Raw genomic sequence first — 57,461 nt, 5'->3', positions numbered from 1 at the left:
CGGGCAGGAAGGTCCGGGACTGAGCGACGAGGCGGTCGCGCACTGCGTCGACGTGCTGGCCATCGCGCAGTTCGGCTCGACCCGCTCGATCAACGTGGGGGCGGCGGCGGCCGTCGCGATGCACGCCTGGGTGCGCCGGCACGTCTTCGACCAGCGTCCCTGACGCTGGTCGGACCACCGTCCGCGATCGTGCCGGGGATCCCTGCACGATCGCGGACGGGAGGGGTCAGGGGAGGACGAGGACCTGGCCGACGGCGATGTGCGCGGGGTTGTCACCGATGAGGCCGCGGTTGGCGTTCCACACCGCGACGTACCCGCCGGCGACACCGTTGTTCACGGCGATCCGGTAGAGGGTGTCGCCGGGGGCGACGGTGTAGGTGCGGGCGGCGGGCGCCGGAGCGGCCTCGACGACGGCGACCGGCGCGGGGGCCGGAGCAGGCGCGGGGGCCGGAGCGGGAGCGGGGGCCGGAGCGGGAGCGGGGGCGGGCGCCGGGTGGAGCAGCGCGGCCTCCTGGCCGACGGGGTCGGCCGAGCCGTGCAGGCCGAGACGGCGCGAGCAGGACGGCCAGGCGTTCCAGCCCTGGGCCGCGAGCACGCGCTCGGCGACGACGATCTGCTGCTCACGGGAGGCCTGGTCGGCGCGGCCCGCGTACTGCCCACCGCCGAAGCTGGTCCAGGTGCGCGGGTTGAACTGCAGCCCGCCGTAGTAGCCGTTGCCGGTGTTGATGTGCCAGTTGCCGCTGGACTCGCAGTGGGCGAGCGCGTCCCACTCCTGCACGGGAGCGGCCGAGGCGCTGGAGACGGGGCCCAGCAGAGCGGCACCGGCAGCGCCGGCGGCGAAGGTGGCCAGCAGGCCACGGCGGACGAGACGGGACGGGGCGCGACGGATCGCAGACATGGTTGGCCTCCAACGCCTGCGAGGTCAGCTGTCGGGTTCGGGTCGAAGGTGTGACCCGGCCGCGCGGACGCGGCTTCACCCCGAGGACTCCGCAGCGGACTGCGGTGGTCCGAGGAACCTTGGGTCCCCCGCTCCTGCCCACGGGTTCTGCATCCGGCGCGGTGGGCAGGACTCGGCGTCTCCGCGACGTGTCCCCGAACGGGCTCAGGGACGGGCCGACCGTAACAAGCGCGAGGCCCGGCGTACACCGTGCCGTGTCCGCACCGTCACGTGAACGTGCACGAAACCCCTGATCAGGCTGGTGAGTGACGTCCGCGTGTGGCGCAGATCACGCCCTGGAGCGCTCGGATCAGCTGTTCGCGAGCAGTTTCGCGACGGCTTCCTCGATCCGGGGGGTGAAGTCCCCGGCCCGTTCACCCTCGCGTCCGTGCAGCGGCTCACCGAAGGTCACGTGGATCGGCGGACGCCCCTTCACCGGCCAGTTCCGCTTCGGCGGCATCGCGTCGTAGGTCCCGCGCAGGGCGATCGGCACGACCGGCACCCCGGCCTCCAGGGCCAGGTACGCCGCGCCCTTCTTGAACGGGCGCATCTCACCGGTGTAGCTGCGCCCACCCTCGGGGAACATCACCAGGCTCCAGCCGTCGGCGAGCAGCTGCGAGGACGCGCTCGCCCCCGCCGTCCCGCGGCGTTCCAGCGGGAAGGTGCCGATGACCAGGCCCGACGGGGCCGCGCGCCACCACACGTCGAAGAAGTAGTCCGCGGCCGCGGCGATCGCGATCCGGCGGCGACGGCGCGGTCCGAGGGCCTCCAGCAGCACCGGGGCGTCCAGGTGCGAGGAGTGGTTGGCGACCAGCACGGCCGCGCCGCCGAGGCGGTCCAGCACCTCGGCGTTGTGCACGTGGACCGTCACCTGCGAGCGGAGGACGGGGGTCATCAGGACCCGCTGCAGCCCGGAGCGCACCGCCGTGGCCGGGCCCGAGCGCACCCAGTCGTTGCGGTGGACCGCCCGACCGGCCTTGTCCTCGGGAGCAGACCCGGAGTGCTTGCGCAGCAACGGCAGCGCACGCACGATCCGCGTCGGTCGGGGGATCCCCATCAGCCTCGCCATCCTTCGGTCCTCGACACCGGCGGTCCGCATCGACTGCTCGACGGTGTGGAGTGCACGGTTCGCATCCTGCCACGTCGACCCCCCGGGGAGCCTTCCGGCACGGCTCAGTCGGTGCCCGCGAGCACCTGCTGCGGCACCCGCAGCCGCCGCGCGGGCGAACTCGCCGCCCAGTCCGCCACCGGCCAGCGCGAGGCGCGGGCCACCCGGAACAGCGGGACGTCGGGCGAGACGGCCGTCGGGTTGCCCACCGACTTCAGCAGCGGCACGTCGACGTGGGAGTCGGCGTAGGCGTAGCTGGCGGACAGGTCCGCCCCCTCGACCTCGGCGTAGCGGCGCAGCCAGGCGGCCCGCGCCTCCCCGACCAGGGGTGGGGACTTCAGGAAGCCGCTGGCCCGACGGCGCCCGCCGAGGTCGAGCTCCTCGTCCAGGTCGGTGCAGACGACCTCGTCGAAGAGGGCCGACAACGGCCGCGTCACCTGGCGCACGTCGCCGGTCATGAGGATGGTCCGGTGCCCGGCGTCGCGGTGACCCTGGATGCGCCGCAACGCGTCCGAGGAGACCTGCTCCAGGAAGCGCGGCGCGTGCACGTCGTCGACGTAGGCCTCCAGCAGGTCCAGGTCGACGCCCGCGTACCCGCGGAAGAGGGAACGCAGGAAGCTGCCGCGGTCGCGCCGTTCGGCGGCGATCCACCCCGGCAGGTGGCGCATGATCCGGCCGAACTCCGCGACCCGCGCCGGGGCGTCCAGCGCCGAGAGGCGCAGCGTCAGGTACGAGTCGACGACGGTCCCCGGGATCAGCGTCCCGGCGAGGTCGAAGACCGCGAGGACGGGCGCCGAACCCTCCGCGACGGGCTTCAGCGCCCGCGGGCCGGTGGACTCGGTCAGCGTGCGCCGACGGCGGATCTCCTCGTACTTGCGCATCTGCGTCGTGACGCTGGGGCAGTGGCTGTCGAGCCAGTAGTGGCGCCAGTCCACCGTCGAGGTGTCGAAGCCGAAGAGCTCCGCGTCCGCGGGGTCCAGCGACTCGTGCAGCGCCAGCGTCTTGTCGTCGACGAACCGGAGCTCGGCCTCGGTGTAGGCCTTGTACAGGTCCATGTAGCGACGACCGCTGTCGAGCTGCCGGCTGAGGGTGTCGAGCTTGCGGGAGGCCTCGCGGACCCGTTCCGAGCGCGGCGCGAACGCCAGCAGCCGGTTCCCCGCGCCGGTGAGCAGCTCCCCGGCCCGGACCTTGCGCTCCACGGCCCGACCCCCCGGGAAGTCCCACGTGGGCATGACCGCGGGGGAGGAGTCGAAGGGGTGCTCCGTGAAGTACTCGCGGATGAACTCGTAGATCTGGCGGAACGTCAACGGGTTCCGGTTGCCCGAGGACACGTGGTAGTACGCCGGCTGCGACAACGGCGGCGGGGTCGCCGACGCGACCAGGATGGCGTTCACGACGTGGTCGATGGGCACCACGTCGAGGACCGCGTCCGGTGCCGCCGGGAACTCCGTCAGCTCACCGCGGCCGTAGGCCAGGATCAGCGGCTCGGCCATCTTGAAGCCCTCGATCCAGCCCGGGTGCGGGTGCTGGACGGCGGACTCCACGACGCTCGGGCGCAGGATCGTCGTCGGGATGACGGGGGCGGCGATCTCCTCGACCAGCCGCTCACCCATCGACTTGGTGAAGGTGTAGCAGTCCGTCCAACCCAGCGTGCGGGCCCGTTCCTTGCCCGCGGCGCGCTGCTGGTCCGCGACCCAGCGCACCCGGCGTTCCTCGGCCCCGGCGGCCACGCTCAGCGGACCCGCGCGACCGTGGTCGCGTTCGGCGGCACGCAGGAACGTCCGCAGCTGCACCTCCAGGCGGGAGTCCTCCTCGATGCGGGCCGCCAGGCGCAGCCCCGCCTCGGTCTCGGTGCGCCAGTCGACCCGGTGCTCCACGGCGCGTTCCGGGACGGCGCCCCGACGTCGGCCGCCGACGAAGGCCGTCGAGACGTGCACGTAGTGGACGGCGCCGTGACCCCGTTCGTTGGCCTCCAGCGTCCGCTCGACCAGCGCGCGGGTGCCCACCACGTTCGTCGTGAACGCGTCCTGGATCAGCGGGTCGAACGAGACGTCACCCGCGCAGTGCACGACGACGTCGATGTCGGACGGCAGCTCCGGCACGTCGGCGAGGTCGCCCTCGAGGGCCTGCACCCGCGTCTTCAGCAGGTCGTCGACCTCACCCGCGGCGCGGAAGATCTCCTTGCGCAGCACCCCGCGCAGCCGGTCCTCGCCGGACTGACCCGGCTTCGGACGCACCAGGGCGACCGCCGTCGTCCCGGGCAGGTCGACGAGCAGACGCTGCAGCAGCGCCTCACCGATGAAGCCCGTCACCCCGGTCAGGAGGAAACGCTTGCCGTCGAGCTGCTCAGCCAATCGCACCGGCGAATCCTGTCACGTCCCCACCACTGCCCCGTTCCCTCGCGCTTCCCCCGCCGCGCACACCACCGGGCCGTAGGGTCGCGCCCGTGGAGATCGCCTGCCTGCAGACCGCCGGGACGACCGGCGATCCCGAGGCCAACCTCGCCGCCCTCGAGGTCGCCGCGGGTGACGCCGTGGCCCGCGGGGCCGAGCTGCTCGTCACGCCCGAGATGTTCCTCACCGGCTACGACCTCGGCCCCGACACCCCGGAGCGGGTGCGGGCCCTGGCCCCCGGCCTGCTGGACCGGGTCCGCGACACCGCCCGCCGCCACGGCCTCGCCCTGGTCGTCGGGATGCCCGAGGTCGAGGGTGGGCACTGCTACAACGTCGCCGTCTTCGTCGGCCCCGACGGTGAGGTGCTCGGCCGCCACCGCAAGGTCCACCTCTTCGGCGACGTCGACCGCGCGGCCTTCAGCGCCGGCGACCAGCTCGTCTCCACGGTGCGGTTCCGCGGCCTGACGATCGCGATGCTCATCTGCTACGACGTCGAGTTCCCCGAGGCCGTGCGGGCCGCGGCGCTCGCGGGCGCGCACCTCGTCGTGGTGCCGACCGCTCAGATGCACCCCTTCGAGTGGGTCGCGGAGCAGCTCGTCCGCGTCCGGGCCTGGGAGAACCAGGTCTACGTCGCCTACGTCGACCACGACGGTCACGAGGGCGCCTTCGACTACGTCGGGCGCAGCAGCGTCGTCGGTCCCGACGGTGTCGTGCTCGCCTCCGTCGAACACGGCGAGGCGCTGCTGGTCGCCCGGGTCGACGCCGACCGGGTCGCCCGTCAGCGGCGGGAGAACCCCTACCTCACCGACCGGCGCGGACCGCTCTACGGAGCCCTCGTCCAGGACTGACCCGCGGCTGTGCTGCGGCTGTGGGTGACCGCGCTACCGTGGTTCGCGGGGTGCACCGTCGCACCCGCAGCGACCCGCGAGGAGGCGGCCGTGAGCCGGTTGCAGACCGATTCGGTGGAACTCGTCCGACGCCGTCCGACACCACGCTCGATCGCGGTGTGGAGCGCCGTGGCCCTCGTCGGTGCCGTGGCGTGGACGGTCCTGGCCCTGGCCCGCGGCGAGTCCGTCAACGCGTTGTGGATCCTGTTCGCGGCGCTCTCCTCCTACGCCATCGGCTACCGGTTCTACTCGCGGTTCATCACCTACCGCGTGCTGGGGGCCGACGACCGCCGCGCCACCCCGGCCGAGAAGTACGAGAACGGCGTCGACTTCGAGGTGACCGACCGGCGGGTCCTCTTCGGGCACCACTTCGCCGCGATCGCCGGTGCGGGACCGCTCGTCGGGCCCGTCCTCGCGGCGCAGATGGGGTACCTGCCGGGGACGATCTGGATCGTCGTCGGGGTGCTGTTCGCCGGGGCGGTGCAGGACCTCACGGTGCTCTTCTTCTCCATGCGCCGCGGGGGGAAGAGCCTCGGGCAGATGGTGCGGGAGGAGATCGGGCTGGTCGGCGGGATCGCGGCGCTGATCGCCGTGTTCGCCATCATGATCATCATCCTGGCGGTCCTCGCGCTGATCGTGGTGAACGCCCTCGCCGCCTCGCCGTGGGGGGTGTTCTCCATCGCGCTGACCATCCCCATCGCGTTGTTCATGGGGGTCTACCTGCGGTTCCTGCGGCCCGGGAAGGTGCTGGAGGCCACCGCGATCGGCGTCGTGCTGCTGCTCGCGGCCATCGTCGGCGGCGGCTACGTCGAGACCTGGGGTCTGGCCGACACCCTCACCCTCACCCCGGAGACCCTCGTCATCGCCCTCGTGGCGTACGGGTTCATCGCCTCGGTGCTGCCGGTCTGGCTGTTGCTGACCCCCCGCGACTACCTCTCGACGTTCATGAAGATCGGCGTCATCCTGCTGCTCGCGGTGAGCCTGCTGGTGGCGCGGCCGGTGCTGGCCAACGACGCCGTGACGTCGTTCGCCCGCGAGGGCGACGGCCCCGTGTTCGCCGGCTCGCTGTTCCCGTTCGTGTTCATCACCATCGCCTGCGGGGCGTTGTCGGGTTTCCACGCCCTCATCGCGTCGGGGACCACGCCGAAGATGGTCGCCAAGGAACGACAGGTGCGTTTCATCGGCTACGGCGGGATGCTCGTGGAGAGCTTCGTCGCGATCAGCGCCCTCATCGCCGCCTCCGTCATCGACCAGGGTCTCTACTACGCCGTGAACTCCCCGGCCGGGGTCACCGGCGGCACCGTGGGGACGGCGGCGCAGTTCGTCAGCGGACTGGGGTTCACGGCGACCCCGGACGCGCTCGACGCCGCCGCGCGGGCCGTGGGCGAGGACAGCGTCGTCTCCCGCACGGGTGGCGCCCCGGCGCTGGCGCTCGGGATCTCCCAGGTGTTCCACCAGGCCTTCGGCGGTGGGTTGCAGGCGTTCTGGTACCACTTCGCCATCATGTTCGAGGCGTTGTTCATCCTGACCGCCGTCGACGCCGGGACCCGGGTCGGGCGGTTCATGCTGCAGGAGACCCTCGGCAACGTCTGGAAGAAGATGGGTGACCTGTCCTGGCGGCCGGGGAACCTCATCGCCAGCGCCGTCGTCGTCGCGGCCTGGGGCTACTTCCTCTACACCGGCGTGACCGACCCGCTGGGCGGCATCAACCAGTTGTTCCCGTTGTTCGGGATCGCGAACCAGTTGCTGGCGGCGATCGCGCTGACGCTGGTGACGACGCTGCTGGTCAAGCACGGCCGGGCCCGCTACGCCTGGGTGACGGCGGTCCCGCTGGTCTGGGACCTCGTCACGACGATGACGGCGAGCTGGCAGAAGGTGTTCTCCGACGACCCGACGATCGGGTTCTTCGCCCAGCGCGCGAAGTACTCCGACGCCCTCGCCGCCGGGGACGTCCTGGCCCCGGCGAAGGACGCGGCGCAGATGCAGCAGGTCGTGACGAACTCCACCGTCAACGGGGTCCTGCAGTCGTTGTTCGCCGTCCTGGTCGTCGTCATCGCGCTCAACGCGGCCGTCGTCGTGGTGCGGGCCCTGCGCGCCGGCGGACTGCCGACGACGGAGGAACCCGCGGTGCCCTCGAAGCTCGTCGAACCGGCCGGGCTCGTCGTGACCGCGCAGGAGCAGCGCGAACTGACGCTCGCGCGGGCGGAGCTGGAACGGTGAGGGCGCTGCTCGGGGCGCTGGGGTGGTGGCGTCGCCAGGTCGACGGGACCGACCGCTGGGAGGCCTACCTCCGGTCCTGCGCGGCCCACGGTCACCCGCCGGTGAGCCGCGGGGTGTTCGAACGCCGACGGGCGGACGCGAAGGCCGCGCGGCCCGGGGCGCGCTGCTGCTGAACCGACGGGTCACCCACCTCGTGGAGAGGTCGGGGGGATCGACGACGGACGACCTGAGACGGAGCTGAGACCTCGTGCTCGACAGCCGGCGCACCCGCAGACAGGATCGAGCCATGAAGCGCTTCCGGGTGACCGTCATCGCCCACCGCCGTTCGGCGGTGCGGACGGACGGCGACGCCGGGTCCGGCGTCGTGCACGTCGAGACGGTCCGCGCCGACGACGCCGGGTTCGCCCGCGACCTCGTCCTCGTCCGGGTCCACGCGGAGTCGGCGCTGGTCAGCAGCGCGGCCGTCGGGGTCGACGCCGTCCTCGTGGAGCGGCTGCGCTGGGGTCGTCCCCCCGTGCGCGAGTTCGACCGGCGTCGCGTCGTCGCCGCCCGCTGACCGGGCCGTGGTGGAACTGAGCCTCGAGGAGTTCGAGATCGCCGTCGGCGACGCGCTGGACTCGATCCCCGGGGAACTGGCGCGCGCGATGGACAACGTCGTCGTCCTCGTCGAGGACGAGCCCGGCCCGGAGTTCCCGCCCGACCTGCTCGGACTCTACGAGGGGACCCCGCTGACGGAACGGGACTCCTGGTGGGCCGCCGGCGCCCTGCCCGACCGGATCACGATCTTCCGCCGTCCGACCCTCGCGGTCTGCGCCGACCGGGCGGAGGTCGTCGCCGAGGTGCGGATCACCGTCGTCCACGAGATCGCCCACCACTTCGGTCTCGACGACGCCCGGCTGCACGAGCTGGGCTGGGCATGATCTCCGAGCCGTGGGGGGCGGCGCTCGATTTCCTGTCGGCATACAAGCAGAGTGATCCTCAGGCGCGCAAGGCTGACGTGGAGAAGGCTTTCGTCGACGCATTCTCTAACCATCGGATGCGTAGCGTCTACGTTGCAGACGGGTACGCTCTTCGGTTCACCGAAGCAAACGGCCCCACGTTTTCAAATACTGTACTGTCGCTCTCTGCTCTACAAAGGCACGACCGTGAACCCTTCATTGTGGTGATCGTGAGACCGGGAGGGGTCGAATTTCGCCTGAGTAACACCAGCCTACTGCGCAAAATCAGTCATAGCTCGCGGGACCTGACTTTAGACCGACTGAGGGGGAGCTTCAACGGGACGGACATCTTGAGCAGCCTCGATGGTCTCAGCAACGAACGGCGGAACTTTCCCGACTTGTTCGCACACCACGCGGCTTTCACATGGGAGGAGAATCTGGGGCGCCTCGTCGAGGCAACGAGCGCCATTCTTCCTGCGGGGAGCCCGTTCCGTGTCTCGATTGCGGACCGGGAGAGCATTCTGAACGCTCCCCAGCGCACCGCGAATATGTTGAGTGCAGGTCTATTCTCCGAACTACAGGATCGCCTGGACCGCATCGTCCAGACTGCCAGTGAAGACGTTCTTCGCATCGCCCGGGTCGAGAATGTCAATCTCCGCGGGAACGCTATAGAAGAGCTGATTACGCACCTGACGCCCCAGCACCGTCTGGAAGACATTGGCCTCCGACACCCCGGCGGGGTTCTGGGAGTTGATGTCAAGACAACAACAATTGGCAAGTCATCCGCGCCCAAAGGCTACAACGTAGACAAGATGTTGGCCTGGCTTGCGAGTGTGGAGCACGCCGCAGCGTTCTATTTCATCGGCGTTGACTCATCTGCGGGGCGCATCGCCACGCGACTCGTGCCCATCTTTGACCGGACCGTCCTCGACGCAACTCACGTCACACACCATTGGGCCGGCCGTGCGTCACGGGGGGTCACTCAACTTGACGGTCGCTTCAAGGTCGTCCTTGACGCCGGGTTCTCCTCAATTGTGGACGTCAGTAGTTCGCGCGACTTCCTGATCGGTCTGCTCGATAGCTAGGAGGGTGCTGGTCACCCTCGATAAGGGGTTCAGGCGCGTTGAGGGAATGCCCGCTCTCACGGCTTAGTTGAGACCCTCGTGAACATCGACCTCCTGAGCTTCGAACTCGCCCGCGAGGCGTTCGACGACCGCCGCTTCACCGAGGGCGTGCGGCTGCTCGAACCCCTGGTCGAGAAGAACCCCGACGACCGCTCCCTGCGCGAACTCCTGGCCCGCACCTACTTCGGTGCCGCCATGCTGTCCAAGGCGGAGGAGCAGGCGCGGGACCTGGTGCGCCGCACGCCGTCCGACGCGTTCGCGCACCTGCTGCTGTCGCGCACCCTCGAACGGCAGAGCCGGCACGACGAGGCCCGGGGCCACCGCGTGATGGCGCACGTCCTCGGCGCCGAGGTCTGACCCGCAGCCCCGACCTCAGATCAGGTCGATCAGGTCCCCGATGCCGTCCACGATCCGGTGGGGCTGGAACGGGAACCGCCGGACCTGTTCGCGCTTCGTCGACCCGGTGAGGACGAGGAACGTGCGCAGGCCGGCCTCGATTCCGGCGACGACGTCGGTGTCCATCCGGTCGCCGATCATCGCGGTCGTCTCGGAGTGCGCCTCGATCCGGTTCATCGCCGACCGGAACATCATGGGGTTGGGTTTCCCCACGAAGTAGGGCTCCGCCCCGGTCGCGCGGGTGATGAGCGCCGCCACGGACCCCGTCGCCGGCAACGATCCCTCCTTCGAGGGGCCGGTGGCGTCGGGGTTCGTGGCGATGAACCGCGCCCCGGCCTCGACGAGGCGGATCGCCTTCGTGATGGCCTCGAACGAGTACGTCCGCGTCTCGCCGAGGACGACGTAGTCGGGGTCGGTGTCGGTCATCGTGTACCCGGCCTCGTAGAGCGCCGTCGTCAGCCCGGACTCGCCGATGACGTAGGCCGAACCGCCGGGCATCTGCCGGGCCAGGAAGTCCGCCGTCGCGAGCGCCGAGGTCCAGATGTTCTCCTCGGGGACCTCGATCCCGCTGCGGGAGAGGCGGGCGGCGAGGTCGCGTGGAGTGAAGATCGAGTTGTTCGTGAGCACCAGGAACCGGCGGCTCGAGTCCGCCAGCCGCTGCAGGAACTCCGCCGCACCGGGCAGCGCGTGGTCCTCGTGGACCAGCACGCCGTCCATGTCGGTCAGCCAGCACTCGATGGCCCGGGTGTCGCCCATCTCGTTCCCCTCCACGGCTCTCACTCCGCCAACCCGGCCAGCACCGCGGCCGTCCCCGACAGGCCCAGGCGGGTCGCGCCGGCGTCGAGCAGCGCGAGCGCGGCCTCCGTCGAACGGATCCCGCCGCTGGCCTTGATGCCGAGCCGACCTCCGACGGTCGCGTGCATGATCTCGACGGCGTGCACGCTCGCACCGCCGCTGGGGTGGAAACCAGTCGACGTCTTCACGAAGTCGGCGCTGGCAGCCTCGGCCGCCCGGCACACCGCGACCAGCGCCTCGTCGGGCAGCGCGGCGGACTCGACGATGACCTTGAGGACGGTCGGGGACGGGATAGCCGCCCGCACGGTTGCGATGTCGTCGCGGACGGCGTCGTAGTCACCGGCCAGGGCCGCGCCGACGTCGATGACCATGTCGACCTCGTCCGCCCCGGCCCGCGCGGCGAGGGTGGCCTCCGCCGCCTTCACCGCGCTGGTGTGCTTGCCGGACGGGAAACCGCACACCGTGGCGACGACGAGACCCTCGCCCCGGACGGGGAGCATGTTCGGCGAGACGCAGACGGCGAGGACGCCCAGCGACCGAGCCTCCTCGCACAGCGCCGCGACGTCGGCGGCGGTCGCCTCGGGCTTCAGCAGGGTGTGGTCGACCAGTCGGGCGACCTCGGTGCGGGTGCGTTGGCTCACGGCGCCGAGTCTGCCACCGACCCGGCGCCGCGCCGCTCCGACGTCCGGGGGGATCGGCGACCAGCCGGTCCCGTCCCGCCCCCTTCGTGCGGTTCGGGGCAACCACGTCTCGCCACCACGAACGCCCTCAGGACAGTGCTCACGAACGACGGCAGCAGGTGGAGCGCGGGGTCGGTCGGGGATCGGCGGTTCGGGGCCCGACTGCAGCCGCCGTCCGTGGGATCCGCGGCCCGGCGGTTAGGCTCGCGTCCGTGGTGAGCTTCCCCGGTCGCAAGAGTGGTCCCGTCCCCGACGTCGACGGAGCTCTGCGCACGACGCAGCGCCTCACGGGATGGGGGCGCACCGCGCCGACGACGGCCACCGTCCTGCACACCCAGGACCTCGACGTCATCGCGGAAGCCGTGCGCACCGCCGGTCCCCGCGGCGTCATCGCCCGGGGCCTCGGCCGCTCCTACGGCGACCCGGCGCAGAACGCGGGGGGTCTCGTCGTCGACATGACCGCGTTGGACCGCATCCACGACATCGACGTGGACGCCGCGACCGCCGACGTCGACGCCGGCTGCTCCCTGGACCAGCTGCTGCGCGCCGTCGTGCCGCACGGCCTGTGGGTGCCGGTCCTGCCGGGGACCCGGCAGGTGACCGTCGGCGGCGCGATCGGCGCCGACATCCACGGCGGCAACCACCACACCCAGGGCACCTTCACCCGCCACGTGCTGTCGCTGGACCTGCTGACGGCGGACGGACAGGTGCGCACCCTCACCCCCGACGGCCCGGACCGCGACCTGTTCCTGGCCACCACGGGCGGCATGGGTCTGACCGGCATCGTGCTCCGCGCGAAGATCCGCCTGGACCGCGTGGAGACGTCGTACTTCATCGCCGACGTCGAGCAGACCCCCGACTTCGACGACATGCTCGAGCGGCTGCAGAAGAACGACGAGAACTACACGTACTCCAAGACGTGGTTCGACTCCGTCACGACGGGCCCGCACATGGGTCGCGGGTTCCTGCTGCGCGGCTCCTCGGCGAAGCTGTCCGACCTGCCTCCGGAACTGCGCAAGGACCCGCTGAAGTTCGACGCCCCGCAGCTCGCGAGCTTCCCCGACCTCTTCCCCTCGGGGATGCTCAACCGGCTGTCAGCGAAAGCCCTGAACGAGTTCTACTACCGGAAGTCGAAGACCAAGTCCGGTGTGGTGCAGAACATCACGCAGTTCTACCACCTGCTCGACCTGTTCGCGGACTGGAACCGGGCCTACGGTCCGAACGGCTTCCTGCAGTACCAGTTCGTCGTGCCCCTGGACCGGACCGACGTCCTGAAGGCCAGCATGGAGGCCATCGTCGAGTCCGGTCACATCTCGGCGCTGAACGTCCTCAAGCGCTTCGGGGACGCCAACGACGCCCCGCTGTCGTTCCCGACCCGCGGCTGGACCCTCGCCGTGGACCTGCCCGTCCGCAAGGGCCTGGACCAGCTGTGCGACCTGCTCGACGAGATGGTCCTCGACGCCGGTGGCCGCCTCTACCTGGCCAAGGACTCCCGCACCACGGCCGACCGCTTCGCACGCATGTACCCGGAGCTGCCGGCCTGGCGGACGGTCCGTGACCAGGTCGACCCGGAGCGGAAGTTCTCCTCGGACCAGGCGCGACGTCTGCAGCTCGTCCGCGACTGAGCTCAAGTCGCGGCCGCCCGGTACCGATCCCTCACGGAAGGGTCGCGACGGGACCCGGTGAGTCGAAGGACGGGTGGTGTGGGCGTGGCGGTGCGCGACGTCTCGCTCGACCCCGTGCAGCAGTTGCGCCACGAGCTCGACGAGCTCGACGACCTGGTCGGCATGGACCCCGCGGAGGGCGCCCGGGTGGCCCGCTCCCTCGCCGGGCGGGCCTGGGACCTGGGCGCGCGCGGGGCCCTGGCCTGTGCCCGCGTCTGGGAGGCCGAGGCCCTGCAGCGCGACGGTGACGGTGCGGCTGCGGCGGCCGCCATCGCCGCGGTGCGGCGTGAGCACCCCGACCTCACGAGCGAGCTCCGGGTGCGGGCCAGCTGGGTCCTCGCCCGCTCCTTCACCGACATCGGCGACCGGCCGACGGCGCTCGAGCACGCCCTGGACGCGGCGGCGGCCTTCGACGACGACGTCCCGCAACGCGTCCGGACACGGGTCCTCATCAAGGTCGCGGACCTCCTGGACGAACTCGGAGCGCACGAGGACTCCCGGTCCTGGTACCGACGCGCCGAGGAACTCGCCCTCGGTGACGCTCAGCTCCACCTGCTGGTCGTCAACAACCGCGCCTACTGCGAACTCGAACGCGGCGACGTCACGGCCGCCCGACGGGAACTCGCCCTGCTCCAGGAGCTCAGCCGGCGCTACGACCGCCCCCTGAACGCGAACACCCTCGACACCGTCGCGCGCATCCACCTGCTCTGCGGAGACGCGGCCGCGGCCCAGGAGGTCGCCCGGGTCGCGGTCCGGACGAGCTCCGCGATGGAGATCAAGAACGCCGACGACCTCCCCGTCTACCTGCTGACCCTCGCGGTCGCCCAGCGGGTCCTCGGGGACGCCGCCGCAGCCTCGGCGACCCTCCAGGAGGCCCGGGCCGCCTGCACCGGGGTGGGGTTCGCCGACGTCCGCACCCAGATCCTGGAGGAACAGGCCGAGGTGTTCGCCGCCCTCGGCGACCTGCGGGCGGCCTTCGAGACCCACAAGGCCTTCCACGCGGCCGACAAGGAGTTGCTGTCGGAGCAGCGCGAGGCGCAGGCCCGGGCCCGGCAGGCCATGTTCGAGACCGACGTCGCCCGGGAGGAGGCCGCCCGCTACCGCGAGGAGGCCCGTCGCGATCCGCTGACGGGGCTGGGCAACCGGCTCTTCGTCGACGAACGGCTCCCGGAACTCATCACGGGGTTCCAGGTGGGCGGACGGCTCGTGAGCGCGGTCCTGCTCGACCTCGACCACTTCAAGACGGTCAACGACACGTTCTCCCACGAGGTGGGGGACCAGGTCCTCTGCATCTTCGCCGGCATCCTGGCCGACGCCGTGGTGCGGTTCCCGGACTCCTTCGCGGCGCGCCTGGGGGGCGAGGAGTTCGTGCTCGTCCTGGCGAGCGACGACGAGGGGTACGCGGCCCGTGCGGCCGAGTGGGTCCGGCGGACGGTCGCGGGGCACGACTGGTCCGCGGTCACCCCCCGGCGGGGCATCACCGTCAGCGCCGGGGTCGCCACCCTGGACCCCGCGGGGGACAAGGCGTCGCTGCTGTCCGCGGCCGACGCGCGTCTCTACGCCGCGAAGGCGGCGGGGCGCAACTGCGTCGTGACCCGCTAGGCGCCGATCTCGTGCTCGAGGGCGATGGACCCGCGAGTGGAACGTTCTGCGGGTCTTCGGGTGCCGGGGAGCCGCTGAACGTTCCACTCCGTCCCCACCCTCCGGTCGGAACCGTGGCGCACCCGCGTCACGCGATGGGCACCGCGGACCCCGTGACGACGATGCCGCCGGTGGCGGGGACGTCGACGGTGAGCACGCCGGGACGTCCGACGTGCCGGCCCTGGTGGATCGTGACGCGTTCCGGCGGGTGCACCAGACCCAGTGCCCGCAGGTAGCCCCCGAACGCCGCCGCGGCCGACCCCGTCGCGGGATCCTCGGCGATGCCGCCGACGGGGAAGAGGTTCCGGGCCTCGAACACCCCGGGTTCGCGGCGGTGCAGGACGCTGACGGTGGCCGGCCAGCCGTGCGCGTCCAGCACCTGCCGGGCCCGCACGGGGTCGAACCGGAACCCGTCGAACGTCGGACCGTCCCGCAGCACCAGGACCGGGTGCGGGTTCCCGGCGGCCGCGAGGCGCGGCGGGTGGTCCGCGTCGAGGTCCGCCCGCCGCAGCCCCAGCAGGTCGAGGACCTCGCTGAGCGTCGCGTCCGGCAGCTCCTCGACCGCGGGTTCGACGCTGGTGAACGACGCGGTGGCCACGCCGTCGGTGAGGTGGGTCTCCAGGGCCACGAGCCCGACCGGGGTCTGGAAGGTGAAGGGTCCCGCCCCGTGGCGTTCGGCGAGGGCGACGGCCGTCGCCACGGTCGCGTGCCCGCAGAAGGGGACCTCCGCGTGCGGGGAGAAGTAGCGCAACCCGAACCGCCGTTCCACGCCGTGCGCGACGTCGACGACGAAGGCGGTCTCGGCGTAGCCCACGTCCGCGGCGACGGCGAGCATCTCCCCGGCGGTCGCGTCGACGGCGTCGAGGACGATGCCCGCGGGGTTCCCCCCCGCCGGGTCCGTGGTGAAGGCGGCGTAACGCAGGACGTCCACGTCGCGGACTCTACGACGTGGACGTCCTGCGGTGGGAGCGGCTCAGCCCTTGAGCGCTCCGGCCGCGATGTTGGCGATGAAGTGCCGCGAGCCGATGAGGAAGATCCCGATGAGGGGGACGACGCTGACCACGGCGCCGGCCATGATCATCCCGTAGTCGGTCGTGTAGACCGAGTTCAACTGGGCCAGCGCCGTCTGCAGGGTCTGTCGTTGCGGGTTCACCAGGACGACCAGTGGCCAGACGTAGTCGTTCCAGGCCGTCACGAAGGTGAAGATCCCGAGGAACGCGAGACCACCACGCAGCATCGGGATGGCGACCGACCACCAGGTGCGGAAGAACCCGGCGCCGTCGAGGGTCGCCGCCTCGACGAGCTCGTCCGGGATCGAGGCGGTGGCGAACTGGCGCAGCAGGAAGATCCCGAAGGCGTTGGCGATGCCGGGGACGATGAGGGCCTGGAGGTCACCGACCCAGCCGAGCTTCGACATCAGGATGAAGCTCGGGACGAGGGAGAGGTTGCCCGGGACGAGGAAGGTCGCCAGCAGGACCGTGAACAGCACGTTGCGACCGGGGAAGCGGAACTTCGCGAAGGCGAACGCGGCGAGGGAGTCGAAGAGCACGACGAGGACCGCGAGCGACCCGGAGACGACGAACGAGTTCAGCAGCGAGCTCGGCAGGTCCACGCTCGTGACGACGTTGCGCAGGTTCTCCAGCAGGTGCGTGCTGGGGATGAGCCGGGGCGGGTACCCGAAGATCTGCGCCGTGGTGCTGGTCGACATGACGAGCAGCCAGTAGAACGGGAACAGGGCGAAGACGACCCCGATGATGATGCAGCCGTGGGTGACGACGCGACCCAGGACCCACTGACGGCTTCGACGCGGTTTCTGGACGACGAGGGTGTCGCCGTGGCGGCCACGCCCGCGCGTGGAGCCGGACCGGACCAGTTCGGGTGCGCTCATCGTCCCGCCTTCCTCGTGCGCTTGGGGGCGGGGATGGTGTCCCGGTCCCGCAGCAGTCGCCAGTTGATGATCGCGAACACGGCCGCGAGGATGAACAGCGCCCACGCGATGGCCGACCCGTAGCCGAAGTCGAGCTGGGAGAACGCCTGGTTGTACTGGTAGAGGACGATGGTCATGCCGGCCTCGTTGACCCCGCCGACGGTGCCGTTGCCGTTGGCCGCGCCGAAGAGGATCTGTGGTTCGGTGAACAGTCCCAGCCCGCCGATGGTCGAGGTGATGACGGTGAAGAGGATCACCGGTCGCAGCATCGGGATCGTCACCGAGAAGAACGTGCGCCAGAACCCGGCGCCGTCGACCTTCGCGGCGTCGTAGAGGTCGCTGGGGACGGCCTGCAGCGCAGCCAGGTAGAGGATCGCGTTGTACCCGGTCCAGCGCCAGATGACGAGCATCGCCAGCGTCACCTTGATGCCCCACCCGGTGGACAACCAGGCCACCGTCGGCAGGCCCAGGGCCGTGAGGGCCGAGTTGACGATGCCGAAGCTGTCGGAGAAAACCGACCCGAAGACGATCGCCATGGCGACCATGCTCGTGACGTTGGGGACGAAGAACGCCACCCGGTAGAAGCCCTTGAGGCGGATGTTCTGGTGCAGCAGGAACGCCATCACCAGCGCGATGAACAGCATCGGGACGGTGGAGATGACCCAGATGATCAGGGTGTTGCCCACCGCGTTCCAGAACCGGGTGTCGTGGATCAGGTAGTTGTACTGCTGGAGGCCGACGAACTTGATCTGGCTGATCCCGTCCCAGTCGGTGAACGACAGGTAGATCGAGAACAGGATCGGCAGCAGGCCGAAGACCAGGAAGATCACGTAGAACGGGGTGATCGCGAGGTACTGCGGCCACCAGGAGCGCAGCCCGCGACGGGCGACGGTGACGCCGTCGGGACGGTTCCGGGAACCGGTCGACGTGCCGGTCGGCAGGGTGACGGCCATCAGAGGACACCTCGCTTCTTGAGCAGCTTGTCGATGGCGGCCACGGCGTCGCCCCAGGCGTCGTCGGGGTTCTTCCCGGCGGACTCGACCACGCGCAGCTGGTCGGTGAAGGACGTCGTGAGGTTCTCGTAGGTGCTGATGAACGTGGTCGGCACCTTCTGCGCGGCGGTGCTGAAGAACTCCAGCGGGTCCTGGTCGCCGTAGAAACCACCGGCGTCCGCCATGGTGCCCAGGTCGAACGCCGCGGGCGCGGAGGGGAACAGCTGGATCTCGTTGTAGGACTGCGCCTGGTTCTCCGGGGTCGTCAGCCAGCGGGCGAAGTCGAGGGCGGCCGCGGGGTCCTTGCAGGACTTGGGGACGGCCAGGAAGGATCCGCCGCTGTTGCCGGGGTCGCCGGGCTGCTGCGCGATGCGCCACTTCCCCGAGGTCTGGGGGGCGGTGTCGGTGAGGACCTTCATCCACCAGGCGCCCTCGATGTTCGCACCGAGCTTGCCGCTGTTCCAGGCGGCGTTCTGCTCGGTGTCCAGCTGCAGGTTGCGCGTCACCTTCGCGGCGATGGCGGCGACGGCGGTGTCCCACGCCTTCTTGATCGCGGAGTCGGAGGAGTGGAAGAGGGGTTTGTCGTCGGAGTCGAAGTACCGTTGCGGTGAGGCGTTGACGTACTGGTTGAAGACCATGACCGCGTTGGTGGCGAGGGCGACGTCGCTGGTCTCGCGCAGTTTCGCCCCCAGGGCGATCCACTCCTCCCAGGTCCGGACCGCCGCACTCACGTCGGCCGGTTCCGAGGGCAGCCCGGCGGCGGCGAAGAGGTCGGCCCGGTAGAAGAACCCGGTCGGACCGGTGTCCATCGGGAAGAAGAGGAAGCGGCCCGAGGGGGTGCGGCCGAGGTTCCACTTCCAGTCGTAGTAGTCGTCCTTGTAGTCCTGGGCCCCGTAGTCGTCGAGGTTGAAGAACTGGTCCTCGCTGGGGAAGTACAGCGCGGCGTTGGAGTTCACGGCCGTGAGGTCCGGGATGTAGGCCTGGGCGGCGAAGCTGGTCCGCAGCTTGGTGTCGAACGCCCCGCCCAGGACGTCGGCCCGCAGCTTCCGGTCCGTCCCCGGGATCCCCTTCGCCGCCGTCGCGAGGAGGGTGGGGGCGATCGAGCGGTTCCAGTACCAGAGCACCAGTTCGTTCGGGTTGCTGGAGATGGAGGTCCCCGATCCGCACCCCGCGAGGGATGCGGTCAGCGGGATCCCCGCGGCGGCGGCCAGGCCGCCCTGCAGCACGCGGCGTCGGGACAACCCCGGGCCGCTGTGCCGTCCGGGAACCGCGCCCGGAGCGGATGACGACAACGACAATCCAACCAGCCCACTCTCTTCGTCGAGACCTTCGGCCGTGAACTCCGCGGACGCTGTCGTGAGCGCTCACGGAGTGATAGGACGGTGCCACCGCGGGTGGTGACTGTCAAGGCACGCGATGATGCGTGCCGGACATCCGGGACCGGACTGGGGAGTTTCTGTGAGCGCTGGACAGGACGAACGCGTCGTGCGCCGTGCCCGGCGGGCCTCGGCCACGATCGAGGACGTCGCGCAGGCGGCGGGGGTGTCGCGTCAGACCGTCACCCGGGCCATGAACGCCATGGACGGGATCAGCCAGGCCACCAAGGCCCGCGTCCTGGCTGCGGCCAAGGAACTGCACTACCGGCCCTCGCGGTTCGGGCGCGGTCTGGCCCGGGCCACCCACGACACGCTCGGTCTCGTCGTCTCCGACCTGGCCAACCCCTACTACCCCGAGTTCGCCGCGGCAACCGTCCGCTACGCGGGGGAGCTGGGCTGGAACGTCGTGCTCGTCGACACCGTCCACGCCACGGACCGGGACCGCGTCCTGCGGGACCTGGCCAGCCAGGTCGACGCCGTCCTCGGCTACCTGGGGGACAGTGACGTGTGGGCCGACGCCCTCGCCGGGATGACCGTCGTGAGCATCGACCCGCCGGCCGCTGGTCTGCTGCCCACCACCAGCGGTGTCTCGCTCGACCCGCGACCGGCGCTGCGGGAGGCCGCGGCCCACCTCGCCTCGGTCGGCGTCCGCGACGTCGCCATCGTCGACGGTGACCGCGAGCGCGAGGTCAGCACCCGCGCCGCGATCATCGCCTCCGCGTTGGGGGCCGAGGGGATGGACGTGCGGTTCGTCTTCGCCGGGGCCCAGGACGTGGAGGCCGGCCGGTGGGCGGCGCGTGAGCTCATCGCCGGTGGGTTGCCCGACGCGGTGTTCGCGTGGAACGACATCCTCGCCGTCGGTGCGCTGGCGACGTTCACCGAGCAGGGCATCTCGGTGCCGGACGAGGTCCGGGTCGTGGGGATCGACGGGCTGTCCCTGGGCACGTTCATGACCCCGCAGCTCACGACGCTCGCCGTCGACATGGCCGAGGTCGCGCGGCTCGCCGTCGACCTCGCCGTCGCCGCCCTCGACCCCGTGCACCCCGCGGAACCCGAGGTCCGCTGGGTGGAGCACGTCTTCACCCCGCGCGGGTCCGCCTGATCAGCGGCGGGACTGCCCGCCGCGGTACTTCTCCCACGGGTCGTAGTCGACCTCGAGCTCGGCCTGTTCCGGACGGTCCGCCTCGGGGACGTGCTGCAGGTTCACCCGGATCCGGTACCAGAGCGAACTGCTGCCGCGCATCCCGTCGAGCAGGACGTCGGACTCGGTGAGCATCGGCACGACGTCGGGGTGCCTGGCCTTCCACGCCTCCAGCCCGGCGAGGACCTCGGGTCTCGTCCGCGCGCGGGCGATCTCGATGAGCGGCATCGTCTTCGTCCGGGACCCCGTGCCCTTGGGGGCCTTCTCCGCCGGACCCAGCCGGTCGGCGAGGTCGAGCAGCCCCTCCAGGGAACCCCCGACCCCGTCCGTGCCGGCCCACGGATCACCGCCGAGGTCCGCGACGCGCCGCGGCACCGTGAGGACGGTGTGGTCCTCGGGGCGCACGTCGCGCACCTCGTCCCAGGTCAGCGGGGTCGACACCCGGCCGTCGGGGAGGGCGCGGACGGAGTACGCCGAGGCGACCGTGCGGTCCTTGGCGTTCTGGTTGAAGTCGACGAAGACGCCCTCACCGCGTTCCTCCTTCCACCACCGGCTCGTCGCCAACCCGCCGGCCCGGTTCTCGACCTCGCGGGCCACGGTCTCGGCCGCGAGCCGCACCTGCGGGTAGGACCACACGGGATCGATCGGGGCGTAGACGTGGAAACCCCGGGACCCCGACGTCTTGGGCCACGCGCTCAACCCGTGGTCGGCCAGCACCTCGCGTGCCACGAACGCGACGTCGACGATCTGGTGCCAGTCCACGCCGGGCATCGGGTCGAGGTCGATGCGCAGTTCCACCGGGTGGTCGAGGTCCTCGGCGAGCACGGGGTGCGGGTTGAGGTCCAGACAACCGAGGTTGACGACCCAGGCCAGGGAGGCCTCGTCGCGCACGACCGTCTCGGCCGCGGAGGTCCCCCGCGCGTAGTGCAGTTCCGCGACTTCGATCCAGTCGGGGCGTTTCTCCGGCGCCCGCTTCTGGAACACCGCCTCGGCCTCGATGCCCTTCACGAACCGCTTGAGGACCATCGGCCGTCCGCGCACGCCCCGCAGCGCGCCGTCGGCGACGGAGAGGTAGTAGCGGATCAGGTCGAGCTTCGTCGTCCCGGTCTGCGGGAAGACCACCTTGTCCGGGTTCGTGACCGTGACCTCGCGGCCGGCGAGTTCGAGGACGATCTGCGGGGACGCCACGTTCCGACCCTAGTGTCCGTGGCATCCTGAGGACAGGCAGCAGGGGGCGGAGGAGGCAGACCGTGAGCACCACCACGTACGTCGTCCACGGCGACGCGCTGGACCTGTGGATCGCCGAACGCCGCCGTCTCGGCCTGGACGCACGCGACGAGGTCTGGAACGGGGTCCACCACGTGGTACCGCGCGCTCGCGCCTCCCGCGGCGCGCTGTCTCACCGCCTCGGTGCGCGTCTTCATGACCGCGCTGAGGCCCGGGGACTGGTCACGCTAGGCGAGTTCAACCTGGGGACCGAAGGCGACTACCGCATTCCGGACATGGGGTGGATCGCGACTGGGTTCTCCGCTGATCAGCTGGGCTTGTACGTCCCCACCGTCGACGTCGTCGTCGAGATGGTCTCTCCAGGCGACAGTGACAGCGGTGCGACGGAAGAGAAGATTCCCTGGTACCTGGGGCGGGCCGTTCGCGAGGTCTGGAAGATCACCCCGGCCGCCGAGACGGTCGAGGTCGTCGGTAGCGGTGGTCCCCGCCCGAGGAGCGACGCCTTCGACCTGAGCGCCGCCGACATCAGGGGCCTGCTGGGCTGGGCCTGATCCTCAGATCGGGTTGATCAGGCGTTGCAGGAACCGGCGGGTGCGGTCCTCGCGAGGGTTCTCCAGGACCGCCGACGGGGGACCCTGTTCGACGATGACGCCACCGTCGAGGAACAGCACCTGGTCGGCCACCTGGGACGCGAACCGCATCTCGTGGGTGACGACGACCATCGTCCAGCCCTCACCGGCGAGGTCCTTCATGACGGCCAGCACCTCCCCGACGAGTTCCGGGTCGAGCGCGGACGTGGGTTCGTCGAAGAGCACGACCTGTGGCCGGATCGCCAGGGCCCGGGCGATCCCGACGCGCTGCTGCTGACCACCCGACAGCTGGTAGGGGTGCTGGTCGGCCTTCTCGGACAGGCCGACGCGTTCCAGCAGGGCGAGACCCTCGGCCCGGGCCTCCTCCGGCGGGCGACGCTGGACCAGGACCGGGCCCTCGATGACGTTCTGCAGCACGGACAGGTGCGGGAACAGGTTGTGGCTCTGGAAGACCATGCCGCTCTGGGCGCGCAACCGCGTGGTGGCCCGCTGCAACGCCCGCCCGCGCAGCGCGGGGGAGAACTCCACGCTGACGTCGCCGATGCGCACGGTCCCCGCGTCGGGCACCTCGAGCGCGTTGAGGGAACGCAGCACGGTGGTCTTGCCCGAACCCGAGGGGCCGATGAGAACGGTCACGGAACCCGGGGCGACGTGGGCGTCGATCCCGCGCAGCACGTGGTGGTCGCCGAAGGACTTGTGCAGTCCGCGGACCTCCAACAGGGGACTCACGTCGCTCACCTCGCCACGAACCTGTTCAGCCGCGTCTCGACGCGGGACTGACCGAAGGACAACACCAGGCAGACCACCCAGTAGTAGGCGGCCGCCAGGGCGTACAGCGTGAAGAACTGGTACGTGGGCCCCGCGATCTCGGCCGCCTTGCGCATGATGTCGGCCACCTGGATGGTCGAGGCCAGGGAGGTGTCCTTGACGAGCGAGATGAGGGTGTTCGACAACGGAGGCACCGCGACCCGCGCTGCCTGCGGCAGGACGATCCGCCGCATCGTCGTCGGATAGCTCATCCCGATGGTCAGCGCCGCCTCGGTCTGGCCCTTGGGCACCGACAGGATCGCCGAGCGGATGACCTCCGAGGCGTAGCCGCCGACGTTGAGGCTGAAGGCGACGACGGCGCTGGGGAAGGGGTCCCACGTGATCCCGAACTCCGGCAGGGCGTAGTAGATGATGAGCAGCTGCACCAGGAGTGGGGTTCCGCGGATGATCGAGACGTAGAGCCGTGAGATTCCCTGCAGGACACGCACGCTGGAGAGCCGCATCAGGGCCAGCAGCAGGGCGAGGACGAGTCCGATCGGGAAGCTGGCGAGGGTGAGGGGGATGGTCCCCCTGACCAGACCGCTCGCGAAGGGGACGAGGGAGTCCTTCAACAGGTCCAGGGTGCTCTGGTCCACGTGGTGCCCTCCCTCGTCCCGTCCGGTCTCAGCCGGCGGCCGGGCCGGAGACGTCCTGGCCGAACCACTTCTGCGAGATGGTGGCCAGGGTGCCGTCCGCCTTCAGCTTGGCCAGTGCGTCGCTGACCTGCTGGGCGGTGTCGGCCTCGTCCTTGCGGAAGACGAAGGCCTGCTCGGTCTGGTCGTCGGTCTTCGCGGCGATCTTCACCCCGGTGTCCCCGGAGGTCTTGAGGTAGTCGAGGACGGCGAGCTGGTCGTTGACGGTGACGTCGACGCGGCCCTGCTTGAGCAGGGTCATGGCCTGGGTCAGGCCCTCGACGGCCTCGACCTTCGCGCCGGCGTCGGTCGCGGTCTGGGCCCAGTTGCTCGTCGTCGACTGCGCGGACGTCTTGCCCTTGATGTCGGCCAGCGAGGTCACCGAGGTGTCGTCCGCGCGGGTCACCACGACGCCCGTGGACACCGTGTAGGGGGTGGAGAAGACGTACTTCGCCTTGCGCGCGTCGGTGATGGACACCTGGTTGGCCACGCCGTCGTAGCGCTTGGCCTCCATGCCGGCGAAGAGGGAGTCGAAGGTGTTCTCCGAGAACTCGACCTTGCGGCCCAGTTGCTTCCCGACGGCCTCGGCGACGTCGACGTCGTAGCCGGTGAGCTTGTTGGTCTTCGGGTCGTGGTAGCTGAACGGGGCGTAGGTGCCTTCCGTGCCGAAGCTCAGCGAGTCGTCGGTGGAGCCCGCGGTGTCGCCGCCTCCGCACGCGGCCAGGAGGCCCGCGAGGGCGAGTGCGCTGATGGTGCCGAGGGTCCTGCGTCGCATGGCTGAGCTGTCCTCCTGAGAACGGGCACCCACCGTGAGCACCCGACGGTGCAGCGACAACGTAGGGGCTGCGCATTCCCGGCGCGCCCCGGACGGCCCTCAGGCGGGGACGGTGGACTGGCGGACGACGAGGCGGGTGGGCATCGTCGTCGAGCCCGGGGAGGTGGTGCCGGCGACGGCGTCGAGCAGCAGTTCGCCCGCACGGCGGCCCAGCGCCTCCAGCCCCAGGTTGACCGTCGTCAGCGGGGGACGGGCGGCCAGGGCGATGACGTCCCAGTCGTCGAAGCCCACGACGGCGACGTCCCCGGGCACCGTCCGGCCCGCGTCGCGCAGGCCGTCGCAAATCCCGCGGGCGATCTGGTCGCTGCCGCAGGTGATGGCGTCGAGCTCGGGGTGCTTGCGCAGCAGCAGGTCCGCGGCGAGGCGACCCCAGCGTTCGCTCCAGTCGCCGTGCAGGGTCGGGCCGACGAGGGCGTCCCCGGCGGTCTCCTCCGCGGCCGCGCGCCGGACCCGGGCCGCGTGGTGGTCCTCGGGACCGGTGACGTGGGCGATGCGGCGCCGGCCGAGGTCGAGGACGTGGCGGACGGCGGCGGCGGCCCCGCCGCTCTGGTCGATGGTCAGCGAGGTGTCCCGGGGGTCCTGGGAGGGGGTGAAGGCGTAGACGACCGGGACGTGACCGGGGATCGCGATGGGGGCCCGGGACTCGGTGCGGCGGCCGGTGACGATGATCCCGTCGACGCGACGGGCCAGCAGCGTCCGCAGGTAGTGCTGCTCGCGCACCGGGTCGTCCCGGCTGTCGCAGAGCAGCACGCTCATCTCGCCCGCCCCGAGGGCGTTCTCCGCACCCAGCAGGATGGGGATGGAGAAGCGGCCGAAGCTGTCCGTGGTGATCAGCCCCACCGTGTAGCTGCGCCCGGAGGACAGGCCGCGCCCGAGGGAGTCGGGAGTGAAGCCGAGCTGCTCGGCGGCCCGGCGGACCCGTTCGCGCGTCTCGGCCCGCAGTTGCCCTGTGCCGTTGAGGGCCTTGGACGCCGTCCCCGCGGAGACACCGGCGAGCGCGGCGACGTCGACGATCCGAGCCGGAACAGTGCTTTCCGTCATCGCGCGCTCTCCGATCCCTGTGAGTCGCAGCAGACTACAGGTCCCTTGACGACGCCAGAGCGGCGTTCTACGGTGACCGCAGAAAACGTGTTCCGGCGTTTCCGAGACTCGATGGAGAGCTGATGACCAGCACGACCGCTGGGCCCGACCTGACCGTGAACAGCACCGCCGGCGCCCCCGCGGCGCCGACGGCCGACGCCGCCGTCGTCCTGCACCCCGTCCCGCTCGGCGCCTCGCGCATCACCAGCGGCTTCTGGTTCGAACGCCAGGAGGCCAACCGCCGCCAGGCCATCCGAACGGGCTACGAGAAGCTCGAGACGGCCGGCAACCTGCGCAACCTGCGGATCGCCGCGGGAACGGAGCAGGGCGAGGTCAAGGGTCCGATCTTCATGGACTCCGACGTCTACAAGTGGCTCGAGGCCGCCGGCTGGGAGTACGGGCGCGGCGCGGACGAGCAGATCCTCGCCTGGATCCGCGAGGTCAGCGACGTCGCCGCCGCCGCGCAGGCCGAGGACGGCTACCTCGACTCCGTCCAGCAGGTCCGTGGGAAGGGCGAGCGCTACGTCGACCTGCCCTGGAGCCACGAGCACTACTGCGCCGGGCACCTCTTCCAGGCCGCCGTCGCCGTCCACCGCGGCACCGGCGAGACCCGCCTGCTCGACGTCGCCGTGAAGCTGGCCGACCACCTCGTCGCCACCTTCGGCGCCGGCAAGACGGAGGAGGTCGACGGCCACCCCGTCGTCGAGATGGGCCTGGTCGAACTCTTCCGCGAGACGGGGAAGCGGGAGTACCTCGACCTCGCCACCTGGTTCGTCGACGCCCGCGGCACGGGGATCATCGAGCGGCTGCACGGCAAGGAACCCACGTACTTCTCCGACCGCGTCCCCGTGCGCGAGCAGACCTCGCCCGAGGGCCACTCGGTCCGCGCCGTGTACTTCACCGCCGGTGCCGCCGACGTCGCGGCCGAGACCTCCGACGCCGGGTTGCTCGCCGCCCTCACCACGCAGTGGGAGGGGATGGTCGCCTCGAAGACCTACGTGACCGGCGGCATCGGGTCCCGTTGGGACTTCGAACAGTTCGGCGACCACTACGAACTCGGCCCGGACCGGGCCTACGCCGAGACCTGCGCCGCGATCGGCAGCGTCCAGTGGACCTGGCGGATGCTGCTGGCGACGGGGGACTCCCGCTACGCCGACCTCGTCGAACGCACCCTCTACAACGCGTTCCTGCCCGGGGTCTCGCTCACCGGGACGGAGTACTTCTACGTCAACGCGCTGCAGTTGCGCCACGGTGCGCACGCCGAGGAGGAACGCAGCGCGACCCACGGTCGACGCGCGTGGTTCGACTGCGCCTGCTGCCCGCCCAACATCATGCGGACGCTGTCCAGCCTCGACGCCTACGTGGCCACCAGCTCGGCCCAGGGCGTGCAGGTCCACCAGTTCACGACCGGCACGATCGAGGCGGCCGGAGCCACGCTCGCCGTCACCACCGACTACCCCTGGGACGGCACCGTACGCGTCGAGGTCACCGCGACCCCGGGCGAGTTCGAACTCGCCCTGCGCGTGCCGGCCTGGGCCGAGGGTGCCACCGCGACCGTCAACGGTGCCGACGTCGCCGTGACGGTGGGGGAGTACCTGCGCGTCCAGCGCGAGTTCGCCGTCGGTGACGTCGTGGAACTCGTGCTGCCGATGACGGTCCGCGTCGTCGAGGCCGACACCCGGGTCGACTCCGTCCGTGGTTCCGTCGTCGTCGAACGCGGCCCCCTCGTCTACGCGGTCGAGCAGGCCGACCTCCCGGCCGACCTGCCCGCCGACGACCTGCGGGTCCGCGTCTCCGAGCTGCGCGGAGCGGTGTCGGAACACCGCGCCGACCTGCTGGAGGGCGTCACCGTCCTTCAGCTGCCCGTGCACGTGGCCCTCGCCGCGGCCAGCGGCCCGCTCTACCGTCCGGCCGGGGACGACCCGGCCCCCGAAGCCGCCGAGGAGACCCTCCTCGTGCCGGCCATCCCGTACTACGCGTGGGCCAACCGTGAACTCGGTGCCATGCGGGTCTGGTTCCCACGGGCCTGATCCCCGTGAACCCTGGAGGAGGTGCGATGGAGCTCCACCGCAGGAACGTGCTCGGACTGGGCGGACTCGCAGCGCTGGCAACCTTGCTACCGGCCTGTGCGTCCGCTCTGCCCGAAACCGACGTCACCGCCGCGGGTTTCGGTGAGAACGCCACCGGGACCGTGCGGTTGTGGTGCCGGGCGGCGACGGTCGTCGGTGTCCGGCAGACCGTCGATGCCTTCAACGCCTCCCAGGACCGGGTGACCGTCGAGGTCACCCCGGTCCTGGACGGGCAGTACGTCACCAAGCTCGCCACGGCCATCCGGGGCGGGAACGTGCCGGACATCGTCGACATCGACGACATCAACTCGATGTTGTTCATCTACCGCGACTCGTTCACCGACCTGACCCCGCTGGTGCAGCAGCTCGGCTTCGCGGACCAGCTCAACCCCGGTCAGCTCCGGTTGGCCGTTCGGAACGACAAGAACTACGGGATCCCCTACATCGCGGACAACTCCGCGGTGTTCTACAACACCGAACTGTTCGAGAAGGTCGGCCTCGACCCGCTGGAGCACACCCAGGACATCGACGGGATGCTCGAGGCCGCCCGTGCGATCGGCGATCTCGGTGACGGCACCTACGGCTGGTCCGTCGAGGGGAACTCCGCGGGGATCCTCGGTTTCGTCGTCCAGCCGCACATCTGGGCCGCGGACGAACCGAACATCGTCGGCGACGTGGGGGCGCAGAAGGGGGCGATCGAGGGCAACGACGCGATCCGGCGGACCTTCGACTTCTACCGGACGATGTGGAAGGAGAAGCTCATGCCGCAGGCGAACTTCTCCGGCGACGGTTCCCGCTGGGGGGCCGACTTCCGGGACGGGAAGGTCGGCATGTTCCCGTCGAACTTCTCCTTGGCGGTCCTGAACGCCACACCCGAGATGCAGGCCAAGACCGGGGTCGTGCTGCTGCCCGGCCCGGACGGGGGCCGGGCGACGTTCGCCGGCGGGGACAACCTCTGCATCCCCCGCGGTGCGCCCAACGCGTCGGGGGCGTGGGAGTTCGCCAAGTTCGCCCTCGACGTGCCGCAGCAGCAGAACCTGCCGGCCGGGGGCTACATCCCGGTGCGTTCCGACGCCGCGACGCCGGAGTACCGGGAGAAGTTCCCGTTGGCCGTCGCCCCGCTCGACGGGATCGCCGGCGCCTACGCGCCGACGACGCTCGCCTACAACCTGCTCTTCAACCAGCAGGACTCGCCCTGGATCGCCGCCTTCCGCCGGGCCGTCTTCGACGACGACCTCGACGGAGCGCTGGCGCAGGGGCAGAAGGACTTCGACCGCATCCTGGAACAGGCCCAATTGTGAGCACGCTGACCAGACCCCCGATCGACCGTCGTCCGAAGTCCCTCACCCACCCGCCCCTGACCGGGGTGCTGCTGACCCTCCCGGCGCTGGCCTTCGTCGTCGTCTTCGTGCTGGTGCCGCTCGTCTTCGCGGTCTACATGTCGTTGACGAACTGGCCGCTGATCGGGTCCTACCACTTCATCGGTCTCGGCAACTACGCGGCCGTGGCCTCGGACCCGGTGTTCTGGAAGTCCGTCGGGTACACCGTCCTGTACACCGCGATCGTCACGATCCCGATCCTCGTGCTGGGCTACGTCCTGGCCGTCGTGGTGCGCAGCAACCGCCGGTTCTCGACGGTGTTCCGCACCGTCTTCTTCATCCCCTACGTCATCGGCCTGACGACCCTGAGCTTCCTCATGGTGCTCGAGGCGCAGCCGAGCTCGGGGGCGGTGAACATCGTCCTCAAGGCCCTCGGGGTCACCGACGGGACGACGGCGTGGCTGGCCGACGGCCCGCTCGCGACGGGCCTGATCTGCGTGATGATCGTGTGGGCCGTCTCCGGTCTCACCATGGTCCTGCTCATGGGCGGCATGCAGGGGATCCCGCGCGACGTCTACGAGTCGGCCGAGATGGACGGGGCGAGCTGGTGGCAACGGGAACGGGACATCACCATCCCGATGCTCCGCCGCACCATCGCGATGAGCCTGGTCATCTCCGTCATCGGCTCCCTGCTGGCGTTCACCCAGTTCTACATCCTCACCCGTGGTGGTCCGGGGACGGACACCCAGAGCGTCGTCATGTACGTCTACCAGCGCGGTTTCGTCCAGCTGCAGCTCGGCGCGGCGTCGGCGTTGTCGATCGTCCTCGTCGTGGTCATCGGCCTGGTCACCGCGGCCCAGTTCCGCCTGTTGCGAGAGAAGGCCTGACGATGGCGACCCTGACCACGACGAAACCCGGTGGGGAGCTGAAGGTCCGCTCGACCGGTCGGGCCCCGGTGAACGGGCGGGCCGAGACCCGTACGAAGCTCACCCTGTACTGGCTCGGCGGAACCCTTGCGGCCCTGGTGTTCCTGGTGCCGTTGCTGTGGTCGATCCTGCGGTCGTTCCAGAGCAACGACGCGATCGTCTCGGCCACCCCGACGCTGTCCGCCCTGACGCAGTTCACGACCGAGAACTTCAAGGCGCTGTTCACCGGCGACGCCGACATCGTCCGCGCCGTCGCCAACAGCCTGGTCGTCTCGGTCTGCACGGCGGTGCTGACCGCGGTCCTGGCCACGCTGGCCGGCTACGGGTTCGGCCGGTTCCACTTCCGTGGTCGCAACGTCCTGTTCGGGTTGATCGTGGTGACGATGATGGTGCCCTTCCAGGCCATCATCACCCCGCTCTACCTGCAGATGAACGCCATGGGTCTCACGGACTCCCGCCTGGGGCTGGTGCTGTTCTACTCGACGGTCAACCTGCCGTTCGGGGTGTTCGTGATGCGGAACGCGTTCGAGAACATCCCGGCCGAGATCGAGGACTCCGCCCGCGTCGACGGCGCCGGGACCATGCGCGCGCTGGTGTCGGTGCTGCGCCCCATGCTCGTCCCCGGGATGGCGACGAGTGCGCTCTTCGCGTTCCTGGCCAGTTGGACGGAGTTCCTCGGGGCCCTGACGTTCCTCACCGACGACAAGCTCTACACGCTGCCGCTGTCGCTGGTGAACCTGCAGGCCGGGGCCTACGGCGCGGTGAACTTCGGGTACCTCGTCGCGGGTGCGGTGGTCGCGATGGTTCCGTGCGTGATCCTCTACGTCGCCCTGCAACGGTTCTACGTCGCCGGCCTCGCCTCGGGGGCGGTCAAGGGCTGAGTCAAGGGCTGAGAGGCGTCAGACGAGGACGGCGAAGGGCGACGGCGAGGGGGCCGTCGCCCGGACGTCGTTCCAGGCGTGCGCGAGCCTGGCCACCGCCTCGCGCAGGGTCTCCGGGTCGGCCCCGAACGGCAGCCGCAGGTAGCGCTCGAACGCGCCGTCCACCCCGAAGCGCGGGCCCGCGGTGACGTGCACGCCGTAGCGGCGCGCGGCGACCGCCAACGGCGAGCTGAGCGCGCGGCCGAGGTGCACCCACAACGCCAGGCCACCCGGCACGACGGGGAGTTCCCACTCGGGCAACCGGTCGCCGACCTCCGAGAGGAGGGCGTCGCGGCGGGCCCGGAGTTCGACGCCCCGTGCGGCCAGGACCGCGTCGAGGTCCGGCAGGGCCCGGGCGACGACGAGCTGGTCGAGGACCGGGGTCCCGAGTTCCCACGGGGAGCGACGTTCGGCGAGGCGGCGGACGGTGGCGGCGTCGGCCCGGATCCAGCCGATCCGCAGGCCACCCCAGAGGGTCTTGGCCGCCGAGCCGACGTGGATCACGTCGGAGGGGAACGGGGGCGGGACCTCCCCGTCGATCGCGAGGTCGTTGGTGGTCTCGTCGACGACGAGCCGGGTCCCGTAGCGGCGGGCGAGTTCGCAGACCCGCCGGCGCTGCGCGGCGGGCATCACCGAGCCGGTGGGGTTGTGGAACCCCGGCATCAGGTACCCGAGCGCGGGGCGGGTGCGGGCGAAGGCCTCCTCGAGCGACTCCTGGTCCCAGCCTCCCGGCGACGTGGCGGTCGTCGGTGCCACGGGGACGGCGACCGGACGACCCCCCACGGCGCGGACGGCGTCCAGGGCGTGGGGGTACCCCGGGGACTCGACCAGCACCCGGTCCCCGGGGGAGGTCAGGGCCCGGGCCAGCAGGCCGACGGCGTGCTGGGCGCCGAGGGTCACGAGGACCTCGTCCGGCCGCGTCGCCAGACCTCGCGCGGTGTAGCGCAGGGCGAGCTGCGTGCGTAGTTCCGGGAGGCCGACGAGGTCGTAGCCGACTCCGGAGAGGTAGCGGGGCAGGTCCTCGACCGCTTGCCGGGAGAGGTCGAGGACGGTGGTGGCGGCGGGCAGGGCCGCCCGGGTCAGGTCGATCTCGACGTGGGCGGGTCGGGCGTCCCCCGGGGGTGTGACGGCGGGGAGGGCGATCACGCTGCCGGAACCTCGCACGCTGGTGACGTACCCGGTCTCGCGCAGGTGCGCGTAGGCCGCGGCGACGGTCGTCCGGCTGAGCGCGAGGACGGCGGCGAGCTCACGCTCGGCGGGCAACCGGGTGCCCGAGGTGATGCGCCCGTCCAGCAGCAGCAACCGGATCCGCTCGGCGAGCGCCCGCAGGGCCGAGCCGGTGTCGCGCCAGTCGCCGAGGAGGTGGCCGAGGGTGGACGCGGACAGGCTGGGCACCAGTCCACGGTAGCCGGATTGGCACTGTCGGGGCGAGAGTTGAGTACGGTCCAATCCGTGCTGTGAGAAGTCCAGTGCTCGGTGCCCGCATCGCCCGTCTCCTCGTCGGCCTCGGCCTCTACGGCGTGGCCGAGGGGCTGATGGTCCTCGCCGGGATCGGGGTCGGGCCGTGGACGGTCTTCGCGCAGGGGGTCTCGCGACACACCGGGATTGGCCTGGGCTGGCTCGCGAACCTCATCGGGCTCGCCGTCCTGGTGCTGTGGATCCCGTTGCGGCAGAGACCAGGAGTGGGGACCGTGCTGAACGTCCTGCTCGTGGGGACGGCGATCGAGGCGACGGTCGACCTGCTCCCCGCGCCGCACGCGCTGCTCGTCCGGATCCCGTTGTTCGCGGTCGGTCTGGCGCTGCTGGCGGTCGCGAGCGGGCTCTACCTCGGGGCGGGTTTCGGGCCGGGGCCGCGGGACGGGCTGATGACCGGCCTGCACCGGCGGACCGGTCTGCCCCTCTGGCTGGCCCGGGCGATCGTCGAGGTGTCGGTCCTGGTGGTCGGCTGGGTCCTGGGCGGCAACGTCGGGGTCGGCACGGTGGCGTTCGCGCTGGGGGTCGGACCGCTCGTGGGGTTCTTCGTGCCGCGGCTGACCACCGTCGCCGCGACGCCGGCGAGGATCGTCCCGGTAGCGTCCGGGCCATGTCCTTCTTCGTCGTGACCTACGCCTACTCCCCGGACGTCGCCGCCCGCGACGCCGTCCGCCCCACCCACCGCGAGTGGCTCGCCTCGCTGGGCGACGCCCTCGTCCTGTCCGGTCCGACCGACGCCGAGGGCGCGTTCCTCGTGTTCGAGGCCGCGACCGCCGCGGACGTCGAGGCGACCCTGGACGCCGATCCGTTCTTCGTGGACGGGCGGATCGTGGCGGGCCGGACCGTGGCCGGCTGGACCCCCGTGCTCGGACGGGCCAAGGACCGGCTCTGACGCGAAGTACCTCGCGACGCAGGAGTACTTGCGCGTCTGGAAAGTACTCCGGTAGAACTGAGGCATGACCTCCGCCGACCGTGCCCAGGCCGACCTGCAGACCGTCTCCACCGCCCTCGCCGCCGCCCGACCGGCCCCGCTGCCGCGCTGGCTGCCGCCGGCGATGGCCCTCGCCTACAGCGCCGGCTTCGCCCTGCTGGCCGTCACCGCCTGGACGACGGACTGGCGCTGGGCCGTCCCCGGGTTCGTCCTGATCGTGGCGTTCCTGGTCGCGGTGGGGTTCACGGCCTCCCGTGGTGGCCTGCGCCCCCGGGTCCGCCAGGGACCCCGCCAGCACCTGGTCAGCGGGGTGGTCCTGCTGGTGTCGATGGTCGTCTTCGCGGTCGACCAGGGCTCCGGTCTGCTCCTGCTGGGACTGGGGTTCGGCGCGACCGCCTGGTGGCAGTTCTCCCGGACGGGGCGGGCGTGAGCGTCGAACCGGCCCTCGACCCCGCGGTCCAGCACCCGACGAAGCTCGCCGTCGTCGCCTTCCTCTCCGGCTGCGTCGAGGCGGACTTCAAGACCGTCCGCGACCGGCTGGAACTCACCGACTCCGCGCTGTCCCGGACCCTGTCCGGTCTGGAGGAGACCGGCCACGTCACGGTCCGCAAGGGCTTCGTCGGCAAACGACCGCGCACCTGGGTCTCGTTGACGGGAGAAGGGCGCGCGAAGCTCGCCGCGCACCTCGCCGCCCTGCAGGGGATCGCGGCGGGCGCTGTGGCCCTGGCGGCCGACCTGCCCACCTGATCCGGAACCACGACGTGCCGCAGCGCGTTCACAGGGCAGGCCCCGACGGTGGAGAGGTGAGGTGCGCGATGGGCGTGGTGTCCGTGGAGACGGGAGAGAACTCCTACGGTGCAGCCGATCTCGAGGCGTTCCGTCGCGTCCGTGAGGACTTCGTCCGGTTCATGATGGCCTACCGCTTCGCCGTCGACGAGGTGCTGACGAAGGTCTCGATCCTGCGCGAGGAGTTCACCCACCTGCACCGCTACAACCCCATCGAGCACGTGACGTCCCGGGTGAAGTCCCCGACGAGCATCCTCGAGAAGGTCGTCCGCCGTGGGCTGGACCCGTCGTTCGAGACCATCCGCGAACACATCACCGACATCGCGGGGGTCCGCATCACCTGCAGCTTCATCGCCGACACGTACCGGATGCTCGAGATCCTCACGGGACAGGCGGACATCCGCGTCCTGGCCGTCAAGGACTACATCGCGCACCCGAAACCCAACGGCTACAAGAGCCTGCACGCCATCGTCGAGATCCCGGTGTTCCTCTCCGACGGCCCCGTCCCGGTGACGGTGGAGGTCCAGATCCGGACGATCGCCATGGACTTCTGGGCCAGCCTGGAGCACAAGATCTACTACAAGTACGACGGCGAGGTCCCCGGTCACCTGGCCGCGAGCCTCACCGAGGCCGCGGCGGTCGCCGAGCAGATGGACCGCCGGATGGAGGAACTGCACACCGAGGTGCGTTCCCTCGCCCCGGACGTCGGGGAGGCCGCACCCGAACTCGGGATCGACGACCGGGTGCTCCGTCAGCTCCTGGCGCTCTCCGGCGGTACCCCGGCCTGAGGGGTCCCCGAACTGGCGTACAGCTGGCGCAGCACGTCGGCGATGTCGGGTTCCTCCACCGACAGGTCCCGCACCTCGGCGTGGGCGGAGACTCCCGCCAGCACCGCGGCGGCGGTCGTCTCCTCCGCCGAGAAGGCGAACCGATGGCGCAGACCCTCCGCCTCGACGCCGAGGAGCTGGGCTCCCTCGACGTGGATCGGCCCGGTGGGTGCGGTGAGGTCCACGACGAGGACGCGCCGAGCGCCGACGCGGCGCACCAGCCCGGGCAGGTCGCCGTCGTAGGCGGCGCGACCGTGGTCGACGACGAGCACCCGGTCGCAGAGACGCTGCACGTCACCCATGTCGTGCGTCGTCAGCAGCAACGTCGTCCCGCGTTCGGCGCGTTCGGCCCGTAGGAACTGGCGCAGCCGTTCGCTGGACAGGACGTCGAGGCCGATCGTCGGTTCGTCCAGCAGCAGCAGTTCGGGGGAGTGCAGCAGCGCGGCCGCGACCTCCCCGCGCATCCGCTGGCCCAGGGACAGCTGCCGCACGGGGGTGGTGAGGAACTCGCCCAGCCCCAGCCGGTCGTCGAGGTCGCGCAGTCGTGGCCGCCAGACCCCCGCGGGGAGGTGGTGGATCGCGGCGAGGAGGCGGAAGGACTCGCTCAGCGGCAGGTCCCACCAGAGCTGGCTGCGTTGCCCGAACACCACCCCGATGCGGCGGGCCAGGTCGCGACGCCGGGCCACCGGGTCCAGCCCGCACGTCCGCACGCTGCCGGCGGAGGGGACGAGGATGCCGGTGAGGAGTTTGATGGTCGTCGACTTCCCGGCGCCGTTGGCGCCGATGAACCCCACCGACTCCCCGGGGTCCACCCGCAGGGACAACCCGTCGACGGCGCGGACGACGCGACGCTGCCGACGGAACCTCCCCTCGGCCTTCTCGCGGACGACGTACTCGCGGACGAGGTCGGTGACCTCCAGCGCCGGATTCACGATCCGCTCCCCGTGTAGTGCCGGATCCCCTGGCGCCACAGCAGCAGGGCGACGCTCCAGAGCGCGGCGGCCGCGACCGGCGAGAACCACCCGAGCCAGGAGGGCAGGCCGGCGGGCCCGTCGTTCCCCAGCAGAGCCAGGACGGGGAGGTAGGCGACGAACGCCGCCGGGACGACGTAGCAGAACAACCACCGCAGCGGTGTCCCGTAGAGCGAGGCGGGGTACTGCGCCGCGTTGGAACCGCCGTAGGTGAGGGAGTTCACCGCTTCCTTCCCGTCGAGCAACCAGAACTGGCAGGCACCCGCGATGACGAACAACGCCGAGAAGATCGCGGTCCCGCCGACGACCGCGGTGGCGAGCAGGGCCACGGCGCGCAGGTCGAGCGCGATGCCGGTGTGCGGCCACGCGACGCACAGCACCACGACACCGACCAGCACCCGACCGATCCGGCGCAACGAGACGTCGGAGGTCGCCAGCTGGGCGAGGACCGGGAGGGGACGCAGCAGGAACGCGTCGAGGGTTCCGCTGCGGACGTGGGTGGGCAGGTTGTCGAGGTGACCGGCGAGGAGGTCCGCGAGGGCGAAGGCCACGTTCGCCAGCGCGAACACCAGCGACGCCTGCCACACGTCCAGCCCGCCCAGGGTGGAGGTCCGCGAGAAGACGACGTAGATCGTGGCGAACTCGCTGATCCCGATGCCCAGGTTGGAGAGCAGGTCGGCGACGAAGGACGTCCGGTAGCTCAGCTGGGCCCGCACCCGGCTGCCCAGGACGGCCCGGTAGGCGGCGACCGTCGAGCCCTCAGCCACCCTGCACCACCAGTCGTCGGGACCCCAGCGCCAGCAGGACCCGACCGGCGAGCACGAGGACCGCCAGCCAGGCCAGCTGCACCACGACGAGTTCCAGCGCGGCGCCACCCGTCGCGGTGCCGGTCAGGACGTCGATGGGCGACTGCAGCATCGAGGGGAACGGGGTCGCGTGGGCGAGGGTCCCGAGCCAGTCCGGGAACCAGCGGACCGGGATCGCCAGTCCGGTGAGGACCGTCGCGACGACGGTGTAGAGCATGAGGATCCCGCGGATCTCGGTGAGCCAGAACGCGGTCAGGCTGACCAGCCAGCGCGCGGAGAACGAGATCGAGACGCCGAGGACGAGGCTGACGAACCCGAGGAGGTAGCTGCGCGGATCGCTCGGCAGCGCGAGTCCGGTGAGCAGGATCCCCAGCACGAGGGGTGGGACGCCGCGGGGCAGGAACATGAACGCCGCGCGGCCGAGGTCGGTGGCCCACGCGGCCAGCTGCGGGTCGATCGGGCGGGCCAGGTCGACCGCGATGTCCCCCGTGCGCACGCGCTGCGCGACCTCGTCGCCGGCGAAGACGTTGACCGGGGCGAGCAGGGCCTGCGTCACCCAGGCGAAGGTGGCGGCCTGCTCGACGTCGTAGCCGGCGACCGCACTCCCGGCCCCGGAGACCGTGCCGACGAGGACGGCGGCCTTGATGGCGCCGAACACCGAGTTCGTGAGAGCGCCGGCCGCGGTGGCGGCCCGGTAGGTGGAGAACCGCCGGAACCCCGCCGCGACGAGGGCGGGGTAGGCGGACACGACGTTCGACCCTAGTCGGGTTCCCCGTCGCTGTCAGGTGCGTACCAGGGGTGGTTGCAGCGTGGTGGCGCTCCCGCGTCGGAACAGCTGCGCCGGTCGGCCGCCGTCGCGCGTCGTGGTCGCCCCGGCGGGTTCGAGGAAACCCTCGGCCCCGGTGACCTTGCGGTGGAAGTTCCGGGCGTCCAGGGGGTGCCCCCAGACCTGCTCGTAGACCCGGCGCAGTTCGGCGACGGTGAACTCCTCGGCGCAGAAGGCCGTCGCGAGCGGTGAGTACTCCAGTTTCGCCCGGGCGCGCTCCACGGCGTCGGCGAGCAGGCGGTCGTGGTCGAAGGCGAGGTCCCGGGCCTCGCGCACGGGTACCCACCGCGCGTCGGCGGCGTCCGTGCCCGCGTGCGGGGTGGGCAGGTCGGGGGCCAGGGCCAGGTAGCAGACCGTCACGACGCGCTGGCGGGGATCGCGGTCGGGCGCGCCGTAGCTGGCGAGCTGTTCCAGGTGCACCGAACCGCGGGGGAGCCCCGTCTCCTCGGCGAGTTCCCGTTCGGCGGCGCCGAGCAGGTCCTCGTCTGGTCGGACGAAACCCCCGGGCAGCGCCCAGTCTCCGAGGAACGGCTCCTCGCCGCGTTCGACGAGCAGGACGGACAGTCCCTCGGACCGGACGGTGAGCACGACGAGGTCCACGGTGACGGCGACGGTGGGGTAGGTCACCTGGTCAGCGTACCGGCTTGTCGTCGGATTGACGATTAGTGAGGTGCAGGCTTATCGTCAATCCGACGACAACAACTGTCCCGAGGAGGACGACATGGCCGACATCACCCGCTACCCCTTCGCCCGGCACCTGCGCAGCACCCCGACCACCCACGTCGTGCACCACCGCGGCGGGAAGCTCGTGCACTCCGGCACCGGCCAGGCGTTCTGGTTCCGCCCGCTCTCCGCGGCCCTGTCCGAGGTGCCCGTCGACGACCGCGAACTCCCGCTCGTCCTGCACGCCCGCACCGCCGACTTCGTCGACGTCACCGTCCAGGCCACCGTCACCTTCCGCGTCGAGGACCCCGAGCTCGCCGCCACCCGCGTCGACTTCTCCCTCGACCCCGTGACCGGCCGGTGGCGGAACGCCCCGCTGCAGCAACTGGCCGGGCTGCTCACCGAGACCGCCCAGCAGCACGTCCTCGACGTCCTCGCCCGGCTGCCGCTGCGCGAGGTGCTGGTCAGGGGGGTGACGCTGACCCGGGAACGCATCACCGCGGGCCTCACCGCCGACAGCCGCCTCGCCAGGACGGGCCTCGCCCTCGTCGACGCCCGCGTCGTCGCCGTCCGCCCCGATCCCGACGTCGAGAAGGCGCTGGGCACCCCGACCCGGGAGGCGTTGCAGACCGAGGCCGACCACGCCACCTCCCAGCGCCGGGCGCTCGCCGTCGAACGGGAACGGGCCATCAGCGAGAACGAGCTGCAGAACGAGATCGAGCTCGCCCGGCGCGAGGAACAGCTCGTCGCCCAGCGCGGAGCCAACCAGCGCCGGACCGTCGAGGAGGCCGCCGCCGCGGACACCGTCCAGGCCACCGCCGAGGCGGAGCGCGAGGAGCGCCTGGCGCAGGCGCACGCCACCGCGACCCGGTTGCAGGGCGAGGCCGACGCCGGCGCCGAGGCCGCCCGGATGGCCGCCGTCGCCGGTACGCCACCGGAGGTCCTGCTCGCTCTGGCGCTGCGGGAGTTCGCCGGTCAGCTGCCCGAGATCGGGACCCTCGTCCTCACCCCGGACGTCATCACCGGGGCCCTCGCCCAGCTGGCCGGTACCCGGTGAGCCTCGCCCCGCGCGCGGTCCTGGTCCACCGCCGCACCCCCTTCGCCGACGCGATCGCCCGGCACGGGACCCGCGGGGCCGCCGAGTTCTTCCTCCGGACCCGCGGCCGCACGCTCGACGACCTCGAAGCGGGCGACGCACGTCAGCGCGCCGCCCTGGTCGCGGTGGCCGCGGCCGTCCCCCTGGACTGGCGGACGGGAACGGTCGAGCGCGCCGACCTCTCCCGGTTCCTCTTCGCCCCCGAGGACGTCGTCGTGGTCGTGGGGCAGGACGGGCTGGTGGCCAACGTCGCCAAGTACCTCGACGGCCAGGTCGTCGTGGGCATCGACCCCGACCCCGGTCGCAACGCCGGTGTCCTGGTCCGCCACCCCGCCGCGCATGCCCGAGACCTGCTGCACCGCAGCATATCCCGCCCCGTCTGCGAGCAGCGGACGATGGTCCGTGCGCGCACTGACGACGGCAAGGAGCTGCACGCCCTCAACGAGGTCTTCGTCGGTCACCACAGCCACCAGACCGCCCGCTACGTGCTGGGCTGCGGGGACCGGCGCGAGGAACAGGCCTCCAGCGGGGTCGTCTGCGGGACCGGGACGGGCGCCACCGGCTGGCTCGCCTCCCTCGCCCGCGCCCGTGGGGGAGCCGCCCTGCCCGGGCCCACCGATCCGACCCTGGCCTGGTTCGTGCGCGAGGCGTGGCCCTCGCGGGCCACCGGTGCCGACCTCGTCGCCGGGTCGGTCGGGGCCGAGCCCCTGACCCTCGACGTGCTCTCCGACGAGCTCGTCGTCTTCGGCGACGGCCTCGAGGCGGACCGGCTGCTCCTGACCCGCGGCCAGCGGCTGACGATCGACGTCAGCCCCCGCCACCTCGCCCTCCTCACCCCCCACCCGTGATCCCGCTGGGGGACCCGGCAAGATCACGGATCGGGTGGGGGTGGCTGGGTGCGGAGCACGGCCCGCGCGGCGGCACACTGGGCACGTGACCCTGATCGACGAGACCCGCGCCGAGGCCGCTGCCGGTGCGGACCTGCTGACCAGCCTGAACGCCGCCCTCGGCACCACCACCGGGTCCGGCGTCGTGGACGCCTCGAGCCGGCGCCGCGCGGAGTACACGACCGACGCGTCGAACTACCGCGTCGTCCCGCAGGTCGTCGTCTTCCCGCGCACGGTCGAGGACGTCGAAGCCGTCTGGGCGGTCTGCCGCCGTCTCGGGGTCCCGTTCACCTCCCGCGGCGCCGGCACCTCGGTCGCGGGGAACGCGATCGGGGAGGGGGTCGTCCTCGACTTCTCCCGTCACCTCCACCGCGTCCTCGAGATCGACCCCGAGACCATGACCGCGCTCATCGAACCCGGCGTCATCCTCGACGACCTGCAGCGCCAGGCCGCGCCACTCGGCCTGCGGTTCGGGCCGGACCCCTCGACCCACGCCCGCTGCACCGTCGGAGGGATGATCGGCAACGACGCCTGCGGATCGCACGCGCTGGCCTACGGCCGGACCTCGCACAACGTCGTCGCCCTCGAGGTCCTCGACGGTCACGGCCGCCGCTACTGGACCGACGCCCCGCCCGCGGACCTCCTCGCCGAGCTGCAGGCCGTGGCCTCCCGCCACCTCGGGACCATCCGGACCTCCTTCGCCACGTTCGGTCGTCAGGTGTCCGGGTACGCCCTGGAACACCTGCTGCCCGAGACCGGCGGGCCCACCGGGACCGCCCTCGCCCGGCTGCTGACCGGGTCGGAGGGGACGCTGGTGACGATCCTGCGGGCCCGGGTCCGCCTCGTGCGCCAGTCCCCGTCGACGACGTTCGTCGTCCTCGGCTACGCCTCGATGCACGAGGCCGCCGACGCCACCCCCGCCCTGCTGGAACACGCCCCGCTCGCCGTCGAGGGCATCGACCGTCGCCTCGCCGACATCGTCGTGCGCCGCGGAGGTTCCGTCGACGGCCTCCCCGGCGGTGACGGCTGGCTGTTCGTCGAGATGGGCGGGGAGACCCCGGAGGAGTCCCTCGCTGCTGCGGAGGCGATGGTGCGCGACTCCCGGGCGCTGGACTCCGTCGTCATCCCGACCGCCGCCGCCGCGCGGAAGTTGTGGCGCATCCGCGAGGACGGCGCCGGACTGGCCGGGCGTTCCCCCGAGGGGTTGCCGGCGTGGCCGGGCTGGGAGGACGCCGCCGTCCCGCCCGCACGGCTGGGGGCCTACCTGCGCGAGTTCGACGCGCTGATGGCGACCCACGGTGTCGACGGGCTGGCCTACGGGCACTTCGGGGACGGCTGCATCCACGTCCGCATCGACTTCCCGCTCTACGAGAACGGCGGCGGCGCCGTGGCGAAGGCGTTCCTCGAGGACGCCGCCCGGCTCGTCGCGAAGCACGGCGGTTCCCTCTCGGGAGAGCACGGTGACGGCCGGGCCCGCGGTGGGTTGCTGCCGCTGATGTACGACGCCGAGGCGATCTCCGCCTTCGAGGAGGTCAAGCGCGCCTTCGATCCCGATGACCTGCTGAACCCGGGGATCATCGTCCGACCCGCCGACGTCGCCGCGGACCTCCGCGTCCCCTCGGCCCGGCCGGCGCACGCGCTGGGCATGCCTGGTCGTTCGGGACTGAAGTTCGCCTACTCCCAGGACCAGGGCGACCTCACCCGCGCCGTCCACCGCTGCGTCGGGGTCGGCAAGTGCCGCGCCGACTCCGGCGGCGTCATGTGCCCGAGCTACCTGGCGACCGGTGACGAGAAGGACTCCACCCGTGGGCGGGCCCGGCTGTTGCAGGAGATGGCCAACGGCACCCTCGTCACCGACGGCTGGCGCTCGCAGGAGGTCAAGGACGTCCTCGACCTCTGCCTGTCCTGCAAGGGGTGCAGCGCGGACTGCCCCGCCGGGGTCGACATGCCGACCTACAAGGCGGAGTTCCTCGACAAGTTCTACGCGGGCCGGTTGCGGCCGATGAACCACTACCTCCTGGGCTGGTTGCCGCGCTGGTCGAAGCTCGCCTCCTACGCGCCGAAGGTCGTGAACGCCCTGACGTCGGTGCCGGCGCTGGCGTGGACGGCGCGGGCGCTGGGTGGGGTGGACCAGCACCGGCCGCTGCCGGCGTTCGCGGAGGAGACGTTCCGGGCGTGGTTCCGCCAGCGCCCCGAACGTGCGGGCGAACCCGTCCTGCTGTGGGTGGACTCCTTCACCGAGAACTTCTCCCCCGAGGTCGGCCAGGCCGCCGTGAAGCTCCTCGAACACCTCGGTTTCCAGGTGCGACTCACCGAGCAGCAGGTCTGCTGCGGTCTCACCTGGGTCTCCACCGGGCAGCTCGACGGAGCGAAGCGGCAGCTGCGCTCGTCGCTCGACGCGCTGGGGAACTCCGAGATCCCCGTGGTCGGGCTGGAACCGTCGTGCACCGCGCTGCTGCGCGAGGACGCCGCGGAACTGCTGCCCGACGACCCCCGCGCCCACGCGCTGGAACGTCGGGTGAAGACCCTGGCGGAACTCATCGCGGAACGGCGTCCGGACTGGATCCCGCCGCGGGTGGACCAGAAGGCCGTCGTCCAGCCGCACTGCCACCAGCACGCGGTCATGGGTTTCTCGCCCGACGAACGCCTGCTGGCCAAGGCCGGGGTCGAGGCGAAGGTCCTGAACGGCTGCTGCGGACTGGCCGGGAACTTCGGGGCCGAGAAGGGCCACTACGACGTGTCGGTGAAGGTCGCCGAGCACGCGTTCCTGCCCGCGCTGCGCGAGCGCGGGGACGCGGTCGTCGTGGCCGACGGGTACTCCTGCCGGACCCAGTCGGACAACCTCACGGGGATCAAGCCCAAGCACCTCGCGGAACTGCTGGCCGACGCGCTGCCGGAGGACGATTCCCGCGCCTAGCCGGTCGGCACGATCCAGAGCTGGCTGGCTCGGTTGTCAGCGATCCGCGCAGCAGGCCCTGCGTGGCCTTGGAGGCTTCGGCACGGACGTTCACCCACTAGCATTCAGCTCATGCCGGGTCCGCGTCGCAAGGCGTCCACGATCGTCGACGTGGCCCGCGTCGCCGGTGTTTCGCTTCCGACCGTCTCCCGCGTGCTGAACGACACCGTGCCCGTTCGTCCGGCCACCAGGGCACGCGTGCTGGCCGCGATGGAGGAGTTGTCCTACCGGCCCAACAGCGCCGCCCGGACCTTGAAGTCGGGGCAGCAGTCGATCGTCGGGGTCATCGCGCCGGACACGGTGTCCTACGGACGGGCACGCATGCTGGCTCAGATCGAGGAGCGGGCGCGAAGCCGGGAGTACCTGGTTGCGGTGACCTACGTCGAGCCGGACGTGGTGGGGAAGGCGAGCTCGGCCCTGGACGTGCTCCTGGGCCAGTCCGTCGTCGGGGTGGTCGTGTTGGACCTGAACACCTACGACGCGCCGGCGTTGCAGGCCAGGCTGGGTGATGTGCCGTGGGCAACCGTGACCAACGGGTTGGGACTGACCATCGACGTGCCGCACGTCATGGTGGATGACCGCCTCGCCGCCGCTGACATGACCCGCCACCTGCTCGGCCTGGGCCACCACACGGTCCACCACGTCGCGGTCCCGGGCTTCGGCAGCGATGTCCACTCGCGGGAGCTGGGTTGGCGCGACGCGCTGCTGGAGGCAGGCGTGCCCGTCCCGGAGCCCGTGATGTGCGACTGGACGCCCGCGTCGGCTCGACTGGCGGGCTTGCGGCTGGCTGGAGACCCCTCCCTCACTGCGGTCTTCTGCACCAATGACGAGATCGCGCTCGGAGTCATGCGTGGGTTGCACGAAGCAGGACGCGAGGTGCCCGGAGACGTGAGCGTGGCCGGGATCGACGATCAACCGCTGGCGCAGTGCTGGGTGCCTGCGTTGACCACCTACCGCATGGACTTCGACTGGGCGGGGGCCGCGGCCTTCGAGTTGCTGCTGGACCCCCTGCACGGGGCTGATCGAGCTGGACGACCGACGTCGGGGATCATCGTCCGCGAGAGCTGCTCGCAGCCGAGGCCCTGACGGGGCCCGAAGTCTCAGAAGTGCTGCGGGACAGGCTGGCCCGCGTCACGCACTCACGCACGCGTGCTGCGGTCCCGAGTCGTGGTGTATCCGTCAGCAGTTGATCGTGCTGCTCCCTTGCATCTGGCGTGAGAGCCCCCTACAGTCCTGATCAACGTTTTCATGATTAACGTTTACATCGGACGTCAGACGCTATCTGGAGCACAGGAGCCTCAGTTGCCCTTCGACACGACGCTCGTCACCATCCCCCACGCTTCGCCGGCCGAACGCGACCCGAGCCGTCCCCACCTGAGCATGCACACCGACGACTCCGGTCTGACGTGGAGCCCCGGAGAACTCGCGATCGTGCTGCGTTGGGGGGTCGACGAACCGGTCCGCGTCGCCGGACTCGGGGGTGGCGGGACGGCAGAGGTCACCTCGGCCCTCCAGCCCCTGGTCGAAATCATGGTCACCGGTGACGGGCGCATCCGGAACACCACCCGGCACACCCACACGGGGGTCGGGGCGCGGCTGCGCTACCTCGAGCACGAGACGAGCAACCTGCAGGACGAGGCAGTTCTCGCCATCACCCAGTTCGACCCTCGGACGGGTCTGCGCGTCACCTCGACGTTTCGATGCTCGCCCGACGTCGCAGCCGCTCGGGTGACCACGACGGTCGAGAACACGAAGTCAGCGTCCGTGGTCCTGGAAGCCGTGACGTCCTTCGCCACAGGTACTCTCACCGCCCCGGATGAAGATCCGCGTGACCTGCTCCTTCACCGCGGAACCGGTGAACAGCTGGCCGAGAACCGTTGGTCTGCAGAACCTCTCTGGTCGCAGATGGGACTGGCCGACTTCAACTCGGGCATCCAGAACCAGCCGGGTCGATCCTCGGCCCGCGCCGTGGGAACGTCCACCTGGACCACGGTGCGCCACTTGCCCACCGGCATGGTGGAGAACCGGGTGACGGGCCGAGCGCTGGCGTGGCAGATCGAGCACAACGGTGGATGGCGCTGGGACGTCGTCGACCGTCGGGTCGGGGAGGACTCCACCGCGCTGATCCTCCTCGGTCCTGAAGACCTGGACCACCACTGGTCGCAGGAGCTCCTGGCAGGTGAGACCTTCGTGTCGGTCCCTGCATCCTTCGCAGTTTCCGAGCGGGGAGCGACTGCCGCGCTGGCTCAGCTCACCGCTCACCGCCGGTGGCTGCGCCGGGGTCACACGGCGGACGCAGGGTCGCTGCTGGTCTACAACGACTTCATGAACACCATCCGTGGGGACCCCACCACCGCGGCGCTGCTCCCGCTGGTCGAAGCGGCCGCTGCCGCTGGGGCGGAATGCTTCTGCATCGACGCCGGCTGGTACGACGACACTGACGACGGGGGCTGGTGGGGGACCGTAGGTGCGTGGGAACCGTCGTCGCGACGATTCCCCGGGGGAGGCATGGGGGTCGTCACCCGGCGCATCAGGGACCTGGGGATGACGGTCGGCCTGTGGCTCGAACCTGAGGTCATCGGACAGGACAGCCCGTTGGCCCGGACACTTCCGGAGGAGGCGTTCCTGCGCCGTCACGGACGTCGGGTCCGCGAGGACCGGCGGTTCTTCCTGGATCTTCGGCACCCGGCTGCCCAGCAGCACCTCGACGACACGATCGATCGATTGGTAGCGGACTTCGAGGTCGGGTTCTTCAAGCTCGACTACAACGTCACGCCGGGCCCGGGCACTGATCACGAGGCCACGTCCGTCGGTGCCGGCCTGCTGGGACACAACCGGGCCCACCTGGCCTGGTTCTCCAGGCTGCGCCGACGGCATCCCGCCGTCGTCTTCGAGAACTGCAGTTCGGGTGCCATGCGGGCCGACTTCGGGATGCTCGAGCTGTTCGACCTGCAGTCGACCTCCGACCAGCAGGACTTCCGTCTGTACCCGGCGATCGCGGCGGGAGCGCCCTTGCAGATGCCGCCAGAGATGGCGGGGAACTGGGCTTACGCCCAACCGACGATGAGCCTGGAGGAGATCGCCTACTGCATGACGACCGGACTCAGCGGCCGACTCTACCTGTCAGGGTTCATCAACCAGATGGACGGACCGCAGTTCGCGCTCGTGCGCGACGCCGTCCAGGTCGCCAAGGATCTACGGGACGGCATCGCACGCTCCGTCCCAGGGTGGCCCTCCGGTTACCCCCAGTGGTACGGCGACTCGGTCACCCTGACGTTGAACACCCCGGATCGAGCCTTGCTCTTCTGCTGGTTCCGCGGGGATGACGAGGGCCAGGAGATCCAGCTCGACCTCGGCGCCGGAACCACCGCGGGTGATCTCGTGGAGGTGTACCCCCGTGTTCTCCAGCCTTGGGGACGCGACGACGTGGAAGGCCGCATCGTCTTGCGCCCGGGCATGGCTGGTCCGTCGGCCAGGGTCTACCAGTTCACTCCGGCGTGATCGCTGCGGTCGAGCCACTCCAGAACGTTCCACAGCATCAAACCAGCACCAGCACCAGCACCAGCACCGACCGAGCGGGCGGTGCCCGATCACGACCTGAGGACGACAGCGATGAAGCTCTCACCTTCCACCATCTCGCGCCGAGCGATCCTGGCCACGGCGGCAACCACCTCCCTCATGGCATCGGCTGCGTGCAGTCGCAGCACCGCCGGTGACAGCGCCGGGGGCAAGGCGCTGCAGATGTTCGTGAACATGGGGGCCGACACCCCGCAGGCAGCGGCGATGAACAAGATCGTCGCGAGCTACCAGCAGGAGACCGGTCAGGCCATTCAGGTCACGGCGGTGTCGACGGGTTTCGAGAACCAGATGAAGGTTCGGTTGGCCTCCAAGGACATCCCGGACCTGTTCTCGACCCACGGCTGGTCGCTGCTGCGCTACTCCAGCTTCCTGGAACGACTCACGGACAGGTCGTGGGCAGCTGACGTCAACCCACAGCTGGACTCCTCGATGCGCGACGCGAACGGTGACATCTACGCCTTCCCCGGCGAGACCAACGTCGCGGGCGTGCTGTACAGCCAGAAGGCGCTCGCCGCGGCCGGCGTCGATGCGGCGCAGCTGACGTCCTGGGAGGCCTTCGGTACGGCTGCCGATGCCCTGCTCGCCGCTGGAATCACACCGATCTCCTGCAGTGGAAAGGATCAGGGGCCAGCTGGACACATCGCTGACCACCTGGCCATCGACACGTTCACGGACGAGCAGCTGCAGGCGATGAAAGACGGTACGTTCCAGGCTGACGCCTACGACGAGGTGCTCACGCGGGTCGCGCAGTGGCGCGACGGTCGCTGGTTCAACCCCGACTACGCCTCCGCCTCCCAGGACGACATGGCGCACGCACTCGCCGACGGGACGGCAGGCTTCGCCTTCCTGGGAACGTCCCTGCTCAGTCAGGCCCTGACCTACGCACCCGCCGCCGCCCTGGGTTTCTGCCCGTTGCCTCCGACCCACGGGACCGAGCCCTACCTCGTCGGTGGCGAAGGAAACCTGGCCTTCGGCGTCTCCAAGACCAGTACCCAGAAGGAGGCCGCACTCGCCTTCCTGGACCACCTGGCCAAACCCGAGAACGCCGCAGCTCTCGCGGAGTCGACGGGGTCGGCACCTGGTCTGAGCAGCGTGCAGGTCGACTTCGGCAGCCTCGCCAGCAGCTACGAGGCGTACGTCACGCCGGGAAAGGTTCCGGTCAAGCCCTACTTCGACCGGGTCTACCTCCCCAACGGCGCCTGGGACACCGTCGTGGCCACCACGGACTCCGTCATCTCCGGTCAGGGCAGTGTCGAGGACGCAGTGACCCAGATGCAGCGCCAGTACGAGACCCTGTACGGGCAGCAGTGAGTAGCGTTGGTCCTGCCGTCGCTGTCGCCGGCCGGCCCGCACCGGCTCCAGCGCCGGCCCCGATGCGTCGGCGTGGTCGCCTACCGCTGGTGAACCTGATGTACGTCCCGGCGCTGCTGCTCTTCGGCGTCTTCATCGTGTATCCCCTGGTGCGGGGGGTGGGCATCGCCTTCACCAACTGGGACGGGTACACCGACAACGAGTCCTTCGTGGGGTGGGCCAACTTCCGCCAGTTGTTGACCGACTCCGTGTTCCACACGGCGTTGCGGAACACCCTGGTCTACGGGTTCGGGTGCACGTTGCTCCAGCAGGTCATCGGCCTCGCCTTGGCCATCGCGCTCGACGGCGGAGGCCGCGCCAAGTCAGTGGCGCGGGCGGTCATCTACCTTCCCGTCCTGGTCTCCCCGGTCGTCATGGGGATGATGTACTACTTCCTCGTCCAGTACGATCGCGGTGCCCTGAACGATGTCGTGACCGGGCTCGGATTCGACCGGGTCGCGTGGCTCAGCAGCAGTACCGGTGCCGTCGTCATCATCGTGGCCGTGAACACCCTGCAGTTCGTCGGTACCTCGATGATCATCTACCTCGCCGGGCTGCAGTCGATCGGGACAGAGATCAACGAGGCGGCCGAGATCGACGGCGCCCGTGGGTGGAAGCTCCTGCGGCTGGTCACCATCCCGTTGCTCAAACCGGCGATCGTCTCCAGCGTCATCATCAACCTCATCGGCGGACTCAAACTGTTCGACGTCATCCAGGTCCTCACCGGCGGCGGCCCGGGGTACGCCACGCAGAGCGTGTCGACCTTGATCGGTCGCACGTACTTCGGCCAGCAGGCGGCCGGATACGCCTCGGCCATGGGGGTGGCGCTGTTCGTTCTGATCGCGGCCGTCTCCGTGGTCCTGATCATGCGGATGGAACGTTCGGGGAGGACGTCGTGAGCAGCGCCGACATCAACCGTCGACAGGGTCGAGCGGGGCAGGTGGTCAAGGTGGTCTTCATCGTGGTCGCCGTGCTGGCGCAGCTGACGCCCTTCTACCTCGGGGTGACGACCGCCCTGAAACCGGCGACCGACGGGTCCTCGCTCTGGTTGCCCCCCCTGTCGGGCGTCACCTTCGACAACTTCTCCACAGCAGTCTCCGTCGGCAAGCTCGACTGGGCTCTGCAGAACACCCTGCTCGTCACCGTGGCCAGCACGGCCCTGGTGTGTCTCGTCGCCTCCTTCGCGGCCTACCCGCTGGCTCGGAGGAACACGACGGGGAACCGCTTGGTGATCCTGGCGGTCCTGGGAATGTTGATGGTTCCGCCGCTGAGCATCCTCGTCCCCCTGTACTCGATGCTCTCGTCCTGGGGTGTCCTCAACACTTTCGGCGGTTTGATCCTGGTGGTCACGTCGACGCACCTGCCGCTGGCGATCTTCCTGTTCACCCAGTTCACCCGCAGCTTGCCCGTCTCGCTGGAGGAGGCGGCCGCGATCGACGGCGCGGGGTTGCTCACGACGTTCTTCCGCATCGTTCTGCCCTCGCTGCGTCCGGTGATGGCTACCGTGGTCATCCTCACCTCGACGAGCGTCTGGAACGAGTACGCCCTCAGTTCCTACATCAACAGCAAGACCGAGATGCGGATGCTCGCTCCCGCTGTCGCCTCCTTCTTCTCGGCGCAAGGCAACAACATCGGCGCTGCAGCGGGAGCTGCGCTCATCGGTCTGGCTCCGATCCTGGTCGTGTACCTCTTCCTCCAGAAGTACTTCGTCAAGGGTGCGTTGGCCGGCGCCGAGAAGTAGCTGCTCCGGACGGGAACCTCGAGGCAGGGCAGTCTTCTCCCCAGTCGAGCCGATCTGCTCTTGAGGGTGAGAAGAGCGTGGACAGACTCGCGGTGACGGGTGGTTGCGGCCGTCGCCGACGTGGCTGTCGCCACGGTCAGCACGGCGATCGGGGTACGACCTCCTCGGGAAGACGTGCGCTGTGGCGCCGGCTGATGAGCGGAGGGGCGAAGTTCCCGTCGGGCCGTGGCCCTGGACGCCGGTCCGCAGGTCGTCAACGACGACTGCGGAACTCCTGTCGTGAGCAGTCGCGTCGCCGCGACCGGCATCACCCCGGTCGCGTCCACCCACCGTTCGCCCTGCGCAGCATCGTGCAGCTGCACACCGAGGACGGGGCCACCGGACTGGGACCAGCCCGTCGCCACCGCGGCTGCCTCGATGCAGTGCGTCACCACGCGGAGGGACTCCGCAGCGTTCACCGACCTGCTCGGGAACCTCCGGTCCGAACGCGCTCCGGTCTTCACCCTGGCCATGGACAACGGGTCCGCCCACAACCCCCGAACACGTCCGACAGTGGCTCTCCGAGCATCCGGGGGTGACGGTCGTCGACACTCCCGTGCACGCCTCGTGGGTCGAGTCGGTGTTCGGGGATCTGTGTCCGCCAGGTCCTGCGTCACGGAGTCTTCGAGGGCCCCGACGACTGCGACGCGACGGTTCAGGCCTGGACTGGACACCGGAACAGATCGCTTCGGCCGGTCACTCCCACCTGGCAGACCACCCCGGCTCGATCACGAACTTCACGCCAGACCACTAGGAGTTCCGGTGCAGCCGGCGCAGGACGAGCGCCAGCTGCAGGCGCTGCAACCCGGCCACGTCCTGCAGTTCCCAGCCCAGCGCGCGCTGGGCGGTGAGCACCCGGGCCTGCACCGTCGAGTGGTGGACCGCGAGTTCCGTCGCGGCCGCGCGCCGGCTGGACGTCGTGGCCAGGACGTCCAGGGTGCGCAGCATCCAGGGCGCGAGGACGGCGGCGCGTTCCACGGCCCCGACGTCGGGAACCGGGGGCGCACCGGCCGGCACGGCCGCGGCCAGCAGCAGCAACCCCTGCACCGCCTCCGCGTGGACGATCCGTGGCCCCGGGTCGGTCGCGGTGCCCTCGGCGGTGAGGCGCAGCGCGCGACGGGCGGCGACCCAGGAACCCGGGAGCTCGTCCACCGTCACGACCGGTCCCACCCCGGCCCGCCGCGACCCGAGCGGGGGTTCCACCGGGCCGGTGAGGACCAGGGCGGTGCCGTCGACCACCGCGACGGCGCGGCAGGGGGTCTCCGGTGCGAGGCCGAGGCTCCGTGCCGCACGACGACGGTCGTCGCGCGGCGTCCGCGGGTCGAGCACGACCTCCAGGAGGTCCGCGTCCTGACGTCGCGATGCCGACGCCGCGAGCGGGCGGGTGCGTTCCAGGACGCTGCGGGCCAGGGCGCAGGCGCGTTCCAGCACGACCGCGTCCACGACGCGGGGCGGACCCGACCGTTCCAGCCACAGGACCGCCACGTCGTCGACGGCCGCGCTCAACCACGCCGGGTCCGGTCCCGACGACCCGTCCGCGACGTCGTCCTCGCCGGGCTCGTTCTCGCCCGCGGAGTTCACCCGCAACCGCAGGTGCCGACGCGCGTCGAGGAACCTGGCGGGACTGCCGGTGAGCGACGTCGCCCCGCGGACGATCGCGTGCAGACCCGCGTGCCCCGCGGCGAGTTCGTCGAAGTACGACACGACGCGCAGCGCGGCCCCCGCGTCGGGGTCGAGCGCCGAGAGTCGCACCGTCAGGTCCCTCACGAGCCCATCCTGCGCTCGCGGGGGCCCGACGGGAAGCGGTTCAGGCCTGCACGAGGCGGGACAGCCACGCTCGTCGTGCGGCCCGGGCTGCCTGGGAGATCGCCGCCTGCGGGGCGAACACGTCGAAACCGTGGAACCCGCCGGGCCAGACGTGCAGTTCCGCCCGCCCGCCGGCCTGCCAGATGCGGCTCGCGTAGGCGATGTCCTCGTCGCGGAAGTTCTCCGCCGAGGCCACGTCGACGAACGTCGGCGGCAACCCCGTCAGGTCCTGAGCCCGGGCCGGCGCGGCGTAGGGCGAGACGTCCGGGCCTCCCCTGGCCGCGCCCAGCAACGCGCTCCAGCCGGTGTCGTTGGCCGTGCGGCCCCAGGTCCCGGTGTCGGCCATCTGCACCGCGGACGGGGAGTCGTTGCGGTCGTCCAGCATCGGGTAGATCAGCAGCTGGCCCAGCAGTCCGGGACCGCGGCGGTCACGGGCCAGCAGGGCGACCGCGGCGGCCAGCCCGCCGCCGGCGCTGGCCCCCGCGACGACGATGCGCGCCGGGTCGAAACCCAGTTCGCCCGCGTGCTCCGCGGTCCAGACCAGCCCGGCGTAGCAGTCCTCGACCGGTCCGGGGTGTGGGGTCTCGGGTGCGAGGCGGTACTCCACCGACACGACGACCAGGCCGAACTCCTGGGCCCAGTCCAGGGCCTCGGCGATGCCGCCGCGGTTGTCGCCGAGGACCATCCCGCCCCCGTGGATCCAGTAGACCGCTCCCGTCACGGTCGTCGTGGGACGGCAGATCAGCAGGCTGACGTCGGGGGCGCCGTCGGGACCGGGGACGCTGCGTTCCTCGACGGTGAAGGCGCCGTCGCGGGCGAGTTCCTCGTCGCTCGGGGGCAGCTGACCGGGCAGGCCCTGGCGCACGACCGGGATGAGGTCGGGGGTGATGGGCGGGAAACCCCCGAGGGCGGCCAGCGCGGCCGCCGCTTCGGGGTCGAAGGGGGTGACGGAGCCCGTGGTGCTCGTGATGTTGGTGGTGGTGGTCATCGTTGACCTCTCGACGGTGTGTTCCGGTCGACGGCCGACCGGTCGCCCCCCAGACTGCACCCGGGGCCGGCCCGCCGAGCGTGCGAGGCGGCGGGCGCCGTCCGCCAGGTGGCGGACGGTCGTCCCGCCGGCCGCTGAGTCCTGACCGATCCCGAGCGCCACCCTCGACGGAGGTCCCACCCGCATGAGTCGTGTCGTCTGCCACCAGACCGTGTCCCTCGACGGCTTCACCGCCGGTCCGGACCAGAGCCTCGAGCACCCCATGGGGGTCGGGACCGAACTGCTGCACCAGTGGCAGTTCCGCTCCGGGGAGCCCGGCCACGAGGCCGACGCGGCCTGGCGCGCGGGTCTGCTGGCCCCGCTGGGGGCAGTGGTCATGGGCCGCAACATGTTCGGTCCGGTCCGGGGTGAGTGGCCGGACGAGACCTGGCGCGGGTGGTGGGGCGAGGAACCGCCCTACCACGCGCCGGTCTTCGTCCTCACCCACCACGAGCGGGCCCCCCTGGAACTGACCGGGACGACCTTCCACTTCGTCACCGAAGGTTTCGACGCCGCCTTCGCCCGCGCCCGGGAGGCGGCCGGGGCCGGCGACGTGCGCATCGCCGGCGGTGCCTCCACCGTCCGGCAGGCGCTGGCCGCGGGCGTGGTCGAGGAACTCGCCCTCGACGTCGTCCCGATCCTGATCGGGGCGGGGGAGCGACTCCTCGACGGGGTGACCGATCCCGGTCTCGTCCCCGTCGAGGTCGTCCACTCACCGCTCGCGACCCACGTCCGCTACCGCGTCGGTCGCTGAGGCGCGCCGCACGGCGAGGTCCACGAGCACGTGCACGTCACGGCGATCACGACCGGCGAGGAGCTTCCCGGGCCGGTGGACGTCGCGCAGTTCCTCCGTGCCGCCGACGGGGCGCCGGTCGTCGGCCGGCCCCCGGACCGCCCAGTTCACCACCTGGACCCGGACGGGGAACCCCGTCGTGGCGGAGGTGGAACCCCGCGGTTCGTACGAGGCGTGCAGGCGGGTGGACCCGGACGGCCAGGGAACCCGGTCGTCGGGGCGGTGCGTGAGGAACCAGGTGATGTCGTCACCGACGGTGGGGCGTGGCCGGCCGCCGGTGAGTTCCCGCACGTGCAGGACGACGGGGACGAGCTGGAAGAGGCGCAGGCTGACCGGGGTCAGCGGCGTGTGGCGATGCAATGAACGACCCGTGCACTCGACAGGTCCGGGGTGCGAAGCCCCCGGGCACGGGTTCACCGTCCGCGGACCGTACCTCCTCGCGCGGGTCGGGCGCCACCCACCGGCACCCGGTCGGAGGCGGGCATGCTGGGGGCGTGCGCACCGTCCGTCACGACGACGTCCCCGACCAGCCCTGGCGCAACGGGGGCGGGACGACGCGGGAACTCCACCGCGACGAGCGGTGGCGCCTCAGCGTCGCGACCATCAGCGCCGACGGCCCGTTCTCGACGTTCCCCGGGGTGACCCGCTGGTTCGCCGTGGCTCGGGGTGAGCTTGTGCTGGACCTGGACGGCGCACCCCAGGACGTCGGGCCGCGGGCGGTGCTGGTGTTCGACGGTGAGCTCCCCGTCGTGGCCCACCCCGAGGGGGAGGTGCTGGCGGTCAACGTGATGGCGACGTCACCCCCGGGGATCACCGTCGTGGGCGGCCGCTACGCGGGCGGGAGCGCAGTGGCGGTCGTCGACCTGGACACCCTGCAGGCACACTTCGAGGTGGCCCGCGGGGACCTCCCCGCCCTCGAACGGGCCGTCGTGATCCTGGAGGCGTCGGATGTCGCAGTTCCTCGTGGTCGGAGCCGGTCTCGCGGGAGCGTCCACCGCCTGGCGACTGACTGAGCGGGGCTTCTCCGTCACCCTGGTCGAACGCGACGTGCCGGCCTCGGCGCGGGGCAGCTCGCACGGGTCGGCGCGGATCTTCCGGTTCGCCTACCGGGAGCGGGACTACGTCGACCTCCTCGCGGCGTCGGTACCGCTGTGGTCCGAGCTGGAGCGGCGGCACGGAGCCCCGCTCATCACCCGGTGCGGGGCCCTCGACTTCGGTCCCGACCACGACGTGGCCGGGTTGGCGCGGGTCCTCGCCGCGGCGGGCGTCGAGCACGAACTCGTCCCCCGGCGCGCGGCCCGGGAACGGTGGCCGCACGTCGCCGCCGACAGCGACGTCCTGCTGCACCCGGCGGGCGGTGTCCTGGACGCGGAGCGGACCGTGGCGGCGATGGTCGCGGCCGCCCGGGCCGGTGGTGCGGAGGTGCTCACCGGCTGGCCGCTGCAGCACCTCGAACGCACCGCGACGGGGTTCACCGCCCATGCCGTCGACGGGCGCACGCTCGCGGCGGAACGCGTCGTCGTCAGTGCCGGCGGATGGCTGCCGGACCTGCTCGGGAACCTCTCGTTGCCGGCGGAGTTCCTGGCCGCGTTCCCTCCGCTGCAGGTGCGCGAGGAGAACGCCTTCCACTTCCGCTACCGCGACCCTGGTGCGTCCTGGCCGACCACCATCCACGAGCAGGACGGCACCTCCGTCTACTCCCTGCCCGGGGGTCGCGACGCGCAGTTCCGCGGGCAGAAGGTGGCCGAGTTCAACGGTGGCCGGGTCCTGCCCTCCGCCGCGGCCCGCACCGGTGCGATCGACCCCGCGAACCGCGCGCGGGTCGTGGAGCACGTGAGCCGGTTCCTCCCCGGCCTCGATCCGGAGCCCTACGCGGAGACGACCTGCCTGTTCACCAACACCCCCACCGAGGACTTCGTCGTCGACGGGGTGGACGGGGTGACCGTCCTGTCGCCCTGCTCCGGGCACGGCGCGAAGTTCGCACCGCTGCTCGGTGAGGTCGCCGCGGACGTCGCGCTCGGCACCGGGACCGTTCCCGAGCGGTTCCGGGTAGGTTCGGCGGGTGTCCGAGACCTCTGACCTGCTGGCCGCCATCGCCGACACCGGCCGGGACGCCACCCGGGGCGGGTACTCGCGCCCGGTCTTCTCCACCGCCGAACGCGATCTCGTGTCCTGGTACACGGCGGAACTCGCGGCGCGCGGGCTGGAGGCCGAGACCGACCGCAACGGGATCGTCTGGGCGTGGTGGAACCCCGCCGGTCTCCCGCTGGAGGGGGCCGTCGTCACCGGTAGCCACCTCGACTCCGTCCCCGGGGGTGGCGCGTTCGACGGACCGCTGGGGGTCGCCTCGGCGTTGCGGTCGCTCGACCTGCTGCGCCAACGCGGTGTCGTCCCCTCGAGACCGCTGGGTCTCGCGGTGTTCCCCGAGGAGGAGGGGTCCCGGTTCGGGGTGGCCTGCCTCGGTTCCCGGTTGCTGACCGGCGCCATCACCGCCGAGAAGGCGCTGGCCCTCACCGATCCGGAGGGGAACACCTTCGCCGACGTCGCCGCCCGCTCCGGGTTCGACCCCCGGGGTTTCGGCCGGGACGAGGAGACGCTCGCCCGCATCGGGACCTTCGTCGAACTCCACGTCGAGCAGGGCCGCGGGTTGATCGACCTCGACGCCCCCGTCGCCGTGGCGAGTTCCGTCATCGGTCACGGACGCTGGCGGTTCAGCGTCCACGGCCAGGGCAACCACGCGGGGACGACCCTGCTCGAGGACCGCCGCGACCCGTTGCTCGCGGCGTCCCGACTGGTCGTCGCGGTGCGCGAGGTCGCCGCCGCGAACCCCGGGACCCGGGCCACCGTCGGGCGGTTGCACCCGGTCCCCGGCGGGACGAACGTCATCGCCTCCCGCGTCGACCTGTGGCTGGACGTGCGTCACCCGGAGGACGTGGTGACGGTGGCCGTGGTCGCCGAGATCACGCGGCGCGCGCAGGAGATCGCCGCGGGGGAGGGGTGTTCCGTCGAGGTCCGCGAGGAGTCCTTCGGCGCCACCGTGGACTTCGACCCCGCCCTGGCCCGCCGCATCACGGGCGTGCTCGACGGCGCCCCGAACCTCTCGACCGGGGCCGGGCACGACGCGGGGATCCTCGCCGCGGTGGTCCCGACGGCGATGCTCTTCACCCGCAACCCGACCGGGGTCTCGCACTCGCCCGAGGAGGCGTGCACCGACGAGGACGCCGAACTCGGTTCGACCGCCCTCGTCGACGTCCTGGCGGACCTGCTGGTCTGAGACTCAGGACTCCTCGGCGATGACGGGAGCGCTGACCCCGGCGGGACACGGTTGGACGGGGAACTCCACCGGTCCGCCGTCGCGGGTGTAGCTGTTGCAGACCAGGTCGATCCGGTCGCCCTCCACGAGGAACCCGCCGACGTGCTGCCGGTTCCAGATGAACTTCGAGTTCTGGACGATCCCGCCGCACTCGAACACGTCGAGCCCGGTACCGTTGCGCTGCAACGTGGTGCGGTCGACGTCGTAGCGCCCGTCCTGGCTGCAGGAGATCCCGGCGCCCCGGTTCCCCCGGATGAGGGAGTCGCGCACGACGAAGGCTCCGGGATCGATGGAGAAGGTGAAGAATCCCGTCTGGTTGGCCTCGGCCGTGGACCGCTCCACCCGCAGTCGCCCGTCGAAGACCGCGACGCCGCCCCGGGAGTTCCCGCTGAGGAGGGAGTTCCGCACGACGACGTCGCCACCCTGCTCGCTGTCGACCCCGACCCCGTTGCCCTGCAGTCGAGCCTCGCGCACGGTGCCGCCCACGCTCACCGGCCCGTCGTCGTTGGAGTAGTTGGCGGTGACCCCCGTGCCCCACCCCGAGATCGTGCCGTTGCGGACGGTCACGTCGCGGGCGGCGAAGAAGACGCCGCTGCTGTCCGTCCCGGCACCCGGGCCGGTGACCGAGTGCCCGTTCAGGTTGAGTTCGATGCCGTCGCGCGCGAGCTGCAGCCCGCCGCCCTGGGGGCAGACGACGTCGGCGGCCAGTCGCACGCTGGTCGTGAGGGTCGTCCCGCAGGGGACGACCACGGCCCGCGGCGCAGCCGCCGCCGACGCCCCGGGAGCGAGGGTCAGGAGCGCTGCGGTGAGAGGAGTGATCGCGAGAACTGCCGTGCGCTGACGCATGAAGACCTTCTTCGCCCGAGACCCCGATGTCTCCACGCAGCGTAGCGCTCCGGTGACACTCGGGAAAGGTTCAGGCGGCGCCGCCGCGACGGCGTACGCCGGTGCCCGGGCAGGTCGTGCC

The 57,461-nt window shown here is 71.1% G+C and carries 56 protein-coding genes and 1 riboswitch (1 of these 57 only partly in view); of the genes, 33 read left to right on the top strand and 23 right to left on the bottom strand.

Annotation, left to right across the window (positions count from 1 at the left end; translation table 11 throughout):
- Positions 1-163: the final stretch of a TrmH family RNA methyltransferase gene (locus OG218_RS10905; protein ID WP_328293244.1), read on the top strand. Its footprint begins 470 nt before the window's first position; the window shows 163 of its 633 coding nt (coding positions 471-633); its start codon lies beyond the left edge, outside the window; the stop codon is at positions 161-163.
- 63 nt (positions 164-226) lie between these two features.
- On the opposite strand, the gene OG218_RS10900 is transcribed toward OG218_RS10905, so the two are convergent.
- From OG218_RS10900 to OG218_RS10890, 3 genes are all read right to left on the bottom strand, one after another.
- Positions 227-898 carry a transglycosylase family protein gene (locus OG218_RS10900; protein ID WP_328293243.1) on the bottom strand — a complete coding sequence of 224 codons (672 nt, stop codon included), beginning with the start codon at positions 896-898 and terminating at the stop codon, positions 227-229.
- Positions 897-1,067: riboswitch (cyclic di-AMP (ydaO/yuaA leader) on the bottom strand. Its footprint overlaps the gene before it by 2 nt.
- A 180-nt stretch (positions 1,068-1,247) precedes the next feature.
- On the bottom strand, positions 1,248-2,006 hold the full coding sequence (locus OG218_RS10895) for a lysophospholipid acyltransferase family protein (RefSeq protein WP_328293242.1): 759 nt from the start codon (positions 2,004-2,006) through the stop codon (positions 1,248-1,250).
- 104 nt (positions 2,007-2,110) lie between these two features.
- Complete coding sequence (locus OG218_RS10890) at positions 2,111-4,405, bottom strand: SDR family oxidoreductase (protein ID WP_328293241.1); 2,295 nt, start codon at positions 4,403-4,405, stop codon at positions 2,111-2,113.
- A gap of 86 nt (positions 4,406-4,491) precedes the next feature.
- Here OG218_RS10890 and OG218_RS10885 point away from each other — a divergent pair, with 86 nt between their 5' ends.
- The 7 genes from OG218_RS10885 to OG218_RS10855 all read left to right on the top strand — a co-directional run bounded on the left by OG218_RS10885 (position 4,492) and on the right by OG218_RS10855 (position 9,964).
- The gene (locus OG218_RS10885; protein WP_328293240.1) at positions 4,492-5,286 is read left to right on the top strand and encodes a carbon-nitrogen hydrolase family protein; all 795 of its coding nucleotides are present in this window, start codon (positions 4,492-4,494) and stop codon (positions 5,284-5,286) included.
- Between the two features lie 99 nt (positions 5,287-5,385).
- The gene (locus OG218_RS10880; RefSeq protein ID WP_442906488.1) at positions 5,386-7,545 is read left to right on the top strand and encodes a carbon starvation CstA family protein; all 2,160 of its coding nucleotides are present in this window, start codon (positions 5,386-5,388) and stop codon (positions 7,543-7,545) included.
- On the top strand, positions 7,542-7,718 hold the full coding sequence (locus OG218_RS10875; RefSeq protein ID WP_328293238.1) for a CstA-like transporter-associated (seleno)protein: 177 nt from the start codon (positions 7,542-7,544) through the stop codon (positions 7,716-7,718). Before OG218_RS10880 ends, OG218_RS10875 begins: the two co-directional genes overlap by 4 nt.
- Before the next feature lie 113 nt (positions 7,719-7,831).
- Positions 7,832-8,101 (top strand): hypothetical protein, encoded by a 270-nt coding sequence (locus tag OG218_RS10870; protein WP_328293237.1) that lies wholly within the window; start codon positions 7,832-7,834, stop codon positions 8,099-8,101.
- A gap of 7 nt (positions 8,102-8,108) precedes the next feature.
- Entirely contained in the window at positions 8,109-8,465 is a 357-nt protein-coding gene (locus OG218_RS10865) for a metallopeptidase family protein (RefSeq protein ID WP_442906382.1), read from the top strand.
- Entirely contained in the window at positions 8,462-9,568 is a 1,107-nt protein-coding gene (locus OG218_RS10860; RefSeq protein ID WP_328293235.1) for a hypothetical protein, read from the top strand. The genes OG218_RS10865 and OG218_RS10860 overlap by 4 nt, the downstream gene beginning before the upstream one ends.
- Positions 9,569-9,646: 78 nt before the next feature.
- The gene (locus OG218_RS10855) at positions 9,647-9,964 is read left to right on the top strand and encodes a tetratricopeptide repeat protein (protein ID WP_328293234.1); all 318 of its coding nucleotides are present in this window, start codon (positions 9,647-9,649) and stop codon (positions 9,962-9,964) included.
- A gap of 15 nt (positions 9,965-9,979) precedes the next feature.
- On the opposite strand, the gene OG218_RS10850 is transcribed toward OG218_RS10855, so the two are convergent.
- Together OG218_RS10850 and deoC are read right to left on the bottom strand one after the other, a co-directional pair.
- Positions 9,980-10,759, bottom strand: coding sequence for an HAD-IIA family hydrolase (locus tag OG218_RS10850; RefSeq protein ID WP_328293233.1), 780 nt, complete (start codon positions 10,757-10,759; stop codon positions 9,980-9,982).
- Between the two features lie 20 nt (positions 10,760-10,779).
- A complete protein-coding gene (deoC, locus tag OG218_RS10845) occupies positions 10,780-11,439 on the bottom strand; it encodes a deoxyribose-phosphate aldolase (RefSeq protein WP_328293232.1) in 660 nt (219 codons plus the stop codon).
- 254 nt (positions 11,440-11,693) lie between these two features.
- Between deoC and OG218_RS10840 the strand changes: the two genes are divergently transcribed.
- Both OG218_RS10840 and OG218_RS10835 read left to right on the top strand, forming a co-directional pair.
- A complete protein-coding gene (locus OG218_RS10840; protein ID WP_442906487.1) occupies positions 11,694-13,103 on the top strand; it encodes an FAD-binding protein in 1,410 nt (469 codons plus the stop codon).
- 84 nt (positions 13,104-13,187) lie between these two features.
- A complete protein-coding gene (locus tag OG218_RS10835; RefSeq protein WP_328293230.1) occupies positions 13,188-14,744 on the top strand; it encodes a GGDEF domain-containing protein in 1,557 nt (518 codons plus the stop codon).
- Positions 14,745-14,871: 127 nt separating this feature from the next.
- Here OG218_RS10835 and OG218_RS10830 read toward each other — a convergent pair whose 3' ends face one another.
- Genes OG218_RS10830 through OG218_RS10815 form a run of 4 tightly spaced genes read right to left on the bottom strand, consistent with a single transcriptional unit; the run spans position 14,872 to position 18,943 of the window.
- Positions 14,872-15,714 (bottom strand): PhzF family phenazine biosynthesis protein, encoded by an 843-nt coding sequence (locus OG218_RS10830; protein WP_328293229.1) that lies wholly within the window; start codon positions 15,712-15,714, stop codon positions 14,872-14,874.
- A 42-nt stretch (positions 15,715-15,756) separates the two neighbouring features.
- Positions 15,757-16,671: a carbohydrate ABC transporter permease gene (locus tag OG218_RS10825; RefSeq protein WP_328293228.1), complete on the bottom strand. Its 915-nt coding sequence runs from the start codon at positions 16,669-16,671 to the stop codon at positions 15,757-15,759.
- Positions 16,668-17,663: a carbohydrate ABC transporter permease gene (locus tag OG218_RS10820; RefSeq protein ID WP_328293227.1), complete on the bottom strand. Its 996-nt coding sequence runs from the start codon at positions 17,661-17,663 to the stop codon at positions 16,668-16,670. The genes OG218_RS10825 and OG218_RS10820 overlap by 4 nt, the downstream gene beginning before the upstream one ends.
- Positions 17,663-18,943: an ABC transporter substrate-binding protein gene (locus OG218_RS10815; protein WP_328293226.1), complete on the bottom strand. Its 1,281-nt coding sequence runs from the start codon at positions 18,941-18,943 to the stop codon at positions 17,663-17,665. Before OG218_RS10815 ends, OG218_RS10820 begins: the two co-directional genes overlap by 1 nt.
- A gap of 217 nt (positions 18,944-19,160) precedes the next feature.
- Between OG218_RS10815 and OG218_RS10810 the strand changes: the two genes are divergently transcribed.
- Entirely contained in the window at positions 19,161-20,180 is a 1,020-nt protein-coding gene (locus OG218_RS10810) for a LacI family DNA-binding transcriptional regulator (RefSeq protein WP_328293225.1), read from the top strand.
- On the opposite strand, the gene OG218_RS10805 is transcribed toward OG218_RS10810, so the two are convergent.
- Positions 20,181-21,407 carry a DNA polymerase domain-containing protein gene (locus OG218_RS10805; RefSeq protein WP_328293224.1) on the bottom strand — a complete coding sequence of 409 codons (1,227 nt, stop codon included), beginning with the start codon at positions 21,405-21,407 and terminating at the stop codon, positions 20,181-20,183.
- Positions 21,408-21,469: 62 nt separating this feature from the next.
- Between OG218_RS10805 and OG218_RS10800 the strand changes: the two genes are divergently transcribed.
- Positions 21,470-21,997: a Uma2 family endonuclease gene (locus OG218_RS10800; protein WP_328293223.1), complete on the top strand. Its 528-nt coding sequence runs from the start codon at positions 21,470-21,472 to the stop codon at positions 21,995-21,997.
- A gap of 3 nt (positions 21,998-22,000) precedes the next feature.
- Here OG218_RS10800 and OG218_RS10795 read toward each other — a convergent pair whose 3' ends face one another.
- From OG218_RS10795 to OG218_RS10780, 4 genes are all read right to left on the bottom strand, one after another.
- Positions 22,001-22,774: an amino acid ABC transporter ATP-binding protein gene (locus OG218_RS10795; RefSeq protein WP_380160468.1), complete on the bottom strand. Its 774-nt coding sequence runs from the start codon at positions 22,772-22,774 to the stop codon at positions 22,001-22,003.
- The gene (locus OG218_RS10790) at positions 22,771-23,439 is read right to left on the bottom strand and encodes an amino acid ABC transporter permease (RefSeq protein WP_328293221.1); all 669 of its coding nucleotides are present in this window, start codon (positions 23,437-23,439) and stop codon (positions 22,771-22,773) included. Before OG218_RS10790 ends, OG218_RS10795 begins: the two co-directional genes overlap by 4 nt.
- A gap of 28 nt (positions 23,440-23,467) precedes the next feature.
- Positions 23,468-24,250: a transporter substrate-binding domain-containing protein gene (locus tag OG218_RS10785; RefSeq protein WP_328293220.1), complete on the bottom strand. Its 783-nt coding sequence runs from the start codon at positions 24,248-24,250 to the stop codon at positions 23,468-23,470.
- 99 nt (positions 24,251-24,349) lie between these two features.
- Entirely contained in the window at positions 24,350-25,351 is a 1,002-nt protein-coding gene (locus tag OG218_RS10780) for a LacI family DNA-binding transcriptional regulator (RefSeq protein ID WP_328293219.1), read from the bottom strand.
- Between the two features lie 122 nt (positions 25,352-25,473).
- Between OG218_RS10780 and OG218_RS10775 the strand changes: the two genes are divergently transcribed.
- The 4 genes from OG218_RS10775 to OG218_RS10760 are packed head-to-tail and all read left to right on the top strand — an operon-like array spanning position 25,474 to position 30,585.
- Positions 25,474-27,420 (top strand): glycoside hydrolase family 127 protein, encoded by a 1,947-nt coding sequence (locus OG218_RS10775; RefSeq protein ID WP_328293218.1) that lies wholly within the window; start codon positions 25,474-25,476, stop codon positions 27,418-27,420.
- Between the two features lie 26 nt (positions 27,421-27,446).
- A complete protein-coding gene (locus tag OG218_RS10770; RefSeq protein WP_328293217.1) occupies positions 27,447-28,760 on the top strand; it encodes an ABC transporter substrate-binding protein in 1,314 nt (437 codons plus the stop codon).
- Positions 28,757-29,665 carry a carbohydrate ABC transporter permease gene (locus OG218_RS10765; RefSeq protein ID WP_328293216.1) on the top strand — a complete coding sequence of 303 codons (909 nt, stop codon included), beginning with the start codon at positions 28,757-28,759 and terminating at the stop codon, positions 29,663-29,665. The genes OG218_RS10770 and OG218_RS10765 overlap by 4 nt, the downstream gene beginning before the upstream one ends.
- Before the next feature lie 2 nt (positions 29,666-29,667).
- Positions 29,668-30,585, top strand: coding sequence for a carbohydrate ABC transporter permease (locus OG218_RS10760; protein WP_328293215.1), 918 nt, complete (start codon positions 29,668-29,670; stop codon positions 30,583-30,585).
- Positions 30,586-30,603: 18 nt separating this feature from the next.
- Here OG218_RS10760 and yczR read toward each other — a convergent pair whose 3' ends face one another.
- Positions 30,604-32,019: a MocR-like transcription factor YczR gene (yczR, locus tag OG218_RS10755; protein ID WP_328293214.1), complete on the bottom strand. Its 1,416-nt coding sequence runs from the start codon at positions 32,017-32,019 to the stop codon at positions 30,604-30,606.
- Positions 32,020-32,081: 62 nt separating this feature from the next.
- Between yczR and yczE the strand changes: the two genes are divergently transcribed.
- The 5 genes from yczE to OG218_RS10730 all read left to right on the top strand — a co-directional run bounded on the left by yczE (position 32,082) and on the right by OG218_RS10730 (position 34,602).
- Positions 32,082-32,726 (top strand): membrane protein YczE, encoded by a 645-nt coding sequence (yczE, locus tag OG218_RS10750; protein ID WP_328293213.1) that lies wholly within the window; start codon positions 32,082-32,084, stop codon positions 32,724-32,726.
- Positions 32,708-32,989, top strand: coding sequence for a YciI family protein (locus tag OG218_RS10745; protein WP_328293212.1), 282 nt, complete (start codon positions 32,708-32,710; stop codon positions 32,987-32,989). The genes yczE and OG218_RS10745 overlap by 19 nt, the downstream gene beginning before the upstream one ends.
- Positions 32,990-33,053: 64 nt before the next feature.
- Complete coding sequence (locus tag OG218_RS10740) at positions 33,054-33,458, top strand: hypothetical protein (RefSeq protein WP_328293211.1); 405 nt, start codon at positions 33,054-33,056, stop codon at positions 33,456-33,458.
- Entirely contained in the window at positions 33,455-33,775 is a 321-nt protein-coding gene (locus OG218_RS10735; RefSeq protein ID WP_328293210.1) for a transcriptional regulator, read from the top strand. The genes OG218_RS10740 and OG218_RS10735 overlap by 4 nt, the downstream gene beginning before the upstream one ends.
- Positions 33,776-33,843: 68 nt before the next feature.
- A complete protein-coding gene (locus OG218_RS10730; protein ID WP_328293209.1) occupies positions 33,844-34,602 on the top strand; it encodes a GTP pyrophosphokinase in 759 nt (252 codons plus the stop codon).
- Here OG218_RS10730 and OG218_RS10725 read toward each other — a convergent pair.
- The 4 genes from OG218_RS10725 to OG218_RS10710 are packed head-to-tail and all read right to left on the bottom strand — an operon-like array spanning position 34,566 to position 37,871.
- Entirely contained in the window at positions 34,566-35,573 is a 1,008-nt protein-coding gene (locus OG218_RS10725) for an ABC transporter ATP-binding protein (protein WP_328293208.1), read from the bottom strand. The two genes, OG218_RS10730 and OG218_RS10725, sit on opposite strands and share 37 nt — an antisense overlap.
- Complete coding sequence (locus OG218_RS10720; RefSeq protein WP_328293207.1) at positions 35,570-36,379, bottom strand: ABC transporter permease; 810 nt, start codon at positions 36,377-36,379, stop codon at positions 35,570-35,572. Before OG218_RS10720 ends, OG218_RS10725 begins: the two co-directional genes overlap by 4 nt.
- A complete protein-coding gene (locus tag OG218_RS10715) occupies positions 36,372-37,166 on the bottom strand; it encodes an ABC transporter permease (protein ID WP_328293206.1) in 795 nt (264 codons plus the stop codon). The genes OG218_RS10720 and OG218_RS10715 overlap by 8 nt, the downstream gene beginning before the upstream one ends.
- Positions 37,167-37,199: 33 nt before the next feature.
- Positions 37,200-37,871 carry an NUDIX hydrolase gene (locus OG218_RS10710; RefSeq protein ID WP_328293205.1) on the bottom strand — a complete coding sequence of 224 codons (672 nt, stop codon included), beginning with the start codon at positions 37,869-37,871 and terminating at the stop codon, positions 37,200-37,202.
- A gap of 94 nt (positions 37,872-37,965) precedes the next feature.
- Between OG218_RS10710 and OG218_RS10705 the strand changes: the two genes are divergently transcribed.
- The 8 genes from OG218_RS10705 (at position 37,966) to OG218_RS10670 (ending at position 49,516) form a co-directional block, all read left to right on the top strand.
- Positions 37,966-38,964: an SPFH domain-containing protein gene (locus OG218_RS10705; RefSeq protein WP_328293204.1), complete on the top strand. Its 999-nt coding sequence runs from the start codon at positions 37,966-37,968 to the stop codon at positions 38,962-38,964.
- The gene (locus tag OG218_RS10700) at positions 38,961-39,851 is read left to right on the top strand and encodes a hypothetical protein (RefSeq protein WP_328293203.1); all 891 of its coding nucleotides are present in this window, start codon (positions 38,961-38,963) and stop codon (positions 39,849-39,851) included. The genes OG218_RS10705 and OG218_RS10700 overlap by 4 nt, the downstream gene beginning before the upstream one ends.
- Positions 39,852-39,936: 85 nt before the next feature.
- Positions 39,937-42,807 (top strand): FAD-binding and (Fe-S)-binding domain-containing protein, encoded by a 2,871-nt coding sequence (locus OG218_RS10695; protein ID WP_328293202.1) that lies wholly within the window; start codon positions 39,937-39,939, stop codon positions 42,805-42,807.
- Between the two features lie 111 nt (positions 42,808-42,918).
- Entirely contained in the window at positions 42,919-43,932 is a 1,014-nt protein-coding gene (locus OG218_RS10690) for a LacI family DNA-binding transcriptional regulator (RefSeq protein WP_328293201.1), read from the top strand.
- Positions 43,933-44,148: 216 nt separating this feature from the next.
- Entirely contained in the window at positions 44,149-46,347 is a 2,199-nt protein-coding gene (locus OG218_RS10685) for a glycoside hydrolase family 36 protein (RefSeq protein ID WP_328293200.1), read from the top strand.
- Positions 46,348-46,458: 111 nt separating this feature from the next.
- Positions 46,459-47,736, top strand: a complete 1,278-nt coding sequence (locus tag OG218_RS10680; protein ID WP_328293199.1) for an ABC transporter substrate-binding protein — start codon at positions 46,459-46,461, stop codon at positions 47,734-47,736.
- A 98-nt stretch (positions 47,737-47,834) separates the two neighbouring features.
- Positions 47,835-48,674 (top strand): carbohydrate ABC transporter permease, encoded by an 840-nt coding sequence (locus OG218_RS10675; protein ID WP_328296231.1) that lies wholly within the window; start codon positions 47,835-47,837, stop codon positions 48,672-48,674.
- A complete protein-coding gene (locus OG218_RS10670) occupies positions 48,671-49,516 on the top strand; it encodes a carbohydrate ABC transporter permease (RefSeq protein WP_328293198.1) in 846 nt (281 codons plus the stop codon). The genes OG218_RS10675 and OG218_RS10670 overlap by 4 nt, the downstream gene beginning before the upstream one ends.
- A 789-nt stretch (positions 49,517-50,305) precedes the next feature.
- Here OG218_RS10670 and OG218_RS10665 read toward each other — a convergent pair.
- The gene (locus OG218_RS10665; protein ID WP_328293197.1) at positions 50,306-51,322 is read right to left on the bottom strand and encodes a helix-turn-helix domain-containing protein; all 1,017 of its coding nucleotides are present in this window, start codon (positions 51,320-51,322) and stop codon (positions 50,306-50,308) included.
- Positions 51,323-51,362: 40 nt separating this feature from the next.
- A complete protein-coding gene (locus OG218_RS10660; protein WP_328293196.1) occupies positions 51,363-52,349 on the bottom strand; it encodes an alpha/beta hydrolase in 987 nt (328 codons plus the stop codon).
- 184 nt (positions 52,350-52,533) lie between these two features.
- On the opposite strand from OG218_RS10660, the gene OG218_RS10655 reads away from it, so the two are divergent.
- On the top strand, positions 52,534-53,142 hold the full coding sequence (locus tag OG218_RS10655; RefSeq protein WP_328293195.1) for a dihydrofolate reductase family protein: 609 nt from the start codon (positions 52,534-52,536) through the stop codon (positions 53,140-53,142).
- Here OG218_RS10655 and OG218_RS10650 read toward each other — a convergent pair.
- Positions 53,101-53,541 carry a hypothetical protein gene (locus OG218_RS10650; protein WP_328293194.1) on the bottom strand — a complete coding sequence of 147 codons (441 nt, stop codon included), beginning with the start codon at positions 53,539-53,541 and terminating at the stop codon, positions 53,101-53,103. The genes OG218_RS10655 and OG218_RS10650 overlap by 42 nt on opposite strands.
- Before the next feature lie 134 nt (positions 53,542-53,675).
- Between OG218_RS10650 and OG218_RS10645 the strand changes: the two genes are divergently transcribed.
- From OG218_RS10645 to OG218_RS10635, 3 genes are read left to right on the top strand one after another with little or no spacing between them, the layout of a single operon-like run.
- Positions 53,676-54,194, top strand: a complete 519-nt coding sequence (locus OG218_RS10645) for a HutD family protein (RefSeq protein ID WP_328293193.1) — start codon at positions 53,676-53,678, stop codon at positions 54,192-54,194.
- Entirely contained in the window at positions 54,130-55,260 is a 1,131-nt protein-coding gene (locus OG218_RS10640; protein WP_328293192.1) for an FAD-dependent oxidoreductase, read from the top strand. Before OG218_RS10645 ends, OG218_RS10640 begins: the two co-directional genes overlap by 65 nt.
- Positions 55,244-56,455, top strand: a complete 1,212-nt coding sequence (locus tag OG218_RS10635) for an allantoate amidohydrolase (protein WP_328293191.1) — start codon at positions 55,244-55,246, stop codon at positions 56,453-56,455. Before OG218_RS10640 ends, OG218_RS10635 begins: the two co-directional genes overlap by 17 nt.
- A 3-nt stretch (positions 56,456-56,458) precedes the next feature.
- Here the strand turns inward: OG218_RS10635 and OG218_RS10630 are convergent, their stop codons facing one another.
- Complete coding sequence (locus tag OG218_RS10630; protein ID WP_328293190.1) at positions 56,459-57,340, bottom strand: right-handed parallel beta-helix repeat-containing protein; 882 nt, start codon at positions 57,338-57,340, stop codon at positions 56,459-56,461.
- Positions 57,341-57,461 lie beyond the last annotated feature (121 nt).

Source organism: Kineococcus sp. NBC_00420, assembly GCF_036021035.1.
Classification (GTDB): domain Bacteria; phylum Actinomycetota; class Actinomycetes; order Actinomycetales; family Kineococcaceae; genus Kineococcus.
The sequence above is the reverse complement of the archived record's forward strand: the minus strand, read 5'-3'. Positions and strand labels throughout refer to the sequence as shown.

Bases quoted from the DNA above. Each gene is read 5' to 3' on its own strand.
- OG218_RS10900 (WP_328293243.1), bottom strand. From the start codon at position 898: ATGTCTGCGATCCGTCGCGCCCCGTCCCGTCTCGTCCGCCGTGGCCTG.
- OG218_RS10895 (WP_328293242.1), bottom strand. From the start codon at position 2,006: ATGGCGAGGCTGATGGGGATCCCCCGACCGACGCGGATCGTGCGTGCG.
- OG218_RS10870 (WP_328293237.1), top strand. From the start codon at position 7,832: ATGAAGCGCTTCCGGGTGACCGTCATCGCCCACCGCCGTTCGGCGGTG.
- OG218_RS10860 (WP_328293235.1), top strand. From the start codon at position 8,462: ATGATCTCCGAGCCGTGGGGGGCGGCGCTCGATTTCCTGTCGGCATAC.
- OG218_RS10850 (WP_328293233.1), bottom strand. From the start codon at position 10,759: ATGGGCGACACCCGGGCCATCGAGTGCTGGCTGACCGACATGGACGGC.
- OG218_RS10825 (WP_328293228.1), bottom strand. From the start codon at position 16,671: ATGAGCGCACCCGAACTGGTCCGGTCCGGCTCCACGCGCGGGCGTGGC.
- OG218_RS10820 (WP_328293227.1), bottom strand. From the start codon at position 17,663: ATGGCCGTCACCCTGCCGACCGGCACGTCGACCGGTTCCCGGAACCGT.
- OG218_RS10785 (WP_328293220.1), bottom strand. From the start codon at position 24,250: ATGCGACGCAGGACCCTCGGCACCATCAGCGCACTCGCCCTCGCGGGC.
- OG218_RS10780 (WP_328293219.1), bottom strand. From the start codon at position 25,351: ATGACGGAAAGCACTGTTCCGGCTCGGATCGTCGACGTCGCCGCGCTC.
- OG218_RS10775 (WP_328293218.1), top strand. From the start codon at position 25,474: ATGACCAGCACGACCGCTGGGCCCGACCTGACCGTGAACAGCACCGCC.
- OG218_RS10770 (WP_328293217.1), top strand. From the start codon at position 27,447: ATGGAGCTCCACCGCAGGAACGTGCTCGGACTGGGCGGACTCGCAGCG.
- OG218_RS10760 (WP_328293215.1), top strand. From the start codon at position 29,668: ATGGCGACCCTGACCACGACGAAACCCGGTGGGGAGCTGAAGGTCCGC.
- OG218_RS10745 (WP_328293212.1), top strand. From the start codon at position 32,708: ATGTCCTTCTTCGTCGTGACCTACGCCTACTCCCCGGACGTCGCCGCC.
- OG218_RS10740 (WP_328293211.1), top strand. From the start codon at position 33,054: ATGACCTCCGCCGACCGTGCCCAGGCCGACCTGCAGACCGTCTCCACC.
- OG218_RS10730 (WP_328293209.1), top strand. From the start codon at position 33,844: ATGGGCGTGGTGTCCGTGGAGACGGGAGAGAACTCCTACGGTGCAGCC.
- OG218_RS10705 (WP_328293204.1), top strand. From the start codon at position 37,966: ATGGCCGACATCACCCGCTACCCCTTCGCCCGGCACCTGCGCAGCACC.
- OG218_RS10690 (WP_328293201.1), top strand. From the start codon at position 42,919: ATGCCGGGTCCGCGTCGCAAGGCGTCCACGATCGTCGACGTGGCCCGC.
- OG218_RS10680 (WP_328293199.1), top strand. From the start codon at position 46,459: ATGAAGCTCTCACCTTCCACCATCTCGCGCCGAGCGATCCTGGCCACG.
- OG218_RS10675 (WP_328296231.1), top strand. From the start codon at position 47,835: ATGTACGTCCCGGCGCTGCTGCTCTTCGGCGTCTTCATCGTGTATCCC.
- OG218_RS10660 (WP_328293196.1), bottom strand. From the start codon at position 52,349: ATGACCACCACCACCAACATCACGAGCACCACGGGCTCCGTCACCCCC.
- OG218_RS10655 (WP_328293195.1), top strand. From the start codon at position 52,534: ATGAGTCGTGTCGTCTGCCACCAGACCGTGTCCCTCGACGGCTTCACC.
- OG218_RS10640 (WP_328293192.1), top strand. From the start codon at position 54,130: ATGTCGCAGTTCCTCGTGGTCGGAGCCGGTCTCGCGGGAGCGTCCACC.
- OG218_RS10630 (WP_328293190.1), bottom strand. From the start codon at position 57,340: ATGCGTCAGCGCACGGCAGTTCTCGCGATCACTCCTCTCACCGCAGCG.